The sequence below is a fragment of the Pseudomonas sp. JH-2 genome, from assembly GCF_036231725.1.
GTDB classification, from domain to species: domain Bacteria; phylum Pseudomonadota; class Gammaproteobacteria; order Pseudomonadales; family Pseudomonadaceae; genus Pseudomonas; species Pseudomonas delhiensis.
The window spans coordinates 1-56,664 of the sequence record NZ_JAZAQP010000018.1 but is presented as its reverse complement, the minus strand read 5'-3'; the positions used below and the strand labels follow the sequence as shown (position 1 = coordinate 56,664).

The following is a 56,664-nucleotide window of genomic DNA, read 5'->3' as shown; positions in this document are numbered from 1 at the left end:
CAGTTCCAGCGGCCCTGGTAGCGTTCGAAGTCGACGCAGCCCATGCTGGCCATGTCGTAGCCTTCCAGCAGCGCGTCCAGCGTCTTGAGCTGCGGCGACAGCGGGGCTGCCTCGCGGTCGAAGTTGACGAAGATGAAACCCTGCCAGATGTCCACCGCCAACGGTGGCAGGTGCCAGTCCGCCACGTCGAAACGGGCCGTGCGCTCCATGTGCGGGGCGCTCGCCAATTGGCCGTCCAGCGCATAGCTCCAGGCGTGGTAGGGGCAGGTGAGGCGCCGGTTGCGGCAGTGGCCCGCACCTTCCACCACCTGCCGGCCGCGGTGGCGGCAGACGTTGGAGAGCGCGTGGATTTCCCCCGCTTCGTCGCGAACGACCACTATGGGTTCGCCGAACAGCTCGCGGGTGAAGAACTGCCCCGGCTCGGCGACCTGGTCGATGCGGCCGACCGCCTGCCAGGTGCGCATGAAGACCCGTTCCACTTCGAAGGCGTGGAAGGCCGGGTCGCTGTAGCAATTGAACGGTAGCAGGGAGGCCTCTTCGAGTGGCCGGCGTATGGCTGCGATCTGCGCGTTGTCGATGAAGGACGCAAGTGGCATCGGGCTATTCCTCGGACGGTGGATACTGGCCCGCGCGCAGGCGCGAGCTGCGATGCAAGGTTGCCATCCCGGGCGGATATCGGCTGTACCCCGGCAGGGTGACCGGGCGGGCCTGTCACCCAGGGCGGGTATTTCACCTGGGCGTGGCCGGCGCACAATGCAAGCAACGCAGGCAGCGGCCTGAATTGTCGACGGGAACTGGAGAGTCGCGGATGAGTCGCAAGACCGGATTGATGTGGAATGAGCGTTTCATGTGGCACGAGCAGGGCCGCTATGCCGGCATCCTGCCGGCGGATTATCCGTTGCAGCCGGGCCGGCACCATGAGAACCCGGAAACCAAGCGGCGCCTGAAGAACCTGCTCGACGCCAGCGGCCTGAGCGAGCACCTGACGCCGATCAAGGCGCGCGAGATCAGCCGCGAGGAGCTGTTGCGCGTACATACCCCGGCATACCTGGACAAGCTCGAGGCGGGCAACCTGGAAGCCGCCGCCATCGCTGGTTTCGACGCGCCCTATACCCGTGGCAGCGTGGATATCGCCAAGCTCGCCGCCGGTGGATGCCTGGCCGCGGTGGACGCGATCTGCAGCGGCCAGGTGGACAACGCCTACGCGTTGACCCGGCCGATCGGGCACCATGCCGAGCCTGACGAAGGCAAGGGCTTCTGCCTGTTCTCCAATGCGTCGCTCGCCGCGCGCCACGCCCAGGCCCGCCATGGCATTCGCCGGGTGGCCCTGATCGACCTCGACGTGCACCACGGCAATGGCGCCGAGCGTGTGTTCTGGCGCGACCCCAGCGTGCTGACCATCTCCCTGCACCAGGACCAGTGGTTCCCGCCGGATTCGGGGTTCCTGGAGGACGTGGGCGAAGGCGCCGGGAAAGGCTACAACCTCAACGTGCCGCTGCCGGCCGGTTGTGGTTTCGGCGCCTACCAGGCGGCGTTCGAGCGGGTGGTGCTGCCGGCGCTGGAGCGCTTCGAGCCGGAACTGGTGATCGTGCCGTGCGGCTACGACGCCGGGGCTCAGGACCCGCTGGGGCGGATGATCCTGCACAGCGAGGCCTTCCGCTGGTTCATCGCGCGCTTGCGCGGCATCGCCGAACGCTTCGCCGGCGGCCGGCTGCTGGTCACCCACGAGGGCGGCTACAACGAATTCACCATCCCGTTCATGGGGCTGGCGGTGTTCGAGGAGTTGTCGGGAATCGACAGCGGGGTGGTCGACCCGCACCGTGACATCTTCGTGGCGATGAAGGGGCATGAGCTGTTGCCGCACCAGGAAGCGGTGATCGATGCCGCCGCGGCGCTCGCCCGCGATATCCGCAAACCCGAGTGAGGAGGTTGGCATGGCCCTGGTCTTCGGTCGTATCCGTATCGCCAAGCCGTTCGCCGAATGGCACCGGGTATTTCTCGAGCACGTGCAGGCTCGCCGCGCCTGCGGTATCGAGGATGTGATGTGCGCGCCGGTGGTGGGCAGCCAGGAGGTCATCTACGTGGTGCGCACCGACGATCCGCGGCAGGTGCACGACATGAGCTGGTCGGCGGAGGCGCGGGCGATCATCGAGTCGTCCGGGCATGTCATCGGCAGCGAGGTCTACACCGTCTGCGACGAGGTCGGCTGAAGCCAGCCGTGCCGCATCGATGCCCCGGCCGTCTCTGGCGGCCGGGGCTTTTGCATTCGAAGGGGGGCGCATGTTCGTCAGTGAATCTTGGGTGGGCTGCCGGAAACCGGGCATCTGTCTGGCGAAGCTGTGTCGCCACTGGTCGCATCGCTTCAGCGTGCGTTTCGATGAGGGCCGCGGGGAAATCGATTTCGTCCCGGCGCGCTGTGTGCTGTGGGTGGAGGCGGGTGCCCTGCGGGTTCGCCTGGAGACACCGCAGGCGCAGGAGCTGGATGAATTGGAGCCCATCGTCGCCGAACATCTGCAGCGCATGCTGGGTGACGAAGTCGTACGGATTCGCTGGCGGCGCTGAAGCGGCCAGGCCGCCGCAAGGCGGCCTCGCGCTTCAGTTGAGCACGGCGGTGGCACCCATGCTGTCGAAGTAGCGCGCGAACAGCTCGTTCTGGCTGGAGATGCCGAGCTTGGCGTAGGCGCGCTTGCGGTGGGTGGCCACGGTGTTGATGGAAATCCCCAGGTTCAGGCTGATGCCAAGGGTGGTGTAGCCCAGGGCGATCGAGGCGCAGATTTCCGCCTCGCGCTGGGTCAGCCCGCCGGCGGCCTTGAGCAACGAGGCGCGCAGTTCCTGGAACATGCGCTCGCGGCGCTCCGGGCTCAGGCTTGCCGGCTCCGGAAGGCGCGCGCCGGCGCTTTCGCGCAGTTGCATGATTTCCGCGTGCTTGCCCAGGGTCTGCGCCAGGACGTTGCCCAGCTGCTGGATCTGGCTGGCGTCCTCGCTGGCGAACTCGCGCTGGTCTTCGCTGCGGTAGAAGCTGCAGTACAACGTCTGCTGGTTGATCGAGGCGATCAGGGCCAGTTCCTGGCGTACCAGGGCCTCATCGTAGAAGCGCTTGCGGTAGCCGGTATCACGGATGTGGCTGGGGGAGACGCAGCGCACGATCAACTGGTCGCTCGGGCTGGTCGAAACCTGTCCGAGCGCCAGGTTCGGGTCGCGGCGATAGGCACCGTCGGTGTATTCCTGGGCGAGTTGCCGGGCGATGTCGCGCGAATGGCTGTGGCGTGCCTCGGCGATCAGGCACTGTGGCGAACCCTGCTGGTCGAAGCGGAACACGGTGCATTGGTCGACCTGCAGCAACTCGTGGCAGAAGGCGTAGAAGTCCTGATCGAAGCCGCTATTGCCGATGTTTCCAACCAGGTTCGCGAGCTGATTCATCGCGGGAATCATGGGGCAATCTCCTCAGGGGGGCGGCTACAGGTGCACGGGGTTTTCTATTCTTGTCGGGCGGCGCCGTGCGTTGCACGGCACGACCCTTGAGTAAGCAGGAAACAGGCCAGCGACGCGACTCGGAGGGCTTGCCGGTGTGAACGCGGATTTCTACTGCGCAGCGGGCTTTACTCGGGACCCACTCTGCCGATGGGGCCAGAAACGTGAGAAATCCCTGGGCATGTCGAGCGCCGAGGCGGATCCTGTCGCGCCACTTTGGGGCCCGCGGTAACAGCCGCACCTGTTTGGGGTAGCGCGTCGCACAGGGCTGTGTCACCGCGCCGGAAAACCGTGCCAACCGCCTGGCCTGGGGTTCTTGCCGCCTGGGCCCGATCTGGCTCCCGGGGAACCGGAGCTGGGCCGGTGTATCGGCATGTCCTACAACGCCTGGAGAAAATCCAGCAATGCCTGCAGCTCCTGCGCATCCAGTTGCAAGGGTTCGAGCAGTGGCGAGGTCTTCGGGAACAGCGGGTCGTCCTTCTGCCGGGCCGTCGGCAGCGGGTGGAACATCCCGGCGTTGTACATGTTGAGGATGCCGCGCAGGTCGCCGAACAGGCCGTTGTGCATCCAGGGCCCGGTACGCGCGACCTGGCGCAGCGAGGGCGTGCGGAATGCGCCGACGTCCTCGGCGCGGCCGGTCACCCGGTAGCGGCCGAGGTCCTCGTAGCGGCGGCCGTAGTAGGTCAGGCCGAGGTTGTGGAAGCTGTCGTCGCTCAGGGCCTCGCCCTGGTGGCAGTTCAGGCAGCGCGCCTTGCCTCGGAACAGGTGCAGGCCATGCAGCTGGGTGTCGCTCAGCGCCTTGCCGTCGCCCAGCAGGAAGCGGTCGAGGGCGCCGCGCCGGGGCGTCAGGCTGCGCTGGTAAGCCGCCAGCGCCTTGCCCACTTGAGCGGCGTCGATCGGCACGTTGCCGAAGGTGTCGGCGAAGGCCCGCGGATAGTCTGGGTGCGCGCGCAGGCGCTCGAGGAGCGGGTCGATGGCGAAGGCCATCTCCGCGGCGTCGACGATGGGCATCAGCGCCTGCTGCTCCAGGCTGCCGGCGCGGCCGTCCCAGAACAGGTTGGCGAAGTGGCCGGCCATGGCCGCGCTGGGGGCGTTGCGCGTGCCGGCCTGGCGGTCGTGGCCGAAGGACACGCGGCGGCCGTCGGCGAAGGCCAGGTCCGGCTCGTGGCAGGAGGCGCAGGCGATCTGCCCGGAGCGCGACAGCAACGGGTCGAAGAACAGCCGCTTGCCCAGGTCGACCTGGCGCTTGTCCTGGGCCGGCGGCGCGGACAGCGGCGCCAGCTCGCGCCAGGCCACGCCGGGGTCGACATGGGGCTCCGGCCACTGCGCAGCGGGCCGGCTGTAGACCTGGCGCAGGCAGGCGTAGTCCACCGGCTTCGCCTCCAGGCGCGTGGCGCAGTCCTCGCCGTGGGCCAGGCCGGCGAGCAGCAGCCCGGCGGCCAGCAGCGTCCTAGAAGCGATAGCCCACCTCCACCCAGAACTGGCGGCCGACCTCGTAGATGGGGATGCCGGAGGTGCTGCTCACCGTGCTCACCGCGACCTTGTCGAGCACGTTGAACACGTCGAGGTTGACGAACACCGCCTGGTCCTTCGCCGTCGGCTGCTCCCAGGCCAGGCGCAGGTCCCAGGTGACCACTGCGCTCTGGCGCTTTTCTTCCCAGACGTCCACCGGGGTGCCCTGGTAGTCCACGCTGTCGCCGGTGTCGATGATCTGCCGGTAGCCGGCGCGGTAGCGCAGGAAGTTGCTCCAGGTGAGGTTGGCCCGGGGGATCTCGGTGATGGTGGTCAGGCGCGCGGTCCAGGGGCGGTTGAAGTTGTCCGCCGGGCGTTCGGAGTAGCGCATGAACTTGCCGTCGTACTGGATGATCGGGTCGGCCAGGTCGGCCTCGCTGACCGCCGTGGAGTAGTCGACGTTGGAACTGGTCACGTCGGTCCAGTCCAGGGCCAGCTGCAGCATGCTGCTTGTGCCGGCCAGCTCGAAACGGCGCTGCGGGGTGACGGTGAAGGTGAGGATGTCGCTCTCGCTGCTGCCGTCGTTGGTGTAGGTGTAGTAGCTGGTGCTCAGGTCGCCGCTGGCCGGCTGGCCGAGGTAGCGGCCCTGGGTGCGGATGATCTGGTCGCGGCCGTCGCGGTGCACGTACTTCAGGGCGAACTCGGTGTTCCAGGCCAACTGGCTGACGCCCAGGGTCCACTCGTCGTCGTAGGGGATGTCCAGCTGGTTGAAGCGGGTGTCGTTCAGGGTCCGCACCGGGGCGCCCCAGTCGGCGCCGCCGCTGGCGCGGGTCATCTTGTACTGCAGGGCGCTGCGGCCGTCGTACAGGCGGTAGGCGAACATGTTGCGCCCGTAGTAGCGGTTGGCGCCGGCGCTGAAGCGGGTGTGGCCGTCGCCGAACAGGTCGTACTCGGCGGCGAAGCGCGGCGCCAGGGTCTTCTTGTCCATGTAGTCGTCGCCGTCCAGGCGCAGGCCGGGGCGCAGGGTGAGGCGGCCGATGGCGATGCGGTCCTGGGCGTAGAGCGCCCAGGAGGTGGTGTCGAGCTCGATCTTGCCGGCTTCGTAGACGTTCAGCTGGGTGAACGCCTGGCCCTGGTTCTTGGGGAAGTAGGGTGCCGGGCTCAAAGAGCACCAGTCGGTTTCCACGCAGGCGTCGCTACCCTTGAGCAGCGAGCCGTACTGGAATTCCTCCAGGCGCTCGTAGTAGGCGTTCTGCCGGGCCAGCTCCAGGCCGGTCTGCACTTCGTGCTCGCTGCCCAGCAGGTGCCAGGGATGCCAGTCGGCGTTGAGCTTGTAGGTCAGGCTGGTCTGGCGCTGCTCGATGTCGCCGTAGTTGCCCTCGGAGCTGAGCATCGTGGAACTGGTGGCGTTGGGCGCGCTCCAGTTCTTCTCCGGCGACCAGCGCCAGCCCTTGTAGTAGTTGGTCTGGCTGTCGCGGGAGTTGTCCAGGCGCGACCAGCCGAAGGTCTGGGTGACGTTGGCCAGCGAGGCGTCCCAGATCGCCCGCAGGCTGGCCTGGTAGCCGCCGGACTCGATGTCGAGCATGGAGTCGCGGCCGTTGACGATGAAGTAGCGGTTGTCCTGCGGCGCGTAGGTCAGCGCGCCCTCGAAGGCGAGGTCGTCGCGGGCCTGCCAGACGCCCTTGAGGTAGTAGTTGTCGATGCGCCGGGTCTGGTCCTTGTCGACGCCCTCGGCCGGGTCGCTGTAGTTGGCGTTGTAGCCCTTGAGCGGAATGGTCGAGCGCTTGGAGGAGTAGTTCAGCAGCAGGCCGAAGTCGTCGGTGACGTGGCCTTCGAGGGTGCTGCGCAGCACCAGCTTGTCGAATTCCGGCTGGTTGAGGTAGCTGGTGGAGTCCTCGAAGCTCTGCTGGTCGCGTTCGTCGATGTGGTAGCGCGTCCACTCCGAGCGGCTCACCTGGGCCGAGACCTTGCCATGCAGCTCCCGGGTGGGTTGCCGGGTGTTGGCCTCGATCACCCCGCCGTTGAAGCCGCCGTAGGCGGCCGGCACGTTGCTGTCGAGCACCGTCACCGAGTCGAGCAGGTCGGTGTCCAGGGCCAGGCCCTGGCTGCGCCCGGGCACGTCGGTCATGTTGGTGGCGCTGCCGGCGTCGGCGGCCGGGTTGATGTCGTTGTTCATGCTCACGCCGTCGACCAGGAACAGGTTCTGCCAGTACTTGGCGCCGTTGATGCTGACGTTGGCCGGGTCGATCTCGCCGGGCGTCTTGCTGCTCAGCTGGGCGTCGTCGAACTGCACGTTGGGGTCCATCTTCAGCAGGCTGGTGATGTCGCCGTTGCCGGCCGGCATGCGCTCGATCAGCTCGCGGTCGAAGCTCATCGCACCCTGGAAGTCCTGTTCGCGCGTGGCGCGCACCCAGACGTCGGCGGTGGGGATGGCATGGCTGAGGTCGACGCGGAACAGCGACACCAGGTTCGGCTCGCCGTAGCGCCAGTGCAGGCCGCTGCCCTGCAGCAGCTGGTTGAGCGCGTCCCAGGCGCTCATCTGGCCGGACACCGCCTGGCTACGCAGGCCTTCCAGCAGTTCGCTGTCGGCGCTGACCTGCAGGCCGCTCTGCTGGCCGAAGACGAGCAGGGCGGTGGCCAGCCGTTGCGCGGGAATCTCGAAGCGCTGCTTGCGCTCCAGTGGCGCGTCGTCGTCCTGGGCCGGGGCATCGGCCAGGGCGGGCAGGGACGCGAGGGGGACGAGGCACAGCAGGCCGATGCCGCCGAGTCGGCGCAGGGGCAGGTAGAAACGGCCGTGGCCGTGGGCCACGGACTTCCCGTTCAGATTCATGGAGCGCTGTCTCCGAAAGGCGCGCGAAGGCGCTATGTGTAGTTGATAACGACTATCAGTCGTGTTCAGCGCTCAATGACGTAAGTGAGGGGGCGATTTTTCAATCGCCGAATGAAATTTCTTACTTTCCTGGATGTACCGACAGCCACAGCGGGCCCCAGCCGCCCACTTCGCCGCCGAAGGGCCGGACCATGGCCTGCAGTGCGCGGCGTGGATCGCGCAGGTCGTAGATGCCGGTGACGCGCTTGCCGGCGAAGGCCTGTTCATCCACCAGCAGCACGCCCGGGTAGTTGCGCCGCAATTGCTCCAGCAGGTCGAGCAGCGGCGTGTCGTTGGCCAGCAGCTGGCCCTGGCGCCAGGCGCCGATCTGTCCGGCGGGCACCTTCTCCTGGCGCACCTGCCCGTCGGGCACCTCGACCCGCAGCCGGTCACCGGGGCCCAGCTGGCGCGGCGGCAGGCCACGGGGCGGCTGGACGCGCACCGAACCGCGCGCCACCGCTACCTCCCAGGCCTGCCCCTCGGCACGGACGTCGAAGGCCGTGCCGGTCACCACCACCGTGCCGCCACCGGCCTCGACGCTGAAGGGGCGCGCGCTGTCGTGGGCGACGTCGAAGAAGGCCTCGCCCTGCACCAGGCGGACCTGCCGCTGGTTGCCGCTGAACGCCAGCTCCAGGCGGCTGCCGGCGGCGAGCGATACCTGGCTGCCATCGGGCAGGCGCAGTTCGCGGTTGGTGCTGGCGCTGAAGCGGTTGGGGTCCTCCGGCTGGAGGGTCCAGGCGAGCATGCCCAGCAGCAGCGAGGCCGCCAATGCCTGCGGCCAGCGCTTGCGCCGCCGGGGCTGGGGCCTTGGCGCCACAGGCGCGGCATGGGGCGCCAGCGCTTGCGCCGATGCGCTTTCGGCGGGCATGCCGCTGAGCTGCCAGGCCCGCCCGAGCTGGCGCAGCGCCCGGGCGTGGCGCGGGTCGGCCTCGGCCCAGGCGCGGCAGGCGCGGCGCAGTTCCATCGAATCCGGCGCTTCGCGCAGGCGCATCAGCCAGTCCATGGCCTGCTGCCAGGCCGGATCATCGTCCCGGGGCGGGTGTCGCTCGTCGGTCTCGCTCACGCAGTCCTGCTCATCCATGGGGTAGGAGGGCGCCATTGTCGGGCGCTTGCGCCCGCGGCGCCAGGTTTCATTGTCCATCGTCGGTCAGGCTCCGTGCACAGTGGCCGAGGGCCTGGCGCACCAGGTTGTGGACCATCCCCACCGAAAGTCCCAGCTGGTCGGCGATGGCCTGCAGGGTCAGGCCTTCCAGGCGGTACAGCTCGAAGACCCGTCGCGTACGCTCGGGCAACTCGCCGAGCGCGCGGTGCACGCGCTGCAATTCCTCGCGCTGCAGCGCGATCTGTTCCGGCGAGGGGCGCTGGTCGCTGAGGAAGTCGAAGAAGTCATCGTCTGCCGCCTGCTGTTCCCCATGCAGTGGACGGCGCACGAAGTCCAGCGCCAGGTTGCGCACGATGCGGTACAGGTAGGCGCTGGGCTGGTGCAGCTGGGCGACGTTCATTTCCGCGCTGGCGAAGCGCAGCCAGGCCTCCTGGACGACGTCTTCGGCGTGCGCCCGGCAACCGACGATGGGCGTGGCGTAGGTGACCAGCGCGGTGCGGTGGGTAAGGAACAGCTGCAGCTTGTGTTGGCCTGGGTCTGTCACGGTGCCGGGTGTCTGACGGTCGCGAGGGGAGGGGTTAGGCGTATATGCGAATAATTATCATCTCAATAAATGGCGGCAAGCGCCAGTGAGGGTGGGGTGGCAGGCGCACCCACCAGGCTTTTTCGCAGCCGGGGCCGTCCACCTGGCCCCGGAACGACCTGGGCGTGCCGGGTCAGCCGGCCCGATCCCCCTGCGCCTGCCCCGTCGTCTGTTCGAGCTGCTCCTCGAACCAGTTCAGCACGGCCTGGCACGCGGGGTGTTTCACGCCGCTGTCGCGTAGCCAGAGCGCGTACACGCCGCCGGTTCGCAGGGCCTCGCCGAAGGGGACGACCAGGTCGCCGCGCGCCAGGGCGTCGTGGGCCAGGACCTTGTCGGTCATGGCCACGCCCAGGCCCCGGGCCGCGGCGTCCAGCGCCAGGTCGTCGAGGTTGAAGAGGATGTGCTTGAAGCTGCGCTCGGCCAGGTCCTGCTGGGCCTGCAGCCAGAGCGTCCATTCGTGGCGGCCGGTGGAGCCGTGGATCAGGGCGTGGCCGGCCAGTTCGTCGAGCGAGCGTGGCGGCGCCAGGCCGCCGCTGAGCTGCGGGGCGCAGACGGGGATCAGGTATTCGTCGAACAGCGGCGTCAGCGGGCGCTCGTCCAGGCCGCCGGGCAGGTAGAGCACGTAGGCGTCGCAGTCGCCGCCGGTGTCCACCGTCTCGCCGCTGACGGTCTCGATGGACAGGCACAGGCCGGGGTTGACGGCATAGAACGAGCTCAGCCTGGGCAGCAGCCAGCGCACCGCCAGCGACACGAAGATGCGGATGCGGAACGGCCGGTCCTGGGGCGGCGGCGCCAGGCGCTGCTCCAGTGCGCGCAATGCCTTGAGCATCTCCCGGGCGACCTCGTACACCTCCCGACCGTGGGCGGTCAGCGCCACCTTGCGGCTGGTGCGTTCGAACAGCGCCGTCTGGTAGTGCTCCTCGAGCTGCTGCACCTGCCGGCTGATGGCGCTCTGGGTCAGGTGCAGCTGCCGGGCGGCTTCGGTGAAGTTGCTGGTATCGGCGACCCGAACCAGGGCCTGCAGCGCCTGCAGCGAGGGAACGCGAAGCATGTTATCCATGCGAATTCCGAATGGATGGATGAATTTTTAACGTTAGAACCTGGCCATGTCTGCCCGTAGATTAAGGCCATGCGGCGCATTCATGGGGTTATTGCCAATAACGCCTGCGCATCGATTGTGAAGGAGTGAAAGGCAATGAACAACCACTGCGGCTGGATCGCGCTGGCCGGCGAATCTCCCGTACGGCCGCGCCTGGAAGGCGCCCACAAGGCCGACTGGCTGATCATCGGCGGCGGCATCACCGGCCTCTCGGCGGCGCATGCCCTGGCGAGCCGTTTCCCGTCGCAGCGCATCGTCCTGCTCGACCGCCAGCGGGTTGCCCAGGGCGCCTCCGCGCGCAACTCCGGCTTCGTGGTCAGCCACGAACTGCCCGGCGCCGGCGAGCTGCTCGGCACCCCGGGGTTCGCCGCTTACCAGGTGGCTTCGCGCATCGGCGTCGAGGCCGGCAAGGAGGTGCGCCGTCGCATCGCCGGGCTGGGCATAGCCTGTGAACTCAGCGACGACGGCTACCACTTCGCGGTGCTCGAGCCGGCGCACCTGCAGCAGGCCGAACGGGCCGTGGAAACCCTGCGGGCGGTCGGCGCCCAGGCGCGCTATTTCGAGGGCGATGCCCTGCAGAAGCGCCTGGGCACGGCGTTCTACGCCCGGGCGATCCATTGCGCCGGGGGCAACGGGCTGCTGCAGCCGGCGCGCTACGTCAAGGGCCTGGCCGACAGCCTGCCGGAACCGGTGGCGGTGCATGAAAACAGCGCCGTGACCGACCTGCGGCGCCTGCCGGGCCGGGGCTGGAAGGCGCGCACCCCGGTCGGCGAGGTGGAGGCCGCGCAGGTCCTGGTCTGCGTCGGCGCCTTCCTGCCGCGGGTGGGGCTGCGGCGCAGCGGCACCTTCGCGCTGGAACTGAGCGCCAGCATCACCCGCCCGCTGACCGAAGAACACTGGCGGTCGCTGTTCGACGAGCAGGGCTGGGGCGTGCTCTCGACCCTGCCGGGCGGCTGCACCCTGCGCCTGCTGCCGGGGCGCCGCCTGATGATTCGCAACACCGTCGAGTACCGCCAGCGCGACCTCGACGCCGGCGAACTGGCCGTGCGCCAAGGCGAGCACCTGCGGGGGCTGCAGAAGCGCTTCCCGGGCATCCAGGCGCAGGACCTCGAATACACCTGGACCGGCCACCTGAGCGGCACCCGCTCCGGCGAGCCCTATTTCGCCCGGGTCGACGAGGGGCTGCACGCGGTCGCCGGCTGCAATGGCTCCGGTGTCGCCCGCGGCACCCTGTGGGGCCGCCTGCTGGTGGAGATGGCCTGCGGCATCGACTCGCCCCTGCTCGGCGACGTGCTCAGCCAGGCCCGGCCCGGCTACCTGCCGCCCAGGCCCTTCTTCGACATCGGCGCCAGCGTGCGCATGGCCTGGGAAGTCCACCGGGCGAGAAACGAACGCTGACCCCGCGATTCACAGGCCACAGCCAAAACAAGAGAGGAAGCAGATGATCAAGCGCACCTGTGCCGCCATGTTCTCGATGGCGTTGCTCGCCGGCACCGCCCAGGCGGAGGAAACCGTCAACATCGCCAACTGGAGCGGCTACATCGCCGACGACACCCTGGCCACGTTCACCCAGCGTACCGGCATCAAGCCCACCTACGACGTCATCGACAGCAACGAGACCACCGAAGCCAAGCTGATGACCGGCGGCAGCGGCTACGACCTGGTCAGCCCGTCCAGCCACTTCCTGCCGCGCCTGATCAAGGCCGGCGCCATCCAGGTGCTGGACAAGAGCAAGCTGCCCAACTGGAACAACCTCGATCCCAAGGTGATGCAGATCCTCGCGGCCAGCGACCCGGGCAACCAGTACGCGATCCCCTACATGTGGGTGACGGTGGGCATCGGCTACAACGCCGACAAGGTCAAGGCCATCTTCGGCAACACCGACGTGACCCAGTCCTGGCAGTTGCTGTTCGACCCGCAGAACATCAAGAAGCTCAGCCAGTGCGGCGTGGCCTTCCTCGACAACCCGACGCAGATCGTCTCCATCACCCTCAAGGTCCTGGGCCTGGACCCGCACAGCCAGAACCCCGAGGACCTGAAGAAGGCCGAGGCGGCACTGCTGGCCATCCGTCCCTACATCCGCTACTTCCACCAGTCCAAGTACGTCAGCGACCTGGCCAACGGCAACATCTGCGTGGCCATCGGCTTCAGCGGCGACGTGCTGCAGGCCATGAGCAGCGCGCACCAGGCGGGGAACGGCATGAACCTGGGCTACAGCATCCCGCGCGAGGGCTCCACCGTGGCGATCGACACCGTGGTGATCCCCAAGGACGCGCCGCACCTGGCCAACGCCTACGCCTACATGAACTACCTGCTCGAGCCCAAGGTGATCGCCAACATCAGCAACGCGGTGAAATACCCCAACGGCAACGCCGCCGCGCTGCAGTACGTCGACCCGGCGCTGCGCGACAGCCCGGCGGTCTACCCGCCGAAGGAAGTCCTCGACAGCCTGTTCCCGATCCAGACCCTGTCGCCGGCCGGCATGCGCCTGAGCACGCGGCTGTGGACGCGGGTGACCAGCGGCAAGTGACGGGGCCCCGCAGTTCCCGGCATGGCGGCTGAAACCCGGCCGCCATGCGCTGCGTTGCCCAACTGCGGTATGGGTGCAGGCCCACGCGTAGGTCCATCAACGCCTGCTGGCTCACCTGCAGGGCGCCTTCGTGGGGGCGGTCGAGGTCCGCGATCAGCCCGATGACGATGGAGAAGGTCAGCGCCACCGCCACCTCGGCGAGCGAGCGGCTCGTGCGCGAGAGGCCGGCGTGGTAGCCCATGGCGTTGGCCTCGTCGAGGACGACCTGCCGGCGCGTATCGAAGCGTTCGGCCGCCAGCGGTGAGGCGGCGAGGGGCCTGCGGTCGGCTCGACGGCCGGCTTCGTGCCCCTGTCATGAAATGCGAATTGCCTGTCGTGCCATGTGAAGCAGCCAGCAGGCCCCCTGCCTAGAGTCCGGTCCATGGGCGAGTGCCCAGCAGAACAATGCAGACTGGAGAATCCGGCATGGCCAAGGCCGTACGCTTTTACGAGACAGGGGGCCCCGAGGTACTTCGCTTCGAGGAGGTGGAGGTCGGCGACCCCGGCCCCGGGCAGGTGCGCATCCGCCACGTGGCGGTGGGCCTGAACTACGCGGACACCTATTTCCGCAACGGCACCTACCCGGTGCCGCTGCCCTCGGGCATGGGCGTGGAGGCCGCCGGGGTGGTGGTGGCGGTGGGCGAGGGCGTGGCCAACGTGGCGCCCGGCGACCGCGTCACCTACACCGGCTTCGTCAACACCCTCGGTGCCTACGCCACCGAGCGCCTGGTGCCGGCCGCGCCGCTGATCCGCCTGCCGGAGAACATCGCCTTCGAGACCGCCGCGGCCATGACCATGCGCGGCCTCACCTCGGCCTACCTGCTGCGCCGCATCCACTACTTCGAGCCGGGCGACAGCGTGCTGCTGCACGCGGCGGCCGGCGGCGTCGGCCTAATCGTCGCGCAGTGGGCCAGGCTGCTGGGGCTGAACGTGATCGGCACCGTGTCCAGCGCGGCCAAGGCCCAGATCGCCTATGACCACGGTTGCGCCCACGTCATCAACTACGCCGAGGAAGACGTCGCCAGCCGCGTGCGCGAGCTGACCGACGGCCGCGGCGTCGACGTGGTCTTCGACAGCGTCGGCAAGGACACCTTCATGGCCTCGCTGGATTCGCTCAAGCGCCGCGGCCTGATGGTCTGCGTCGGCACCGCCTCCGGGCCTATCCCGGCCTTCGACCCGGTGCTGCTGGCGATGAAGGGCTCGCTGTTCCTCACCCGCCCGGCGCTGGCCGACTACATCGCCGACCCGCTGGAGAAGCAGGCGCTGCTGGACGAGCTGTTCGGCCACGTCGGCAACGGCGACATCCGCATCGAGATCAACCAGCACTACGCGCTGGAGGACGCCGTGCAGGCGCACCGCGACCTGGAAGCGCGCAAGACCACCGGTTCATCCATCTTCGTCATCTGAGGGCCTGGCCATGCACGTGGAACGACTGACCTGCAGCATCGGCGCCGAAATCTCCGGGGTGAACCTGGGCGACGCCTCACGGGACGCCGACCTGTTCGCCGAGATCCGCCGCCTGCTGCTCGAACACAAGGTGCTGTTCCTGCGCGACCAGGACATCAGCCGCGCCGAGCACGTGGCCTTCGCCCGCCGCTTCGGCGAGCTGGAGGACCACCCGGTGGCCGGCAGCGACCCGGAGCACCCGGGCCTGGTGCGCATCTACAAGAACCCCAACCAGCCCAACGACCGCTACGAGAACGCCTGGCACACCGACGCCACCTGGCGCGAGATCCCGCCCATGGGCTGCGTGCTGCGCTGCGTGGAGTGCCCGCCGGTGGGCGGCGACACCCTGTGGGCGAACATGGCCCTGGCCTATGCGAACCTGCCCGCGGAGATCAAGGAGAAGATCGCCGACCTGCGCGCGCGCCACAGCATCGAGGCGAGCTTCGGCGCGGCCATGCCGATCGACAAGCGCCTGGCGCTCAAGGCGCAGTACCCCGACGCCGAGCACCCGGTGGTGCGCACCCACCCGGAAACCGGCGAGAAGGTGCTGTTCGTCAACGCCTTCACCACCCACTTCAGCAACTACCACACCGCGCAGAACGTGCGCTTCGGCCAGGACGCCAACCCCGGCGCCGGCGACCTGCTGCGCTACCTGGTGAGCCAGGCCTACATCCCCGAGTACCAGGTGCGCTGGCGCTGGAAGAAGAACAGCGTGGCGATCTGGGACAACCGCTGCACCCAGCACTACGCAGTGATGGACTACCCGCCCTGCGTGCGCCAGATGGAGCGCGCCGGGATCATCGGCGACAAGCCGTACTGAGCCGGGCCGAACGCCCGACGTCGATCCGACAAGAACAATCCGAGGAGACCGACATGCAATTTTTCGACGATTCCCTGCACCCGGAAAACCAGGAGAAGGTGGTCATCACCGTGGCTCCCTACGGCCCGGAATGGATGCCCGAGGACTTCCCCGAGGACATCCCGGTGACCATGGACGAGCAGGTGCAGAAGGCCGTGGACTGCTACGAGGCCGGTGCCACCGTGCTCCACCTGCACGTGCGTGAGCTGGACGGCAAGGGCTCCAAGCGCCTGTCCAAGTTCAACGAGCTGATCGCCGGCGTGCGCGAGGCGGTGCCGGAGATGATCATCCAGGTCGGTGGCTCCATCTCCTTCGCCCCGGAGGACGAGGGCGAGGCGGCCAAGTGGCTGTCCGACGACACCCGGCACATGCTCGCCGAGCTGACGCCCAAGCCGGACCAGGTAACGGTGGCGATCAACACCACCCAGATGAACATCATGGAGCTGCTCTACCCCGAATACCTGGCGGGCACCTCCCTGGCCAACCCGGCGTACCAGGCGGCCTACAGCGAGATGACCGTGCCCGCCGGCCCGGCCTGGGTCGAGGAGCACCTCAAGCGCCTGCAGGCGAACGATATCCAGCCGCACTTCCAGCTCACCGGCATGCACGCCCTGGAAACCCTCGAGCGCCTGGTGCGCAAGGGCGTCTACAAGGGCCCGCTGAACCTGACCTGGATCGGCATCGGCGGTGGCTTCGACGGCCCCAACCCGTTCAACTTCATGAACTTCGTGCACCGCGCACCCGATGGCGCCTGCGTCACCGCCGAGTCGCTGCTGAAGAACGTGCTGCCGTTCAACATGATCGCCATGGCCATGGGCCTGCACCCGCGCTGCGGCATCGAGGACACCATCATCGACCAGCACGGCCAGCGCATGACCTCGGTGGAGCAGATCCAGCAGTGCGTGCGCGTCGCCCACGAACTGGGCCGCGAAGTCGCCGACGGCCGCGAGGCACGGGCGATCTACCGCATCGGCGTACAGTACGAGAGCATCGAGGAAACCCTGCGCATGAACGGCATGGCGCCGAACCGCGTGCCGGGCCACAAAGGCGTGCCGCAACGCGCCTGAGCAGTGCCGGCCGGGGCCCGTGCCCCGGCCGCCGTCCATTACAACAACAAGAAACCATCTCGCCTGGAGAGGTAGCGCCATGGCCATCCACTCCGTCGCCCTGGGCGACATTCCCGCCACCGAACCCAGCGTGTCGCGCCGATACGCCTGGGTGGTGTTCGCCTTGACCTTCGGCCTGCTGATCTCCGACTACATGTCGCGCCAGGTGCTCAATGCGGTGTTCCCGCTGCTCAAGACCGAGTGGGCGCTGAGCGATGCGCAGCTGGGCCTGCTCAGCGGCATAGTGGCGGTGATGGTCGGCGTGCTGACCTTCCCGCTGTCGCTGCTGGCCGACCGCTGGGGACGGGTGCGCAGCCTGGTGCTGATGGCCATGCTCTGGAGCCTGGCCACCCTCGGCTGCGCCCTGGCCGAGAACTTCCCGCAGATGTTCGCCGCGCGCTTCCTGGTGGGCGTGGGCGAGGCGGCCTACGGCAGCGTCGGCATCGCCGTGGTGATCTCGGTGTTCCCCGCGCACCTGCGCGCGACCCTGACCGGCGCCTTCATGGCCGGCGGCATGTTCGGCTCGGTGCTGGGCATGGGCCTAGGCGGCGTGCTGGCCGCACACCTGGGCTGGCGCTGGGCATTCGCCGGCATGGCGCTGTTCGGCCTGCTGCTGGCCCTGGCCTACCCGTTGCTGGTCAACGACAAGCGCATCGGCCATGTGCGCACCACCTCGGGCACGCGTAGCGGGCATTCGCTGAAGAGCCTGTTCGCCAGCCGCTCGGTGGTCAGCGCCTACATCGGCAGTGGCCTGCAGCTGTTCGTCGGCGCTGCGGTGATGGTCTGGCTGCCCAGCTACCTGAACCGCTACTACCACATGGGTACCGACCGCGCCGGCATGGTCTCGGGCCTGGTGGTGCTGGTCGGCGGCACCGGCATGGTGCTCTGCGGCATCCTCTGCGACCGCCTGGGGCGCACCGCGCCGCAGCGCAAGATCGTCCTGGCCATCGCCTTCTGCGTGATCAGCTGCCTGCTGCTGTCGGTCGCCTTCCGCCTGCCGCCGGGTGCCGTGCAGCTGAGCCTGATCGCCCTGGCCATGCTGGTCGCCACCGGCACGTCCGGGCCGGCCGGGGCCATGGTCGCCAACCTGACCCACGCCGCCGTGCACGGCACCGCCTTCGCCACCCTGACCCTGGTCAACAACCTCCTGGGCCTGGCCCCGGGCCCGCTGCTCACCGGCGTGCTGGCCGACCACCTGGGGCTGGACCGGGCCTTCCAGCTGATACCGCTGATCAGCGTCGCCGCGGCCCTGGTGTTCTGCTACGCCTACCGCCACTACCCGGCCGACATCCAGCGCCTGCGGGGCGGGGAGGGCGCGGCATGCTGAACCTGCAACTGGAGATGACCTTCGACTTCATCTGCCCCTGGTGCCTGATCGGCAAGCGCAACCTGGAAACGGCGCTGCGCGCGTTCGCCCAGCAGCGCCCGGAGGTTCGCGTCAACCTTTCCTGGCTGGGCCTGCAACTGCTGCCGCAGGTGCCGATGCAGGGCGAGCCCTTCGCCGAGTTCTACCTGCGCCGCCTGGGCGGCAAGCGCGCGGTGCGCGCGCGGCAGGCCGAGGTGCGCAACGCGGCGCGCAAGGCCGGGGTCGACATCGAGCTGGAGCGCATCCGCGTCATGCCCAACACCACCTATGCGCACCGGGTGTTCCAGCGCGCGGCCCAGGTCGGTACGCCGGTACAACTGGAGTGCCTGCTGGAACAGCTGTTCCGCGCGCACTTCGTGCTGGGCGACGACCTTGGCCAAACCGATTCGCTGCGGCGCATCCTGCGCGCCTGCGGCTACCAGACCGGTGACTTCGAGCAGGCACTGACGGAGGGAGCACGCTATTTTATCGGCCGCCGGGTGGGGTTGGCCGATTCAAGCGTACCGCTGTTCCTGCTCGAAGGCCGGCCCTTCGCCCTCGGCGCCCAGCCGCCGGAACAACTGCTGGCGGCCCTGTCGCGCGCCGTGGAACGCAAGCACCAGGCGGAGGAAGGGGCATGAGCAACCTGGCCGTGCCCGCCGGGCAACTGCCGGGGGAGGGCGGGCGGCGCCTGTTCTTCCTCGACGGGCGCGGCGTGCTGCTGTTCAACGTCGAGGGCGAGTACTACGCCATAGACGACAGTTGCCCCCACGCCGGCGCCTCGCTGTTCTCCGGCAAGCTGCAGGGCCGCTGGTTGCAATGCCCGGCCCACGGCCTGCGCTTCGACCTGGCCACGGGCTGCGCCGCCGGGGTGGCCGGGTTCGGCGTGCGCCGCCACGCCATCGAATGGGACGGCGACACCTGCATCGTCGTGATTTCCGATTCCGCGCCCGAGGAGCTTCCCGCATGAGCGCCACCGCCATCGCTGCGCTGGGTACGCGCAGCCGTACCCTGCTGCCCGGCCTGCTGGTCAGCGCCATGGTCGCCGCCGCGGCCACCTTCCTGTCCGAGCACTACGGCGCGCCGGTGATGCTCTTCGCCCTGCTGCTGGGGCTGGCACTGAACTTCCTCTCCGCCGACGGCACCTGCAAGGCCGGCATCGAGTTCACCGCCCGCGAGGTGCTGCGCCTGGGCGTGGCGCTGCTGGGCATCCGCATCACCCTCGGGCAGATCGCCGCGCTCGGCTGGCAGCCGGTGGCGATGGTGGTCGTGCTGGTGGTCGTGACCATCCTGGTGTCCATCGCCGCCGCCCGCGCCATGGGCTTCAACAGCCTGTTCGGCCTGCTTTCCGGAGGCGCCACCGCGATCTGCGGGGCCTCGGCGGCACTGGCGCTGGCGGCGGCCCTGCCGGCCCACGAGAAGAAGGAGAAGGCCACGCTGTTCACCGTGCTCGGCGTCTCGGCGCTGTCGACCCTGGCGATGATCCTCTACCCGACCATCGCTCACCTCCTGGCCTTGCCGCCGCTGCAGGCCGGGATGTTCCTCGGCGGCACCATCCACGACGTGGCCCAGGTGGTGGGCGCCGGCTACAGCATGTCCCACGAGACCGGCGACGTGGCCACGGTGGTCAAGCTGATGCGCGTGGCCATGCTGCTGCCGGTGATCCTCTGCGCCGCCATGATCACCCGTGCCCGCGGCGTGGAGCCGGGCAGCAAGCGCCCGCCGCTGCTGCCGTGGTTCGCCGTGGGCTTCGTGCTGCTGGCCGCGCTGAACAGCACCGGCCTGGTGCCCGAGGTGGTGCAGCAGGCCGGCGGCAAGCTGTCGCAATGGTGCCTGGTGATCGCCATCGCCGCGCTGGGCATGAAGACCCAGCTGCGCGAGCTGGCCACGGTGGGGATCCGGCCGATCCTGCTGATGGTTGGCGAAACCGTTTTCCTCGCCGTGCTGGTACTCGCGATGCTGCACTGGGGGCTGTGACGGTCAACCACAGCCCGACCCGAGGTGGGGCCGGCAGGGGGGCAGCGCCCTTGCCGGCCTTTTTTTCGTCTGGTGTGAGGGGGGATTCGTAGGGGGGGTGCTTGCGGACCTTGGGCTCGTGCGCCTTTCCACCAGTCGTCATTCCTGCGAACGCGAGAACCCTATTGGCTTGGGGGCTTGGTGTAGCGCGCCGCTCCGAGTGCGTTGATGTTTCTTGTTTCGCCCCCTCGGGCGAGTCACTTTTGTCAGTCGCCACAAAAGTAACCAAAAAGGCTTGCCCCGACATACGGGCCCGATGGAGCCGGGCTACCCTCGCGAACTCCCCCGCCACGGAGGCCCGCCCCGAGGGTACGTCCCTGTAGCCCATCGGGGCTCTCGCGACATCCATGTCGCATGACCTCCTGAGCGCCGGTTTCGCTCGGCCTTCTGAAGGGGCGTTCCGGTGCGCTCGGTTGTTTCTCTGGAAACCCAAAATCAAGAGCGGCACTGCTCTTCGTAGGAGCGAGCTTGCTCGCGAACCCTGACTCCGTCCCCCCTCCCTAACCCTCCCCCGCAAGCGGGAGAGGGGACCGTTCGGCATGAAGCGGAATCACGAAGCTCCCGGGTTCCCCGTAGGGCGCATAACGCCTACGGCGTTATCCGCCGAATCGCGGACAGAGTCCGCTCCTACGGTTCCAGGACGCACGGGTGTAGGAGCGGACTCCGTCCGCGATTGGACTCACCAGCCGCGCCGGACATCCCTGTGGCACGGCCGACGGCGGTGAGGGCTATCAGGATGACTCCGGACGCTCCGGCAGCTCAGGACAGCCCCCTCTCCCGCTTGCGGGAGAGGGGGCTCTTGAGCCCGCCCACGCCGAACCAACCGCCGGCACCACCGTCCCTCACTCCTCCTTGCGCCCGTGCTGGCGCCGCCAGGCCGCCGGGGCCATGCCGAACTGCTGGGTGAACCAGCGGGTGAAGGAGCTGGGCATGGAGTAGCCGAGCAGGTCGGCGATGCGCCCCAGGCTGTAGCGCGGGTTCTCCAGGTAGCGCAGCACCAGTTCGCGGCGCACTTCGTTGATGAGGTCGGAGAAGGTCACCCGGTTGTCTTCCAGGCGGCGCTGCAGGGTGCGCACGTTCAGCCCCAGGGACAGGGCGATCTGCTCGATGGTGGCGCGACCCATGGGCAGCAGCAGGTAGATGGCCTTGCGCACCTCGTTCAGGGTGCTGGCCTCGGCGGCGCCAGGCAGCGAGTCCACGAAGCTGCGGGCGTGGCGCACCATGGCCGGGTCGGCCAGGGGGTTGGGCGCGTCCAGGGCGGTGGCCGGGCAGACGATGCCGTTGAACTCGCTGCCGAACTCGATCTTGCAGGCGAACAGCCGGCGGTGCACCTGCAGGTCGGCCGGGGCGTCGTGGGTGAAGTTCACGCTCAGCGGCTTCCAGTGCGGGCCGAGGAGGGCGCCGCAGAGCCGGTAGAGCACCCCCACCGCCAGCTCTATGCCCTGGCGCGCCGGCATCGGCGGCACGGTCACCAGCTCCTCGCGGAGGATCACCGTACGGCCTTCCTGGTCGACGTACAGGGCCAGGGACTCGTTGATCAGGTGGCGGTACTGGACGATGGTGTCGATGGCCTCGCGCAGGGTCGCCTGGTGGGTGAGCAGCAGGCTGATCACGCCGAAGTCGGAGAGTTGCCGCGACTCGGCCATGCGCAAGCCGAAGGTCTCGCAGCCGCTGGCGCGCGCCGATTCCTCCAGCAGGCGCACCGCCGCCGCGGTGGGAATGCGCTGCTCGGCGTTGTCGAGCATGGACTGGCTCAGGCCCACCTGGCTGAGCTGCTGCTGCGGGTTCAGGCCGAGGTGACGGGCCACCTCCAGGTAGTTGGTCAGGGCCGCCACACGCACCATTGGGGTCATATCGGTCGCCTTCTTTTTCTTCTTCTGTCGTCGAGAGTGTCACGCAAGGTCAAGTGGACGAAGCGGTAACCGCGCATCCGGCTTGTCCCATGACGACGGATTCTATCGGCCGTGTCGGCCGCCCGCGCGGGAAAGATTAGCCCAGCGACGCGCCTTGGGCCCGTCGCAGAGGGCGCAGGCCTCGGATGATGCGGCCGGCGCAGGACGGCCGGGTACCGGGTTGTCATCAAATGCGAAGTACCTGACGCCCTATGCAAAGCAGCCCCGGCGGTGCGCCTCTACTGTCTGCTCCAACATCTTCGAAACCGCCGCGAGGTAATCCGGTGAGCCACGCCAACGACACCACCGTCCTCATCGTCCCCGGCCTGCGCGAGCACGTGCCCGGGCACTGGCAGACGCTGCTCCAGGCGCGCCTGCCGAAGGTCCGCTCGGTACCGCCGCTGACCGAGGACAAGCTCAACCTCGACGCCCGTGTCGAGGCCATCCAGCGCGAGGTCGAGCAGATCGACGGGCCGCTGATCCTGGTCGCGCACAGCGCCGGGGTGCTGATGGTGGTGCACTGGGCGGCGCGCTACAGCCGGCCGGTCAAGGGCGCGCTGCTGGCCACCCCGCCGGACCTGGACGCCCGTTGGCCGGAAGGCTACCCGACGCCGCAGAGCCTGGCCGAGAACGGCTGGACCCCGCTGCCACGCCGGCGCCTGCCGTTCCCCAGCCTGGTGGCGGCCAGCGAGAACGACCACCTGGCCAGCCTCGCCGCGGTGCAGCGCATGGCCCGCGACTGGGGCGGCAGCCTGGTCGAGCTGGGCTGCGTCGGCCACCTCAACCCGGCCTCCGGGTTTGGCGACTGGCCACGGGCCGACGCCCTGATCCGCCAGCTGGACCACTGAGTTTCCCGACTCATGGCGCCGGCGCCCGCCGCCGGAGCCGTGCCTCGCCCGCAGGTTCCGGGGCGTGAACAAGAAAGGGCCGCAAGACGAGCCTGAAGTGCGTGCCGACAACAACAAGAAACGGAGCAATCCAATGCACAATCAGAAGTACCCGGCACGGCCCCTGCGCCGCTGCCTGCTGGCCTCGGCCATCCTCGCCAGCATCGGCAGCCCGCTGGTGCAGGCGGTGGAGATCGATACCGGCAACCCCGACATCAGCCTGCGCTTCGACAACACCGTGAAGCTCAGCTACGGGCAGCGCGTGGAAGGGCAGAACAGCAAGATCGCCAACACCGCCAACGTCAACGACGGCGACCGCAACTTCGGCGTCGGCAGTGCGGTGACGCAGCGCTTCGACCTGCTCAGCGAGCTGGACTTCGTCTACCGCGACAGCATGGGCTTCCGCCTCAGCGGCGCCGGCTGGTACGACCATGCCTATGACCACGTCGGCGGCAGCAACGCCTTCCCCGGGCAGCGCGCCAACGCCGGCCACCTGGTGAACGGCAGCGGCAGGGTGCTCGCACCGGCCGGCGCGCAGCCGGCCACCAGCGGCCTGAACGGCTTCGCCGACCGCTACTACAACGGGCCCTCGGGCGAGCTGCTGGACGCCTTCGTCTTCGCCAGCCACGAGGTCGGCGACGGCATGCTGCTCAGCGGCAAGCTCGGCCGTCACACCGTGTACTGGGGCGAGACGCTGTTCAGCGCCGCCAACGGCATCAACTACGGCCAGTCGGCCCTGGACCTGGGCAAGCTGTACAACGTGCCCGGCACCGAGGCCAAGGAACTGTTCATGCCGCGCAACCAGCTGTCCATGTCGCTCACGGTGAACCCGGAGCTGACCCTGGCGGCGCAGTACTTCCTCGAGTTCGAGAACTCGCGCTTCCCCGAAGGCGGCACCTACATGGGGCCGTACGACATGCTCAACGACGGCGGCAAGGTCTTCTGGCTGCCGATCCCGGCCTCGGCGGCCTACTACGGCGCGCCGCGCGGCCACGACGCCACGCCGAGCAACACCGGCGACTTCGGCCTGATGGCCAAGTGGAGCCCGGAGTGGCTCGACGGCACCCTGGGCTTCTACTACCGCAAGACCTCCGACACCCTGCCGGCGGTGCTGGTGGACGCGCCCAACCTGCAGCGGCCCGGCCTGGCCGGCCTGCCGGGGATGAATTACTTCACCGCCTACGCCGACGACATCGACATCTACGGCATCAGCCTGTCGAAGAACATCGGCCCGGTCAGCGTCGGCCTGGACCTGAACTACCGCGAGAACATGCCGCTGGCGAGCAACTTCACCACCATCAACCCGACGCTCTACGCCGCGGCCCAGCGCGGCCTGATCAACGGCGCCAACCTGATCGGCGAGCGGCCTTCGGACGGCGATACCGGCCTGGCCCGCGGCAAGACCTTCCACGTGGTGCTCAACGGCCTGGTGACCTTCGGCGCCACCCCGCTGTGGGACGCTTCCAGCCTGGCGCTGGAAGGCACCCTGACGCACCTGGTGAAGGTCACCGAGGGCGAACAGACCTTCAAGGGCGACTCCAGCTACCGCGGCGTCGACAAGGTCACCCCCAACGCCTACGCCATGTCCGCCAGCTTCACCCCCACCTGGTACCAGGCCTTCCCCGGCGTCGACCTGTCCATGCCGATGGCCTACAACGTCGGCCTGCACGGCAACTCGGCGGTGCAGCTGGGCGGCAACGAGGATGCCGGCAGCTACTCGGTCGGCGTGGCCGCGGACTTCCACCAGAAGTACCGCTTCGACCTGAAGTACGTCGACGCCTTCGGCCCCTTCGACACCTGCGAGACCGGCCGCGACAACAACACTCCCGGCGCCAACGGCCTGTACCAGTGCATCCCCGGGCAGATCACCTCGCAGGCCGGCCTCGCGCCCCTGCTGAAGGACCGCGGCATGGTCACCGCCTCGTTCAAGGCAACCTTCTGAATTCACGCACGGCTCCGTGAGCGGAGCAGGAGATACACCCCATGAACCTCAAGCCTTCCCTGTTGGCCACGGCGCTCGGCCTGGCCCTGAGCGGCGCGGCGCTGGCCGCGGTTTCCCCCCAGGAGGCCGCGCAGCTGGGCGCCAGCCTGACCCCGGTCGGTGCCGAGAAGGGCGCCAGCGCCGACGGCGCCATTCCCGCCTACAGCGGCGGCCTGACCCAGGCCCCGGCCGGCTTCAAGCCCGGCGACAGCATGCGCCCGGACCCCTTCGCCGGCGACAAGCCGCTGCTGGTGATCGACGGCAAGAACGCCGAGCAGTACAAGGCCCAGCTCAGCGCCACCACCCTGGAACTGGCCAGGCGCTACCCGAGCTTCCGCGTCGACGTCTACCCGACCCACCGCAGCGCCGCCTTGCCCCAGGCCGTGCTGGAAAACAGCAAGAAGAACGCCGTGGCCACCCAGGCCCTGGAAGGCGGCATGGCCATCGACAATGCCTTGCCGGGCGTACCCTTCCCGATTCCCAAGAGCGGCGCCGAGGCCATGTGGAACTTCCTGCTGCGCTACCAGGGGGTGAACATCAAGGCCAAGTACGACTCCTGGAACGTCGACGCCGCCGGCAGCGCCAACCTCGCCACCACCGGCCAGGCCTTCATCAACTACCCGATCTACGAGGACCTGGCGCAGCCGGTGAAGGGCACCGAGGTCTACTACCAGATGAAGCTCTACTACACCGGCCCCGCGCGCCGCGCCGGCGAGGCTATGATGCTCAAGGACGCCGCCAACCCGCTGCAGCAGCCGCGCCGCGCCTGGCAGTACCTGCCCGGCCAGCGCCGGGTGAAGCTGGCGCCGAACCTGGCCTACGACACCCCCAACCCGGGCATGGCCGGCGCCGGCACCTACGACGACGTGTTCGTCTTCAACGGCGCGCTGGACCGCTACGACTGGAAGCTGCTGGGCAAGCAGGAAATGATCGTGCCCTACAACACCTACCGCCTGACCTACGCCAGCGACATCAAGCCGGTGGTCACGCCGAACCACCTGGCGCCGGACTACGTGCGCTGGGAGAAGCACCGCGTGTGGGTGGTGGAAGGCACGCTGAAGTCGGATGCGCGGCACATCTACGCCAAGCGCCGCTTCTACCTCGACGAGGACAGCTGGGTGGCCCTGGCGTCCGACGAGTACGACGCGCGCGGCCAGCTGTACCGCGGCTCCTTCGCCTTCCTCAGCCAGAGCTACGACAAGCAGATCCCGGACGCCACGCCGTTCATGATCTACGACCTCAGTGCCGGCAGCTACAACATCAACGGCATCGTCGGGCCCTACGGCGGCATCAACTACATCGAACCGCTGGCCAAGACCCAGTGGTCCCCCGAGGCCCTGGCCGGCAGCGGCATCCGCTGACGCGCCGGGCCCGGCAGCGGCGGCCCGCACGGGCCGCCGCCTTCCATCTGATGAGGTAGCGGTATGCGATTTCCCTTCATGCCCAGCCTGGCCTGCGCCGGCCTGGGGCTGGCGCTGCTGGCCGGCGTGGCCCGGGCCGACGAGTACGTCGACGTGCTGGACCTGCCGGCGCAGCGTTCCATGCTGGCCCAGAGCAGCCCGCTGGCGGCCATCGCCCGGGCCGGCCAGCGCCTGGTGGTGGTCGGCCAGCGCGGGCACATCCTGTATTCGGACGACAACGGCAAGCGCTGGCAGCAGGCCGAGGTGCCGGTCAGTTCGGACCTCACCGCCGTCCGCTTCCCGACGGCGCAGGACGGCTGGGCGGTCGGCCACGACGGCGTGGTACTGCACAGCGCCGACGGTGGCCTGCACTGGACGCGCCAGCTCGACGGCCGGCGCATCGGCCAGCTGATGCTGGACTTCTACGCGGCCAATCCGCAACCGGACAACGCCCCGCTGCTGGAGCAGGCACAGCGCATGAAGGAGGAGGGCGCCGACAAGCCGTTCCTCGACGTCTGGTTCAAGGACGCGCGCGAGGGCTTCGTCGTCGGCGCCTTCGACCTGATCCTGCACACCGCCGACGGCGGCCTCAGCTGGACGCCCTGGAACCACCGCATCGACAACCCGCAATCGCTGCACCTGACCGCCATCGCGGCGGTGGGCGATGACCTGTTCATCGTCGGCGAGCAGGGCCTGCTGCTGAAGCTGGACCGCCAGCGCCAGCGCTTCGTCGCGCTGAACTCGCCGTACCAGGGCACCTTCTTCGGCATCGTCGGCAAGCCCGGCCTGCTGTTCGCCTACGGCTTGCGCGGCCATGCGGCACGCAGTGTCGATGACGGCGCGCACTGGGCCCTGGTGAGCACCGGCCTGCCGGTGAGCCTGACCGCGGCCGGCTTCGCCGACGATGGCCGCCTCTACCTGTTCAGCCAGTCCGGGCAGGGCCTGGTGAGCAGCGACGACGGCGCCAGCTTCACGCCCCTGGCGCTGGCCCAGCGCACGCCGGTCAGCGCCGCCCTGGCCAGCGGCGACAGCCTGCTGCTGGTGGGCAGCCGCGGCCTGCAGCGCAGCGCGCTGCCGGCCGCCCGATAAGAACAAGATAAAAGAGATAGCCTCATCATGGTCGACCTCAAGCAAGGGCAGATGCCCGTCATCCACGACCTGCGGGATTTCGACGCGCACAGCGGCAGCCTGCTGGAGCGCCTGGTGTTCAACCACCGGATCCTGTTCGTCAGCCTGATCGCCCTGGTCACGCTGCTGCTCGGCTGGACGGCCCTGACCCGCCTGGAGATCAAGCCCAGCTTCGAGAAGATGATCCCCCACAGCCATCCGTACATCCGCAACTACCTGGACAACCGCGCCGCGCTGCGCGGGCTGGGCAACGCCGTGCGGGTGGTGGTGGAGAGCAGCCACGGCGACATCTTCGACCCCGCCTACCTGGAAACGCTCAAGCAGATCAACGACCAGCTGTTCCTCAGCCCCGGTGTCGACCGTGCCTGGATGAAGTCGCTGTGGTCGCCGGCAGTACGCTGGACCGAGGTGACCGAGGAGGGCTTCCAGGGCGGCCCGGTCATGCCCGACGGCTATGCCGGCGACGCGGCGGGCATCGCCGGGCTGCGGCAGAACATCGCCCGCGCCGGCATCGTCGGCAGCCTGGTGGCCAACGACTTCCGCTCGAGCATGCTGGTGGTGCCGCTGCTGGACCATGACTCGGCCACCGGCAAGGGCATCGACTACCGGCAGTTCTCCCACGAGCTGGATGCGCTGCGCCTGAAGTACGAGTACCAGGGCGACCGGCGTGCCTTCGACGCCGGCGGGCCGGGCAAGGGCGCCGTGCGCATCCACGTGATCGGCTTCGCCAAGCTGGTGGGCGACCTGATCGACGGGCTGCTGCGGGTGATGATGTTCTTCGGCCTGGCGGTGGTCTCGGCCTTCGTCATCATCCTGCTCTACACCCGCTGCCTGCGCAGCAGCCTGCTGGTGATCTTCTGCTCGCTGCTGGCGGTGGTCTGGCAGCTGGGGCTGATCGCCTGGCTGGGCTACGCCCTGGACCCGTACTCGATCCTGGTGCCGTTCCTGATCTTCGCCATCGGCGTGTCCCATGCGACGCAGAAGATGAACGGCATCATGCAGGACATCGGCCGCGGCACCCACCGCCTGGTGGCGGCGCGCAACACCTTCCGCCGCCTGTTCCTCGCCGGCGTCAGCGCGCTGCTGTGCGACGCCGTGGGCTTCGGCGTGCTCATGCTGATCGACATCCCGGTGATCAAGGCGCTGGCGATCACCGCGAGCATCGGCGTGGCGGTACTGGTCTTCACCTCGCTGCTGCTGATGCCGGTGGCGCTGTCCTTCATCGGCGTCAGCCCGCGCGCCGCCGCCCGTGCCCTGCGCGAGGAGCAGCAGGAGGCCCGCGAGCAGGGCCTGGGCCGGCTGTGGAGCCTGCTCGACCACTTCACCGAACGGCGCTGGGCCAGCATCGCCCTGGCCTGCGCCGCGCTGATCGGCGCCGGCAGCTTCGCGGTCAGCCAGCACCTGCAGATCGGCGACCTCGACGCCGGGGCGCCCGAGTTGCGCGCCGACTCGCGCTACAACCGCGACAACGCCTACATCACTAGCCACTACGCGCTGTCCAGCGACCTGTTCGCGGTCATGGTGAAAACCCCGGCCGAAGGTTGCCTGAACTACCGCACGCTGGTGCTCGCCGACCGCCTGGGCTGGGCGTTGCAGCAGCACCCCGGGGTGCAGGCGACGGTGTCGCTGGCCGACGCGGTGCGGCAGATCACCGCCGGCACCTACGAGGGCAATCCCAAGTTCGCCAGCCTGCAGCGCAACCAGGACGTGCTCAACTACTCGGCCCAGCAGGCCTCGGTGAACACCCCGGAGCTGTTCAACACCGAGTGCTCGGTGATGCCGGTGATCGCTTTCCTCAGGGACCACAAGGCGAAGACCCTGGAAGAGGTGACGGCGATCGCCGAAGACTTCGCCAAGGCCAATGGCACGCCGGACCGCCAGTTCCTCCTCGCCGCCGGCAGCGCCGGCATCGAGGCGGCGACCAACAGCGTGGTGCGCCAGGCCAACCACACCATGCTGCTGTACATCTACGCGGCGGTCAGCCTGTTCTGCCTGATCACCTTCCGCAGCTGGCGCGCGACCCTCGTGGCCATGCTGCCGCTGGTGCTGACCTCCATGCTCTGCGAGGCGCTGATGGTGTTCCTCGGCATCGGCGTGAAGGTGGCGACGCTGCCGGTGATCGCCCTGGGCGTCGGCATCGGCGTGGACTACGCGCTCTACCTGCTCAGCGTGCAGTTGCAACTGCAGCGCGCCGGCTTCTCCCTGGCGCTGGCCTACCGCCAGGCAGTGATCTTCACCGGCAAGGTGGTGGCGCTGGTCGGCGTGACCCTGGCCGCCGGCGTGGTGACCTGGGCCTGGTCGCCGATCAAGTTCCAGGCCGACATGGGCATCCTGCTGACCTTCATGTTCCTCTGGAACATGCTCGGCGCGCTGCTGCTGATCCCGGCGCTGTCGCACTTCCTGCTGAATGGCCGGCGGTTGTGAGGTGGCTGGGGGTGTGGGGGGATGGCTTCACTTGCGGAGCCTTGTCCCGCGCTCCCAACCCGACCTCGTCATTCCCGCGAACGCGGGACGCGGCTCCATCGCGAACAGCGCTTGCGCTGGCCCGAAGGGGAATAACCCAATTGGCTTGGGGGGTTGGTGTAGCGCGCCGCTCCGAGTGCTCGGATGTTTTTTGTTTCGCCCCCTCGGGCGAGTCACTTTTGTCAGTCGCCACAAAAGTAACCAAAAAGGCTTGCCCCGACATACGGGCCCGATGGAGCCGGGCTACCCTCACGAATTCCCCCGCCACGGAGGCCCGCCCCGAGGGTACGTCCCTGTAGCCCATCGGGGCTCTCGCGACATCCATGTCGCATGACCTCCTGAGCGCGGGTTTCGCTCGGCCTTCTGAAGGGGCGTTCCGGTGCGCTCGGTTGTTTCTCTGGAAACCCGTAGGGCGCATAACGCCTACGGCGTTATCCGCCGTTTTTGTCGTGCATGGGCGCATCGGCCAACGGCGGATAACCGCGAACGGTTATTCGCCCTACGAGTTTGCCGGCTGACGCTGCGTTATCCGCTTGCTCGGGACAGCCCCCTCTCCCTTCAGGGAGAGGGTTGGGGAGAGGGGACGGACTTCGCTCACGCACCTCTGCCAACCCTGACGCCGCCCCCCTCCCTAACCCTCCCCCGCAAGCGGGAGAGGGGACCGTTCGGCGTAATGCGAAACCGCGAAGCTCCCGGGCTTCCCGTAGGGCGGATAACGCCTACGGCGTTATCCGCCGAATCGCGGACAGAGTCCGCTCCTACGGTTCCAGGAAGCACGGACGTAGGAGCGGACTCCGTCCGCGATTGGATTCACCGCCCACGCCGGACGCCCCGGTGGCACGGCCGACGGCGGATAACCGCGAACGGTTATGCGCCCTACGATGGGCGCGAATCGCAAACGAATGGTGCCAGGGAAGCACGGTCGTAGGAGCGGACTCCGTCCGCGATTGGATTTGCCGGCCACGCCGGACACCCCGGTGGCACGGACGGCGGCGGATAACCGCGAACGGTTATGCGCCCTACGTCATTCAGTAACGGGGAATGGACTGCACCCGCGGGTCGATCTGCTGGCGGGGGATCTGCTGCCGGGTGTCGCGCTCGGTGTCGCTGCTGGTGCTGCGGGGCTGTCCGGGTTCGCAGCTCTGGCTGCTGCAGCCGGCGCCGGCCAGGGCGAGCAGGGCGGTGAGCAGGACAAGGGTGGGGCGTCGCATGGCGGCTCTTCCTTCGCGAAGTGGTCCATTGAGCAAACACGGGAATCCCGGCGGCCGCGAGGGCGGGCGACGAGCGGAGGCGGGCGAGGCGACGAATTACAGAAGCACCGGCGTGCCCGATGCCGCCTGGCGGTCCGTCCCGGGCGACCTGGCGAGTGTTCGAAAAGGCCCCCGGGCCGCCGGCAAACCGCCAGGGATCATCCATACTCAGCCAGGACATCCCACGTACCGGGCGCCGCAGGAGCGGGCGCCGTCCGCACGGGGCCAAGGCAGCGCACGGAGGGCCTCATGGCCAAATCCAGGAAAGACAGGAAACACGCGAAGGACGACGCAACGCAGCGGCTCGACCGCAAGACCTACGAAGCCGAACTCAAGCAGTTGCACGTGGAACTGGTAAAGCTCCAGGAGTGGGTGGTGGCCGAGGGGCTCAAGGTCTGCGTGGTCTTCGAGGGCCGCGACGGCGCCGGCAAGGGCGGCACCATCAAGGCCATCACCGAACGCGTCAGCCCGCGGGTGTTCCGCGTGGTGGCGCTGCCGGCGCCCACCGAGCGGGAGAAGTCGCAGATCTACGCCCAGCGCTACCTGACGCACCTGCCGGCGGCCGGCGAGGTGGTGATCTTCGACCGCAGCTGGTACAACCGCGCCGGCGTCGAGCGGGTCATGGGCTTCTGCACCGAGGAACAGTCGCGCAAGTTCCTCGCCGTGGTGCCGCTGTTCGAGAAGATGATGGTCGAGTCCGGGATCATCCTGCTCAAGTACTGGCTGGAAGTCAGCGCCGAGGAGCAGACGCGCCGCCTGCAGGACCGCATCAACGACGGCCGCAAGCTGTGGAAGCTGTCGCCCATGGACCTGAAGTCCTACGGCCGCTGGGACGACTACACCCGCGCCCGCGACGAGATGTTCGCCGCCTCGGATTCCTCCTGGGCCCCCTGGTACATGGCGCGCTCCGAGGACAAGCGGCGCGGGCGGCTGAACATCATCAGCCACCTGCTGGCGCAGATCCCCTACAAGGACATCACCCGCGAGGAGGTCGTCGAGCTGCCCAAGCGCGGGCGGATCGGCAAGTACAAGGCCGCTCCCTATCCGTTCCGGATGGTCGCCGAGCGCTTCTGAGCCCAACGCCCGCCGGGAGACGCAGCCATGCCCCATGACGGGAGCCTGCTCCAGGCCACGGTGATCTTCCTGCTCGCCGTGGTCCTGCTGGTGCCGCTGGCACAGCGCGCGAAGCTGGGCGCGGTGCCCGGCTACCTGCTGGCCGGCATCCTCATCGGGCCCTCGGTGCTGGGCCTGGTGAACAACCCGCAGAACGTCAGCCGGCTCTCGGAAATCGGCGTGGTGATGCTGCTCTTCATCATCGGCCTGGAACTGTCCCCGCGGCGCCTGTGGAGCATGCGCCGGGCGCTGTTCGGCGTCGGCCTGCTGCAGGTGCTGCTCACCGCCGTGCTCCTGGGCGGCATCGCCCTGGCCCTCGGCCAGCGCCTGCCGGCGGCGGTGGTGCTGGGCCTGGGCCTGGCCCTGTCGTCCACCGCCTTCGGCCTGCAGGTGCTGGCCGAGCGCAAGGAACTGGGCCGCCCCCACGGCCGCCTGGCGGTGGCCATCCTGCTGTTCCAGGACATCGCCGCCATCCCGTTGATCGCCGTGGTGCCGCTGCTGGGGGCCTCGGCTGGCGATGCCGCCGACGCCGGCGGCGGGCTGCGCCCGATCCTGGCGGTGGCCGCCGGCGTCGGCCTGGTCATCCTCGGTGGCCGCTACCTGCTGCGCCCGGCCTTCACCTGGGCGGTGGGCCCCGGCCTGCGCGAGCTGGCCACCGCCATGGCGCTGCTGATCGTGCTGGGCACCGCCTGGATCATGGAACACGTCGGCGTGTCCATGGCCCTGGGCGCCTTCCTCGCCGGCCTGCTGATGGCCGAATCGGAATACCGCCACGAGCTGGAGTCGCAGATCGAGCCTTTCAAGGGGCTGTTCCTGGGGCTGTTCTTCGTCGGCGTGGGCATGACCGCCGACCTGCGCCTGCTGCTGGGCGAACCCTGGGTGGTGCTGGGCCTGACCCTGCTGCTGGTGGCCGTCAAGCTGCCGCTGCTGTATGCCATGGGGCGCCTGGCGGGTGGCCTGGAACATGCCGGGGCGGTCTGCCTGGGCGTGGTCCTGGCTTCCGGTGGCGAGTTCGCCTTCGTGGTGTTCAGGCTGGCTCTGGAGCAGCGCCTGCTCGACCAGCGCCTGCACGACCTGCTGGTGCTGGCCATCACCCTGTCGATGGCACTGGTGCCGCTGCTGATGCTCGCCCTGGCGCGGCAGCTGCGCGCGCCGGCCGCCGAGGTACGGGCCCCGCCGGTGGCCGAGCCGGAGGTGGACCAGGCGCCGCGGGTGGTGATCGCCGGCATGGGCCGCATGGGCCGCGTCATCGCCCGCCTGTTGCAGGCCCGCGGCATTCCCCTGGTGGCGCTGGAGACCTCGGTGCAGGCCCTGGGCCGCGAGGTACCCGGGGGGCCGGTCTTCTACGGCGACCCCACGCGCCCGGAAATCCTCCACGCGGCCGGGGTGGGCGAGGCCGAACTGGTCATCGTCACCACCGACGACCCGCAGAGCAACCTGCGCACCGCCGAGGTGATCGCCCGGCACTATCCCGGCACGCGGGTGATCGCCCGCGCGCGCAACCGCCAGCACGTGCTGCAGCTGCTGGACCTGGGGGCGAGCCCGGTGCGCGAGACCTTCCACTCCAGCCTGGAGATGGCCCGCCGCGCCTTGCTCGCCCTGGGCGTGGACGAGGCGCAGGCGGCGGCCTGGGTGCGGGGTTACCAGAAACAGGAAGAGCGACGCCTGGCGGACCTCCACCGTGGAGGGAGCGATGCGCCCGCCGAGGCCACCTTCGACGAAGAAGACGACCCGGCGATGCCGCCGGAACTGCCGCGGGAGCCCTAGCGGCGCGGGCACAGAGGGGAGTGCATGACCATGCAACCGAGCTTCAGGCTGGACGGCAGGCTGTCGCGGGACCTGCTCGACCTGTTCATCCGCGCCGGCCTCATCGCCGTGCTGGTGGCCTTTTCCTTCCAGGTGTTCCGGCCGTTCCTGGAGCTGATGCTCTGGGCGCTGATCCTGGCGGTGACCCTCTACCCGCTGCAGTGCCGCTTGCGGCAACGCCTGGGCGGGCGCGACGGCCGCGCCGCGACGCTGATCGTGCTGCTGGCGCTGGCCCTGTTGCTGGTGCCGGTCTACCTGCTGCTGGTGTCCCTGGGCGACTCGCTGGAGCAGTTGCTGGCCCTGCTGCGCAGCGGCGACTGGAGCCTGCCGGCACCGCCCGACGCGGTGGCCGGCTGGCCGCTGGTGGGGCCGCGCCTGCACCAGGCCTGGCTGTCGGCCTCCGGCGACCTCACCAGCGCGCTGCAGCGCCTGCTGCCGCACCTCAAGGGCAGCGGCCGCGCGCTGCTGGGGGCGCTGGCCAACGTCGGCGCGGCCTTCCTGCTGTTCGTCGCGGCGCTGATCATCGCCGGCATCTGCATGGCCTATGGCGAGCGCGGCCACCACGCGGCCCAGCGCATCGCCACGCGGGTTTCCGGGCCCGAGCGCGGCCCGCGCATCGTCACCCTGTGCACCGCCACCATCCGCGCAGTGGCCCAGGGGGTGATCGGCATCGCCTTCATCCAGATGCTGCTGGTGGGCGTTGGGTTCGTCGCCATCGGCGTGCCGGGCGCGGGCATCCTCGCCCTGGTCGTGCTGCTGCTGGGCATCGTGCAGTTGCCGGCGACGCTGGTCACCCTGCCGGTGATCGCCTACGTGCTGGGCACCCAGGGCGTGGCGCTGGCGACCATCGTCTTCACCGTCTACAGCCTGGTCGCGGGCCTGGCCGACAACGTGCTCAAGCCGCTGCTGCTGGGGCGCGGCGTCGACGTGCCGATGCCGGTGGTGCTGCTCGGCGCGCTGGGCGGCATGGTGGTGCAGGGCATCATCGGCCTGTTCCTCGGCCCGGTGATCCTGGCGGTGGCCTACAACCTGTTCTGGCAGTGGGTGGACGAACAGGACGCGCCGGCCGACCCCGGGCAGCCGGATTGACCCGGCGGGAATCGCCCATGGGCCGACGCGCCAGCCTATTGTGCCTGTTGCTCGCCGGCTGTACCCAGGTCGGGCCGGACCACCGCACGCCGCCCACGCCTTGGGTGGAGCACTGGAACACGCCGGCCCTGGAGCAGGCCGGCCACGTGGTGGCCAGCCCGGACCTGCGCCGTTGGTGGGCGGTGTTCGCCGACCCCACCCTGGAGGCCCTGATCGACGAGGCCGACGCCCACAACGGCGACCTGCGCGTGGCCGGGCTGCGCGTGGCCGAGGCACGCGCGCAACTGGCCATCGTCCGCACCGGGCGCTACCCGCAACTGCAGCAATTGCGCGGCGAGAGCCTCTACCTCAAGCGCGACCAGTCCGGCCCGGGTGCGCAGGACTCGGTGTTCTGGCAGTCCAGCGCGGGCTTCGACATCGGCTGGGAAATCGACTTCTGGGGCCGCTTCAGCCGTGCCATCGAGGCCGCCGACGCCGCCTACTTCGCCTCCGGCGCCAACTACGCCGACGCCCAGGTGCTGCTGCGCGCCCAGGTGGCGGACACCTACTTCGCCCTGCGCACCGCCGAGGCGCGCCTGGACATCGCCCGGGAGAACGCCCGGCGCCAGGCGCGCAGCCTCCAGATCACCGAACGGCTGTTCCGCCATGGCGAGAACGACGAGCTGGACTGGCAACAGGCGCGCACCCAGTACCTGGCGACCCAGGCGACCATCCCCGAGTTCGAGAACCAGGTGAACGCCCTGCGCAACACCCTCTGCGCCCTGGTCGGCCGCCCGCCGGGGCCGATGCCGGAACTGGACGCGCGCCGCGGCCAACTGCCGCTGCCCGACCGCGCGGTGCTGCAGGACGTGCCGGCCAGCCTGCTGCTGCGCCGCCCGGACATCCGCGCCGCCGAGCGGGCGGTGGCCGCGCAATCGGCGCTGGTCGGCGTCGCCGAGGCCGACCTGTACCCCGCGCTGAGCCTGCTGGGCAGCATCGGCTGGAGCTTCGTCTCGGCGCACAACCTGCCCGACAGCTTCGACCTCGCCGCCGGCCCCAGCCTGCTGTGGAACCCGCTGGACCATGGCCGGCGCAGGAATGCCGTGCGCGTGGAGGACGCCCGCCTGCAGCAGCTGATCGAGTTGTACCAGCAGGACGTGCGCCAGGCCGCGCGCGAGGCCGACGACGCCGCCAGCGGCCTGGTCCGCGCCCTGGACAGCGCGCGCATCCGTCAGGACGCGGCGCAGGCCGCCGAGCGCTCGCTGAACCTGGCCAGCGCGCAGTACCGCGAAGGCTTCGCCGACTTCCAGCGGGTGCTGGATGCCCAGCAGCTGCTGTTGCAGCAGCAGGACGGCTACCTGGTCAGCCGCGGCAACGCGGTGGGCGGCCTGGTGGCCCTGTACAAGGCCCTCGGTGGCGGCTGGGACGACAGCCGCGCCCTGGTCGACGCGGCCACCCGCCGGCAGATGCAGGGGCGCACCGACTGGGGCGAGCTGCTGGACGCGCCGGCCCCCACAGCCCAGGAACGAGGTGAGGCGCCATGACCGACAGCCCCGCGAACCCGTCCCCGCCGGCCCCCGAGCCCGCCGCCCCGGCCCCGGCCCCGGAGCGCGGCGTGCGCGGGGTAATGCTGGTGATCGCCCTGAGCCTGGCCTGGTACCTGCTGGCCGACCGCTTCACGCCCTACACCCAGCAGGCGCGGGTGCAGGCCTACGTGGTGCCGGTGACGGCCGAGGTGGCCGGCCAGGTGAAGCGGGTGGCGGTGGGCAACAACCAGGAAGTGCGCAAGGGCGAGGTGCTCTTCGAGCTGGACCAGGAGCAGTACCGCATCGCCCTGGCCCGCGCCGAGGCGGACCTGGACACGGTGCGCCGGCAGATCGGCGCCAACACCGCCGGCATCGACGCCGCACGGGCCTCGCTGGCTGCGGCCCAGGCCAACGAGCGCAAGGCCCGGCAGGACAGCGAGCGCCTGCAGCGGCTGTACCGCGAGGACCCGGGCACGGTGTCGGTGCGCCGCCTGGAGAGCGCCCAGGCGCTCCGCGAGCAGGCGGCCAGCCAGGTCGCCGCGGCCCGCGCCGAGGTGGAGCGGGCCCGCGAGCAGCAGGGCGGCCAGGACAGCGACAACGCCCAGCTGCGCAGCGCCGCCGCCACCGTCGAGAAGGCCCGCCTGGACCTGCAGCGCACCCTGGTCCGGGCCGAGTCGGACGGGCTGATCACCGACCTGCGCACCGACGTCGGCCACTACGTCGGCGCCGGCAGCCCGGTGATGACGCTGATCGCCATCCACGACCTGTGGATCAGCGCCGACATGACCGAGAACAACCTCGGCCGCCTGCGCCCTGGCGCCCCCGTGCTGGTGGTGCTCGACGCGCGCCCCGGCGAGCTCTTCCACGGCCGGGTGCGCAGCATCGGCTACGGCGTCAGCGTCGGCCAGAGCACGCCGCCGGGCAGCCTGCCGACGGTGCAGAACAGCCGCGAGTGGCTGCGCCCGGCGCAGCGCTTCCCGGTGATCGTCGAGCTCGACCGCGACGAACTGGCCGACAGCGCCAACCTGCGGGTGGGGGGCCAGGCCGAGGTGATGGCGCTGACCGGGGAGGGCAACCCGCTGAACCTGCTCGGCCGCCTGTTCATGTGGTTCATGAGCTGGGTGTCCTATGCCTATTGAATTGCGCCGCCGGCGCGCGCTGCGCCTGGCCTGGGGCACCGCCTCGTGCCTGGCGGCCAGTTTCGGCCTGGGGCTGCCGGTGCCCATCCTGGCGCCGATCTTCGCCCTGTTGCTGCTGGCCCTGCGCAGCCAGCCGCTGCCCCTGCGCCTGGCGCCGGCCCTGGCGCTGCTGGTGCTGTGCAGCGCCGGCAGCGGCCTGCTGCTGATCCCGCTGCTGGTGCACACCCCGGCCAGCGGGGTGCTGCTGGTCGGCCTGGGGCTGTTCCTCTGCTTCCGCTATGCCCTGCGCGGCGGCAACGCGCTGCTGGCCAACTTCCTGGTGATCGGCCTGAGCATGGTCTCGGCCGCCGGTGCCAGCGACTTCGGCCTGGCCCTGGCGGTGGTCGAGGCCATGGCCAAGGGCATGCTGCTGGCGGCGCTGAGCGTGACCCTGGCGCACGTCCTGTTCCCCGAGCCTGCGGACGCGCCGTCGCTACCGGCGCCACCCCTGCCGGCCGCCGAGGACAGCGCCTGGATCGCCCTGCGCGCCACCCTGATCGTGCTGCCGGCCTTCCTCCTGGCGCTGATCGCGCCGGACCGCTTCATGCCGCTGGTGATGAAGGCCGTCAGCCTCGGCCAGCAGAGCTGCGAGACCAGCGCGCGCCAGGCCGGCCGCGAGCTGATCGGCTCGACCCTGCTGGCCGGCGCCCTGGCCATAGCCGCCTGGAGCGCCCTGAGCCTGTTCGCCCACCTGTGGATGTTCTTCCTCTGGGTGCTGCTGTTCGCCCTGCTGCAGGCGCGCCGGCTCTATGCGGTGGTGGCGACGCGGCAGGGGCCGGGGTTCTGGATGAGCTGCCTGACCACCCAGCTGATCCTGCTCGGCCAGTCGGTGCAGGACAGCGCGGCGGGGCAGGACGTCTACCGCGCCTTCGCCGTGCGCCTGGCGCTGTTCCTGGCGGTGTCGGTGTATGCCTGGGCGATGTTCCGCTGGCTGGAACGCCGGCGCGGGTTGCGTTTGCGCAGGGCCAGGGCCTAGCGCCGCTGCCGCCGGGGCCGGCAGTCGCCGGCGGCATGCCCGTGCCTGGCGGCATGGGGCCCGGCGCCGTTGCGGCGCCGGGCCTTTCACAGGTCACTCGCTCTGCGGGTCGAACTGCTTGTCGCGGATCAGCAGGGCGGGAATGATGCCGCAGACGAAGTAGGCGGCGCCCATGACCAGGAAGCCCGCGCCGATGGACACCTGGGTGGCCAGGAAGCCGATGGCCGCCGGGGCGATGGCCGCGCCGATGCGACCGATGTTGTAGGCGCCGCCCACGGCGGTGCCGCGGTAGCGGGCGGCGAAGCTCTCGGTCATGTAGGTGGCGTTGACGCCGTAGGGGATGCCGTAGAGGAAGCCGAACACCACCAGCATCCAGAGAATCGCCTCGGGGCTGTGGTAGAGCACGATCACCGGCAGGAACACCGCGGTGCCCAGGGCGCCGAAGGCGAACACCTTGCGCCGGCCCAGCCAGTCCGAGGCGACGCCGGCCAGGACCTTGCCGAGGATCATCGCCGCGTAGGTGCCCACCAGGTAGGCGGTCATGGACTTGAAGTTCATGCCCATCTCGGTTTCCAGGTAGGACGGCAGCCAGTTGTTCACGCCGTAGTAGCCGAACTGCAGGAAGCCCGCGGTCAGCGACCAGAAGATGAACATGCTGCGGGCGCGGCGGTCACCGAAGATCATGCGGAACGCGCCTTCGGGCTTCTTCTCGGCGACTTCCTGCAGGCCCATGGCCTTGCGCCGCTTGCGCTCGGCCTGGGCTTCCAGCCAGGCGGCCGGCTCCGGCACCAGGCGGCGCATGGCCACCGCCAGCACGACCGGGATGATCGCGACGTAGAACAGGTAGCGCCAGCCGTAGCTCGGCAGGATCCAGCCGGCCAGCAGGGTGGCGACGATGTAGCCCACCGACCAGCCCGCCTGCAGGGTGCCCAGCACCGTGGTGCGGTACCTGGTGGGCACGTATTCGGCCATCAGGGTGTTGCAGGCGACGTAGAGCGCGCCCAGGCCCAGGGAGGCGACGAAGCGCGCCGCGGCGAACTGCCAGTAGCTGTGGGTCAGGCCCAGCATGGCGGTGCCGACGGAGAACAGGACGATGGTCCAGACCACGGTGCGCACCCGGCCGAAGCGGTCGCACGCCCAGCCGCCGTAGATGCCGCCGATGGCCATGCCGGCCAGGGTGAAGCTGCCCAGGCTGCCGGCCTGGACGTTGCTCAGGCCGAACTCGGCCTTCAGGCTGGTGAGGCTGTAGGACAGCAGCATGAGGTCGGCGCCGTCGATCAGCAGGCCGATGAAGCAGAACAGGAACACGATCACCCAGGTCTTGCTCTGGGTGGTCGCTTGGGTGGTCGAAGCAGTGGTTTCCATGGGCGAACTACCTGTTGTATTTATTCGTGGGCCGGCGCTTCCGGCCCGTCGGTAAGCCTGCGGCTCGCCGCCCGGCGGGGCAGGGCGGCGAGGGGTCTTCAGTGCGTGGCCTCACGGATCATGTTGCGGGCGATGACCACCTGCTGGATCTGCGTGGTGCCTTCGTAGATGCGGAACAGCCGCACGTCGCGGTAGAAGCGCTCGATGGCGTACTCGCTGACGTAGCCGGCGCCGCCGTGGATCTGCACGCAGCGGTCGGCGACGCGGCCGCACATCTCGGTGGCGAACATCTTCGCGCAGGAGGCCTCGGTGCTGACGTTGCGGCCTTCGTCGCGCTTGCGCGCGGCGTCCAGCACCATGCAGCGGGCGGCGTAGATTTCCGCCTTGCTGTCGGCGAGCATCGCCTGGATCAGCTGGAACTCGGCGATCGGCTTGCCGAACTGCTTGCGCTCCAGGGCGTAGCGCAGGGCGTCGTCGAGCATGCGCTCGGCGGCGCCGACGCTGAGCGCGGCGATGTGCAGGCGGCCCTTGTCGAGTACCTTCATGGCGGTCTTGAAGCCCACGCCCTCGACGCCGCCGATCAGCTGGCTGGCCGGCACGCGCACGTTGTCGAAGATGACGTCGCTGGTGTGTGCGCCCTTCTGGCCCATCTTGTGGTCCGGCTTGCCCAGGGAGATGCCCGGGGTGCCGCGCTCGACGATGAACGCGCTGATGCCGCCGGAGCCCTTGATCTCGGGGTTGGTGCGCGCCATCACGGTGTAGATGCCGGCGTGCGGGGCGTTGGTGATGAAGCGCTTGGTGCCGTTGAGCACGTAGTGGTCGCCGTCGCGCACGGCGCTGGTCTTCAGCGAGGCCGCGTCGGAGCCGGCGTCCGGCTCGGTCAGGCAGAACGAGCTGAGCAGCTCGCCGCTGGCGAGCCTGGGCAGGTAGTGGCTCTTCTGCTCCGGCGTGCCGTCGATCAGGATGCCGATGGAGCCGATGCCGTTGTTGGTGCCGATGTAGGAGCGGAAGGCGGGGGAGGTGCGTCCCAGTTCGAAGGTGATGTTCACCTCTTCTTCCATGGTGACGCCCAGGCCGCCGAATTCCTCGGGGATGGTCAGGCCGAACAGGCCCATCTCGCGCATCTGCTCGATGATGTCCTGGGGAATGGCGTCGGTTTCCGCGACTTCGTTCTCGCGCGGTATCAGCACCTCGTCGACGAACTGGTGGATGGAATCCAGAAGTATCTGCAGCGTCTCTGGGTCTCGGATCATGTGCTCTCCTCAAGGGCCCGCCGGGCGGGCCTGTCTGGCAGGGCACCGTCACCCGAGCATCAGCGAGCGGCGGCACCTATGTTGTTGACCATGTTGATCAGGCGGGGCCCGATGTCGTCCTCGAGCTTCTCGCGTGGCAGCTGGAAGCTCGGGCCGCCGCAGTTGAAGGCCAGCAGCCCGTACTGCGGATGTACCAAGGGCACGGCGACGGAGTTGACGTCGCGGTGCCATTCACCGATCGACAGGCAGTAGCCGTAGTCGGTGAAGTCCCTGAAGGCGCGGTCCAGGCCCTTGCGGATGGCCGGCCAGTGTTCCGGTTCGCGCTCGCGGATGTGGTCGAGCAGGAACTCCCGTTCGTTCTCCGGCATCGCCGCCAGGCACGCGCGGCCCACCGAGCTCACCGCCAGCGGCAGGTAGCTGCCGATCTGCCGGCGCATCGTCATGTTCCCCTGGCCCTGGACCACGTCCAGGTACACCATCTGCAGGCGGTCGCGGGCGGCCATGGCCACCGCCGCCTGGGCGTGGTTGGCCAGTTCCTCCATCAGCGGGTGGGCCACCGCGCGGATCGACAGGTTCGACAGCATCGCGTAGCCGAAGCCCAGCACGCCGACGTCCAGCTGGTACTTGCCCGAGTGCACCTCGCGCTTGAGGCAGCCCAGGCGCATCAGGGTGTTGGTCAGGCGCGTCACGGTCGGCTTGGGCAGGCTGGTCTTGCGCGCCAGGTCCTGGTTGCTCAGCACGTTTTCCCGTGGCGTGAAGCACCGCAGGATTTCCAGGCCGCGAGCCAGGGCCGTGACGAACTGGCCGCTGTTCTCCTCCTCGCTCAGTGCCGTGGCGGGGTCGAACATCCCCCGTTCCAGCAGGCCGATCTCACCTTCGTTTTTCGTCGGCGCAGCCGAATCCAGCTCCGTCTTGTTGCGGCGCATGGTAGAACCCCTTTTCCGAGAAAATCAATAAAATAAAATTCAGTTTCGTCAGACGAAATTATAAAGGGTTTTCCGGTCTGCGTAAAATTGTCGCTGATATATTTATCAACTTATTGTTTTTAAAGGTAAAAATAACTTATCCGAACAGATGCCGTTTACAGCGTCGAGAGAGGATCACTATGATTGATTTGAAATACGGAATGTAGTTTCGTCAGACGAAACAAGACTGAGGCCCGAACGAGCATGAGCACCCAGCACCCCAGCGTGGTCCACCGAACCCTCCAGGCCGATGGCGTGGCGGTGGTCCGCATCGACCGCCCCGAAGCCCGCAACGCCCTCAACGCCGCCGTGCGCCAGCAACTGGCCGAGCACTTCCGCGCGCTGGCCGACGACGGCCAGGTGCGGGCCATCGTCCTGACCGGGGGCGAGGAATGCTTCGTGGCGGGCGCGGACATCCGCGAGTTCGCCCAGGCCAGCCCCATCGAGATGTACCGCCGGCACACCGAGCTGCTGTGGGAGGCCATCGGCCGCTGCCCCAAACCGGTGATCGCGGCGGTGAACGGCTTCGCCCTGGGCGGCGGCTGCGAGCTGGCCATGCACTGCGACATCATCGTCGCCGGCGAGTCGGCCCGCTTCGGCCAGCCGGAGGTGAAGCTCGGCCTGATGCCCGGCGCCGGCGGCACCCAGCGGCTGATCCGCGCGGTGGGCAAGTTCCAGGCCATGCGCCTGGCCCTGACCGGCTGCCTGGTCAAGGCGCCGGAGGCCCTGGCGATGGGCATGGTCAGCGAGGTGGTCGGTGATGCGCAGACCCTGCCGCGTGCCCTGGAACTGGCCGCCGAGATCGCCGCGCTGCCGCCGCTGGCCGTGGCGCAGATCAAGGAAGTGATGCTCGCCGGCGCCGACCTGCCGCTGGACAGCGCGCTGACCCTGGAGCGCAAGGCCTTCCAGCTGCTGTTCGATTCCAGGGACCAGAAGGAGGGCGCCGCCGCCTTCCTCGAAAAACGCCAAGCCAGCTTCCAGGGGGAATGACCCATGACGCGTGACATCCAACGCATGGCCATCGTCGGCACCGGTGTGATGGGTAGCGGCATCGCCCAGATCGCTGCCCAGGCCGGCATCCGGGTGAAACTCTTCGACGCCCGCGAGGGTGCCGCGCAATCGGCGCGCGACAACCTCGGGCGCACCCTCGGCAAGCTGGCGGAGAAGGGCAAGATCAGCGCCGGGGAAGCCGACGCCACCCTGGCCCGCCTGCTGGTCGCGGGCTCCCTGGCCGAGCTGGCCGATTCCGAGCTGGTGGTCGAGGCCATCGTCGAACGCCTGGACGCCAAGCAGGCGCTGCTGGCCGAGCTGGAGGCGGTGGTCGCCGCCGACTGCATCCTGGCGACCAACACCTCGTCGCTGTCGGTCACCAGCATCGCCCGTGGCTGCAAGCACCCCGAGCGGGTGGCGGGCTTCCACTTCTTCAACCCGGTGCCGCTGATGAAGGTGGTCGAGGTGATCGACGGCCTGGCCAGCGACCCGCAGGTGGGCGACCGCCTGCAGGCGCTCGCCGCGCGCATGGGCCACCGCGGCATCCGCGCCAAGGACACCCCCGGCTTCATCATCAACCACGCCGGGCGCGCCTACAGCACCGAGGCGCTGCAGATGCTCAAGGAAGGCATCGCCGAGCCGGCCGACATCGACCGCATCCTGCGCGAGGGCCTGGGCTTCCGCATGGGGCCGCTGGAGCTGTTCGACCTGACCGCGCTGGACGTCTCGCACCCGGTGATCGAGTCCATCTACAACCAGTTCTACCAGGAGCCGCGCTACCGGCCCGCGGCGCTCACCCGGCGGATGCTCGAGGCCGGCTTCGTGGGGCGCAAGGTGGGCCGCGGCTTCTACCGCTACGAGGACGGGCGGATGATCGACCCGCCGGCGCCGCAGCCGGTGCCGCGGGTGGCGGCGCTGCCGCCGGTGTGGCTCGGCGCCGAGAACGACGAGGATCGCCAGCGGCTGGCCGCGCTGCTGGAAAAATTGGGCACGCGCCTGGAGCAGGGCAACGCGCCGAGCAGCGAAGCCCTCTGCCTACTGGCCCCCTACGGCATCGACGCGACCACTGCGAGCCTGCGTTTCGGCACCGACCCGGCGCGCACCCTGTGCATCGACCCGCTGCTCGACCTGCAGCGCCACCGCTGCCTGATGCAGAACCCGGCGACCGCCCCGGCCATGCGCGATGCCGCCCATGCGCTGCTGGCCGCCGATGGCGTGGGCGTCACGCTGATCAACGACAGCGTCGGCTTCGTCGCCCAGCGCGTGCTGGCGCTGATCGTCAACCTGGCCGGCGACATCGTCCAGCAGCGCATCGCCAGCGTCGACGACCTGGACGAGGGCGTGCGCCGCGGCCTGGGCTACCCGCAGGGGCCGCTGGCCTGGGGCGACGGCGTCGGCGCCGCGCGGCTGCTGACGATACTGGAACGCATGACCGACCTGACCGGCGATGCCCGCTACCGCCCCGGCCCCTGGCTGCGCCGCCGCGCCGCGCTGGGGCTGTCGCTGCGCCATGCCGAGCCCGCGCTGGGCTGAGGCCCGGCGCTTACCCGATCCAAGGAGACTTCCATGCTCAACGCCTTTATCTACGCCGGCCTGCGAACCCCCTTCGGCCGCCATGCCGGGGCCCTGGCGCCGGTGCGCCCGGACGACCTGGCGGCCCACGTCATCCGTGAACTGCTCGCCCGCCACGGCGTGCCGGGCGACGCCATCGAGGACGTGATCCTCGGCAACACCAACCAGGCCGGCGAGGACAGCCGCAACGTCGCGCGCCATGCCGCGCTGCTGGCCGGGCTGCCGGTGACGGTGCCGGGCCAGACGGTCAACCGCCTGTGCGCCAGCGGCCTGGCCGCCGTCATCGACGCCGCGCGGGCGGTGACCTGCGGCGAGGGCGAGCTGTTCGTCGCCGGCGGCGTCGAAAGCATGTCCCGCGCGCCCTTCGTCATGGCCAAGGCCGAGGCGGCCTACAGCCGCGACCTGGCGGTGTTCGACAGCACCATAGGCGCGCGCTTCCCGAACCCGCGGATCGTCGCCGAGTTCGGCAACGACAGCATGCCGCAGACCGGCGACAACGTGGCCCGCGAATACGCCATCGGCCGCGAGCAGGCCGACCGCTTCGCCGCGGCGTCCCAGGCGCGCTACGAGGCGGCCCGCCAGGCGGGCTTCTTCGCCGGCGAGATCGTCCCGGTGAGCGTGCCCACCGGGCGCAAGACGCCGCCGAAGGTGATCGAGCAGGACGAGCACCCGCGCCCGGACTCCGACGAAGCGGCGCTGGCGCGCCTGAAGCCGCTGTTCGAGGGCGGCGTGGTCACCGCCGGCAATGCCTCGGGGGTGAACGATGGCGCGGCGGCGTTGCTGATCGGCTCGGCGGCGGCTGGCGAGCGCCATGGGCTCCAGCCGCTGGCGCGGATCCTTTCCGCAGCGGCGGCGGGGGTGGCGCCGCGCATCATGGGCGTCGGCCCGGTCGAGGCGATCAACAAGGCGCTGGCGCGCGCCGGCCTGGGCCTCGCCGACATGGACATCATCGAGATCAACGAGGCCTTCGCCTCCCAGGTGCTGGGCTGCCTGAGCGGCCTGGGCGTGGCCTTCGACGACCCGCGGGTCAACCCCAACGGCGGCGCCATCGCCGTCGGCCACCCGCTGGGGGCTTCCGGCGCGCGGCTGGCGCTGAGCGTGGCGCGACAACTGCAACGCAGTGGTCAACGCTATGCGGTGGTCAGCCTGTGCATCGGCGTGGGCCAGGGGCTCGCCATGGTTATCGAGCGCGTGTGAACGCGCCAGTGAGGATATGAAGATGGGTGCTTTGAGCGGATACCGCGTACTCGACCTCAGCCGCGTCCTGGCCGGCCCCTGGTGCGGCCAGATACTGGCCGACCTGGGCGCGGAGGTGATCAAGATCGAACGGCCCGGCGTGGGCGACGACACTCGCGGCTGGGGCCCGCCCTACATGAAGGCGGCGGACGGCGCGGACAGCCCCGAGGCGTCGTACTACCAGTCGACCAACCGCAACAAGCTGTCGGTGGCGCTGAACCTGGCCACCCCCGAGGGCCAGGCGCTGGTGCGCGCGCTGGCCGGCGAATGCGACGTGCTGATCGAGAACTACAAGGCCGGCTCGCTGGCCAAGTACGGGCTGGACTACGCGAGCCTGTCGCAGCTCAACCCGCGCCTGGTGTACTGCTCCATCACCGGCTTCGGCCAGACCGGGCCGCGTGCCGAGGAGCCCGGCTACGACTTCATTATCCAGGGCATGGGCGGGCTGATGAGCATCACCGGCGAGAAGGACGGGGTGCCCGGCGCCGGCCCGCAGAAGGTCGGCGTGGCGGTGTCCGACGTGATGACCGGGCTGTACTCGGTGGTCGCCATCCAGGCCGCGCTGCTGGCGCGGGAGAAGACCGGCCGCGGCCAGCACTGCGACATGGCCCTGCTGGACGTGCAGGTGGCCATGCTCGGCAACCAGAGCCAGAACTACCTCGCCACCGGCCGCTCGCCGGGGCGGCAGGGCAACGCCCACGTCAACATCGTGCCGTACCAGGTGTTCTCCGGCAGCGACCGGGATTTCATCATCGCCTGCGGCAACGACAGCCAGTTCGTCGCCCTGTGCGAGGCCATCGGCCTGCCCGAGCTGCCCAGGGACCCGCGCTTCGCCCGCAACGCCGACCGCGTGCGCAACCGCGAGGCCATCGTCGGCCAGCTGGCCGAGCACTTCCGCAAGGACAGCGCCGACAACTGGGTGGCCCGCATCCACGCGGTCAAGGTGCCGGTCGGCGTGATCAACGACATCGGCCGCGCCCTGGACGAGCCGCAGGTGCTGGCGCGGGACATGCTGGTGGAGATTCCCCACGCCCTCAACCCCGGCTTCAGGATGGTCGGCAGCCCGCTCAAGCTGTCCGAGACGCCGGTGCAATACCAGCGCCCGGCGCCCATGCTCGGCGAGCACACCGACGAAGTGCTCAGGCGCCGGCTGGGGCTGGACGAGGCGCGCCTGGCCGAGCTCAAGGCCAAGGGCGTGATCGAGCAGCTCGGCGAGGGCTGAGGGCGGCCTGTGACGTGTTCGCGAGCAAGCTCGCTCCTGCAGGGAGATACCTGCTCTTCGTAGGAGCGAGCTTGCTCGCGAACCCATCCCGCTGCCGAGGCCATTCCGGAGCGCCTGTCCGGGGCGCTCCGGGCCCGACCTCGGAGCATCGCGTGACCAAGGTCAGACGGCGGATAACCGCGAACGGTTATTCGCCCTACGCACCTGCAACCAAGAGGAGAATCGAATGAAGGTATTGGTCGCGGTAAAGCGCGTGGTCGATTACAACGTCAAGGTCCGCGTCAAGGCGGACAACTCCGGCATCGACCTCGCCAACGTGAAGATGTCCATGAACCCCTTCTGCGAGATCGCCGTGGAAGAGGCCGTGCGCCTGAAGGAGAAGGGCGTCGCCAGTGAGGTCGTGGTGGTCTCGGTCGGCCCCGGCGCTGCCCAGGAACAGCTGCGCACCGCCCTGGCACTGGGCGCCGACCGCGCCATCCTGGTCGAGAGCAACGAAGAACTGAATTCCCTGGCCATCGCCAAGGCCCTGAAGGCCGTGGTCGACAAAGAGCAGCCGCAGCTGGTCATCCTCGGCAAGCAGGCCATCGACAGCGACAACAACCAGACCGGCCAGATGCTGGCCACGCTGACCGGCTACGCCCAGGGCACCTTCGCCTCCAAGGTCGAAGTGGCTGGCGATCAGGTCAAGGTCACCCGTGAGATTGACGGCGGCCTGCAAACCGTCGCGCTGAGTCTGCCAGCGATCGTCACCACCGACCTGCGCCTGAACGAGCCGCGCTACGCGTCGCTGCCGAACATCATGAAAGCGAAGAAGAAGCCGCTGGACGTGGTGACCCCGGACGCCCTCGGCGTTTCCACCGCTTCCACCGTGAAGACCCTGAAAGTGGAAGCTCCGGCTGCCCGCAGCGCCGGCATCAAGGTCAAGTCCGTGGCTGAACTGGTCGAGAAACTGAAGAACGAGGCGAAGGTGATCTGATGGCTGTTTTGGTTATTGCAGAGCATTCGAATGGCGCGCTGGCTGCCGCCACCCTGAATACCGTCGCTGCCGCGCAGAAGATCGGCGGTGACATCGCCGTGCTGGTCGCCGGCGCGAACGTCGGCGCCGTGGCCGAAGCCGCCGCCAAGATCGCGGGCGTTGCCAGGGTGCTGGTCGCCGACGACGCCGCCTATGCCCACCAGCTGCCGGAGAACATCGCGCCGCTGGTGGTTTCCATCGCCCAGAACTTCAGCCACGTGCTGGCCCCGGCCACCACCAGCGGCAAGAACTACCTGCCGCGCGTGGCCGCGCTGCTGGATGTCGACCAGGTCTCCGAGATCATCGACGTGGTCAGCGCCGACACCTTCAAGCGCCCGATCTACGCCGGCAACGCCATCGCCACCGTGCAGTCCTCGGCGCCGGTCAAGGTCATCACCGTGCGCACCACCGGTTTCGACGCCGTCGCTGCCGAAGGCGGCAACGCGAGCATCGAGGCGCTGGGCGAGGTCTTCGATGCCGACCTTTCGGCGTTCCTCGGTGAACAGCTGGCCAAGTCCGACCGTCCGGAACTGACCGCTGCCAAGATCGTGGTCTCCGGTGGCCGCGGCATGGGCAACGGCGACAACTTCAAGCTCCTCTACGCCCTGGCCGACAAGCTCGGCGCCGCCGTCGGTGCCTCCCGCGCCGCGGTCGACGCCGGCTTCGTGCCCAACGACATGCAGGTCGGCCAGACCGGCAAGATAGTCGCGCCCCAGCTCTACGTAGCGGTGGGCATCTCCGGTGCCATCCAGCACCTGGCGGGCATGAAGGACTCCAAGGTCATCGTCGCCATCAACAAGGACGAGGAGGCGCCGATCTTCCAGGTCGCCGACTACGGCCTGGTGGGCGACCTGTTCGAGCTCGTCCCGGCGCTGGAAAAGGCCGTCTGAGCCCCAGCCCACCCCTTGCCGGGCCGGACACCTCCGGCCCGGCGTTTCGCCAACACCCCTGCAAAGAAACAACAACAATGAAGATTCGCCGTACCCCTGTGCTGGCCCCCGGACTGGCGCTGCTGCCCCTGTTCGCCCATGCCGACTTCCTGGCCGACAGCAAGGCCAGCCTCGAAATGCGCAATTTCTACTTCAACCGCGACTACCGCCAGTCCGGCGCGACGCAGTCCTACTCGGAGGAGTGGGCGCAGGGCTTCCTGCTGCGCTACGAATCCGGCTACACCGAGGGCACCGTCGGCGTGGGCGTCGACGCCCTGGGCCTGCTGGGCCTGAAGCTCGACTCCAGCCCCGACCGCTCCGGCTCCGGCCTGCTGCCGTACTCGGCCAGCGACCGCCGCGCCGCCGACGACTACAGCGACCTGGGCCTGACCGCCAAGCTGCGCCTGTCCCGCAGCACGCTGAAGGTCGGCACCCTGCTGCCCAAGCTGCCGGTGGTGCAGTACAACGACACCCGCCTGCTGCCGCAGACCTTCCAGGGCGCGCTGGTGGAGTCGAAGGAACTCGACGACCTCGACCTGCAGGCCGGCCAGCTGCGCCAGGTCAAGCAGCGCGATTCGTCCAACGCCGAGGACCTCGGCGTCACCCGCGGCAACAAGCGCAACATCAGCGCCGGCAGCCACCTCACCAGCGACCGCTTCAACCTGGCCGGCGGCACCTACCGCTGGAGCGAAAACCTCAGCACCAGCTACCACTACGCCAATCTCGAAGACCTCTACCGCCAGCACTACCTGGCTCTGGTGCACGTCCTGCCGATCGCCGCGGGCCAGTCGCTGAAGTCCGACATCCGCTGGGCGCGCTCCAGCGACGACGGCGGCAGCAACGTCGACAACCGCGCGCTCAATGCGATGTTCACCTACAGGCTGGACAACCACGCCTTCGGCCTGGGCTACCAGCGCATGGCCGGCGACACCGGCTTCGCCTACCTGGCCGGCACCGACCCGTACCTGGTCAACTACGTGCAGATCGGCGACTTCGCCAACAAGGACGAACGCTCCTGGCAACTGCGCTACGACTACAACTTCGCCGCCCTGGGCCTGCCCGGGCTGAGCCTGATGACGCGCTACCTGCGCGGCGACAACATCGACCTGCTCAATGGCCAGGGCGACGGCAAGGAGTGGGAGCGCGACACCGACGTCGGCTACGTGGTGCAGGGCGGGGCGCTGAAGAACCTCGGCTTCAAGGTGCGCAACAGCACCTTCCGCAGCAGCTTCGGCAACGACATGGACGAGACGCGGCTGATCGTCAGCTACAGCCTGCCGCTCTGGTAAGGCGAGGGCGGGCCGGAAGGGCGTCGCGCACCTGGCGCCTCTCTTCCGGTATCCGCCTGCGGCCCGCAGGGCTCAGGCCGCGGGATAGGCGACCGAGCCATCCGCCTGGACGACGGCGCCGGCCGTCAGCCGGGCGGGTTCCAGGCGGCCTTCCGCCATGATGTGGAAGATCGTCTCGCCCCGGGCGATGAGGTAGTCGCTGACGATACGGCGGTGGCACCGCCACCACAGGGCTTCCGCGCACATGATCGCGCAGCGCCGCTGGCGCCCGGCCTCCAGCAGCTGCTCCAGGCCCTGGTGGAACTGCGCCGAGAGCGCGTAGTCGGCGTAGTTGTGGAAGCTGCGGTTGGCCCAGAAGCCATTGACCTGCGCCGGCAGGCCCCGGGCCTTGCCGCGCAGCCCGCCGAGCGCGGCCAGGTGCTCGTAGCCGATGCCGCAGCCCGCCAGCACCGCGGGAAGCGTATCGGCATTGAACTGCGGGTTGCTCGCGGAGCGCGGAACCTTGCGGATGTCCACGACCCGCTCGACGCCGGGCCCGCGCAACAGCTCGACGAACGCCTCCAGGCTGCGGTTGGAATGGCCGATGGTGAAGAACGGAAGCTTCACGCGATGCCCGCGTCACGCCAGGGTGAGGGCGCTGCCCTTGTGCGCCGCGACGTGGTCGGTCCTGTCGCTCTTGATCTCGTACTGCGGCTCGTCTTCCGAGGCGTGATGGCGGTGGCCCTTGTAGTCGAAGTCGCGGGTGTGGATGGCGATGATCGTCCCCGACACCCGGCCGGCCTCGGAATTCCAGCTCACATGGTCGCCAATCTCGAATCGCTTGGTCATCGCCCTGGCTCCTCTTCGATACGGGCGCCGTCCGGGGCCGGGCAGGCCATATCGGGATCGACGCCGCGAAAGTGGAAGTGCTCAGCTTAGCCCAGTTGCCGATACGGGGCGGCAGGCCCTCATGGCCCTGCTGCGCAGGCTTTGCGGATTTACCTCAGGAATTCTTGATACAAATCATTCTCAATGACGTCGATTGGCGCCTAAATGCGGGCTCGTGATTCCCCATCCCCAGAGCCAAGGAGAAGACCATGCGAATCAACCGTGCCGTTCCCGTGATACTGGCGCTCGCCGCCCCGTTCGCGGCGGCCAAGGAATACCCCATCGGCGCCCCGCAGGCCTGCGGCGGGATGGAGATCGGCGCGGTCTACCTGCAGCCGATCGAGATGGACCCGCCAGGGATGATGCGCGCCGCCGCGCAGTCCGACGTGCACCTGGAGGCCGACATCGCCGCCACCGCCGACAACCCCAACGGCTTCCAGGAAGGCAGCTGGATTCCCTACCTGCGGGTGGCCTACGAACTGCGCAAGGACGGCAGCGACCAGGTCCTCAAGGGCGACTTCCACGGCATGGTGGCCAGCGACGGCCCGCACTACGGCGATAACCTCAAGCTGCTCGGGCCAGGCAAGTACCACCTGACCTACACCATCCTGCCGCCGTCGGAAGCCTCCATGTTCGGCCGCCACGTCGACAAGGAAACCGGCGTGGCGCCCTGGTTCAAGGAATGCAAGGTGGAATACGACTTCACCTATGCCGGCATCGGCAAGAAAGGCGGCTACTGATGCGCGGGCCGCGCCCGCTGCGGGTGCGGCGTTCCCTTCCCGAGAGTCGCGAGGCCGTCATGTTGCGCTCGTTCTTCTGCCTGCTGGCATTGTCGTTCGCCGTTGCCGCGAAGGCAGCGCCGCTCCCCACCTATGAGCTGACCATCAGCGATGGCCACTTCACCCCCCGGACCCTGGAAGTGCCCGCCGGGCAGCGCTTCAAGGTCGTGGTGCGCAACGCCGGCAGCGGGCCGGCGGAGTTCGAGAGCACGCCGCTGCGGGTGGAGAAGGTGCTCTCGCCGGGCGTCACCTCCTTCGTGGTGATCCACCCCCTGCGGCCCGGCCGCTATCCCTTCTTCGACGAGTTCCACATGGACCTGCCGCAAGGCGAGATCGTGGCGCACTGACCCGGAGCTAGCATGCTGCAATCCCTGTTCATCGTCTGGCGCGAAAGCGTCGAAGCGCTTCTGGTCGTCGGCATCCTGCATGCCTGGCTCTGCCATCGCCCGGAGCCGGCGCGCGGCCTGCGCATGCTCTGGAGCGGGGTGATGCTGGGCGTGGTGCTGGCCTGCTCGCTGGCCGCGCTCTTCATGCTGGCCGGGGAGTGGCTGGCGGGGCCGTCCGGCGAATGGTTCCAGGCCGCCATGGTGCTCTGCGCCAGCCTGCTGATCCTGCAGATGGTGGTGTGGATGCACCGCCACGGGCGCGGCATGAAGCGCCAGCTGGAGCATGACGCCGAGCGCAGTCTCGCCGAGGACGGCGGCTGGGGCGTGCTGCTGCTGGCGATGCTGGCGGTGGCCCGCGAGGGCAGCGAGACGGTGGTGTTCCTCTACGGCATCGGCGCGCAGCAGGGGGCGGACTGGACCTGGTTCGCGCTGGGCGGCGTGCTCGGCTTCCTGCTGGCGCTGGCCACCTATGCCGTGCTGCAGTGGTCCTCGCGGATACTGACCTGGCGGCGCTTCTTCCGCGTCAGCGAAGTCCTCCTGCTGCTGCTCGGCGGCGCCTTGCTGATGGCGGCGCTGGACCGGGTGGCGGGGCAGGTCATGGCGCTGGACCTGCCCGAATGGTGCTACGGGCTGTTCGGCGACCCGCTGTGGGACACTTCCGCCTGGCTCAGCGACGGCCACGGCCTGGGAGCGGCCCTGGCCGGGTTCGCCGGTTACCGCGCCGCGCCCTCGCTGCTGGCGGTACTGCTGCTGCCGGCCTACTGGGCGCTGGCGAGCTACCTGTGCCGGCGTGGCGAGCACCACGCCGAGGCCCGGCTGGCATGAGCGACGCGCCTTCCCCGCTAGCCCGGCTGGGGGACGGCATGCGCCGGCATGCCGGGCTGATCCGTGCGCTGCAATGGGCCGTGGTGCTGTTCTACGCGGTGCTGCTGGTCGTCCCGGCCTGCCTGGACCTGCCCCCGCCGCAGGCGCGCATGCTGGACAACCTGGCGGTGTTCGCGCAGTTCGTGTTCTGGGGCATCTGGTGGCCCTTCGTGCTGCTGTCGATGCTGCTGTTCGGGCGGCTCTGGTGCGGGCTGTTCTGCCCCGAGGGCGCGCTCAGCGAATGGGCGAGCCGGCACGGCCGCGGGCGCGGCGTGCCGCGCTGGATGCGCTGGGGCGGCTGGCCGTTCGTGGCCTTCTGCCTGACCACCCTGTACGGGCAACTGGTCAGCGTCTACGACTACGCGCTGCCGGCGCTGCTGATCCTCGGCGGCTCGACCCTGGCGGCGATGCTGGTGGGGTTCCTGTACGGGCGCGGCAAGCGCGTCTGGTGCCGCTACCTGTGCCCGGTCAGCGGCGTGTTCAACCTGCTCGCGCGGCTGGCGCCGGTGCACTTCCGCGTCGACGAACAGCGCTGGCTGGCCAATGCCGGGCCGCACCTGCCGACGCCCAACTGCGCCCCGCTGATCGACATCCGCCGCATGACCGGCTGCGCCGACTGCCATTCCTGCGGCCGCTGCAGCGGCCAGCGCGGCGCCGTGGCCCTGAGCCCGCGCTGGCCGAACGAGGAAATCGTCGTCCACGGCCAGCGCACGGAAAGCCCGTGGCCCGTGCGCCTGCTGCTGTTCGGGATGATCGGCCTGGCCATGGGCGCCTTCAACTGGACGCTCAGCCCCTGGTTCATCGCGCTCAAGCAGGCGGGCGCGGAATGGCTGGTGGCGCGGGGCATCGTCTGGCCGCTGGAGGCCAACGCGCCCTGGTGGGTGCTGACGCACTACCCGCAGAACAACGACGCCTTCACCTGGCTCGATGGCGGCGTGCTGGTGGTCTACGTGCTGGCCTGGGCGCTGCTCATGGGCGGCTGGCTGACGGCGGCGCTGCGCCTGGCCGGCCGGGCGGCGGGGCAGGGCCGGGCAGTGCATGCGCACCTGGCCCAGGCGCTGATCCCGCTGGGTGCCTGCGGGCTGTTCCTGGGGCTTTCGGCCACCACCGTGAAACTGCTGCGCTACGAGGGGCTGGCCCTCGGCTGGGTACAGCCGGCACGGGCCCTGCTGCTGGCGGGCGCCTGCGCCTGGACGCTGTGGCTGGGCTGGCGGATCCTCCGCCGCCACGGCGTCTCGCTCTTGCGTCAAACTGGCGCCCTGGCCTGCCTGGCGCTGGCCTGCGTGCCGGTGCTGGGCGGCTGGTGGTTGATGTTCTGGGGTTGGAGCTGAAGGGGCGAGGCCAGTCTATTGAGTGACTCGGAAGAACTTCCATTCGACCAAAATAGAAGGGTTCTTCACTTTTAAAATGCTAGGTATTTCCCGCTCGCCAATATAGCCGCTGCGCGTAAAAACACCCTCGCCAAATAGTATATGAATCCGCAGTTCATAAGGGCTGCAAGGGCTCTTGATGTTCTGCTTGTTCATGTCACGCCTTTGCCTGAAACCATTCTGAAATATTCAAAAAACAAGAATCTGCCCCGGTTTGGGGACAAGGTCTTCGCCTGTGGCGGAGAACTTTGTGGGAACCGAATTAATTGGGTGGCAGTTGCCGCCTTTATCGGATTTCAGGAGATTCTTGATGCGTAGTATTTCTGCACTGGGCGGGATGGGGATTTGTGCCGGGGCATTGCTCGTTCTGAGTGTTCCGGCGCAGGCGGGGGTCGATGCCAGGCTGTTGGAAATGCTCAAGGCCAATGGCTCGATCAGCGCCGCCCAGTACACCGAACTCACGGCCGAACTGGACAAGGAGAACCAGGTCGCCGCGGAACAGGCCAAGGCCAAGAAGGAGCAGATGAGCGCCTTCGAGCAGAGCATCGCCTGGGCCGCCAGGACCCAGGTGAAGGGCGACGTCCGAGTGCGCCAGGAAACCGTGCATGCGCAGAACAGCGGCACCAAGGGGGACCAGAACCGCCAGCGCATCCGCGCTCGGGTCGGCTTCTACAGCCAGATCAACCCGCAGGTGGACACCGGCATCCGCATTGCCACCGGCAGTGGCGACGATGCCCGCTCCACCAACCAGAGCATGGACAACTACTTCGACAAGAAGCAGCTGTGGCTGGACCAGGCCTATATCGACTTCCACCCCGCCGCGGTGAAGAACCTGCACCTGATCGGCGGCAAGATGAACCAGCCGTGGGTCAGCGAAGGCGACGTCATCTGGGACGGCGACATCAACCCCGAAGGCCTTGCCGTCACCTACAAGTATCCGCTGGGTGGCAGTGCCGAACTCTTCGGTAGCGCGGGCTACTTCGACCTGAAGGACAACGTCGATGGCGAAGGTTATGCGTTCCAGCATGACCTGCGCCTGTACAGTGGCCAGTTCGGCACGCGTTTCAGCCCCGTCGACGGCATCAAGGCGACCCTCGGGGCGAGCCTCTACGCGTACGACAACGATGCCGACAGCGCTTGCGGTTCGGCCACCACGACGCCGTGCCAGCTTTCCGCCAATGGCAATACCACCAAGGACTTCCGCCTCTACGAAGGTTTCGGCCAGTTGGACTTCGGCAACCTGCCGGTTCCGCTTTCGCTTTACGGCCAGTATGTGGTCAACCAGGCGGCCGACAGTAATGCGGATACGGCCTGGCTGACCGGTGCAAAGACCAGGCTGGGTGATTTCAGCTTCGACTACAACTATCGCGACGTACAGCGCAACGCGGTGGTCGGCGCCTTTACCGATTCGGACTTCGCCAATGGCTATAGCGCATCCCGCGGCCACAAGTTCAAGGTCGCCTACGATATCGACAAGAACTTCGCCCTGGGCGCCACTTACTTCATGGCCAAGTCGGACGCCGCCAGTGGTACGCGTAACGATGCGGACATCGATACGCTGCAACTGGACCTGGAAGCCAAGTTCTAGGTTTGTTGCGGATTAACAAACCTTTTTCGAAGTATCAGTCAATACCGCGTGTTTCATATATCGAGGGTCGCCCGTTGACTTCATTCAAGCCGCCTTGAGTTCGTGAATGCCGGCTTCGGCCGTCCGATTCATTCCCCTTGGCCGCCACGACGACCCCATGCGTCGTGGCGGCTTTTTCGTGGGGGATCAGAGAGCTTTGTGTAGGAGCGGGCCCTGCCCGCGATTTCGCGCGCAGGGCGTGCTCCTACATGGGAATGGTGTCGGTGGGGTAGCAAGGAGCGAATCTCATCCGCGAACCGCGCCGGAACCTCCGGCTATCGCGGACAAGGTCCGCTCCTACGGGGGAGAAATACCGTGTTTCCCGGCAACCTGTAGGAGCGGGCCCTGCC

50 protein-coding genes (1 of these 50 only partly in view) are annotated in these 56,664 nt (G+C 68.8%); 35 read left to right on the top strand and 15 right to left on the bottom strand.

From position 1 onward, the window contains the following. A protein-coding gene (locus tag VV867_RS14700) for an aromatic ring-hydroxylating oxygenase subunit alpha (protein WP_328566792.1) crosses the window boundary here: on the bottom strand, window positions 1–596 show its 5' portion. It extends 583 nt beyond the left edge of the window; only the first 596 of its 1,179 coding nucleotides appear in the window; it begins with the start codon at window positions 594–596; the stop codon falls past the left edge of the window. A gap of 212 nt (window positions 597–808) precedes the next feature. Between VV867_RS14700 and VV867_RS14695 the strand changes: the two genes are divergently transcribed. The 3 genes from VV867_RS14695 to VV867_RS14685 all read left to right on the top strand — a co-directional run bounded on the left by VV867_RS14695 (window position 809) and on the right by VV867_RS14685 (window position 2,562). After that, entirely contained in the window at window positions 809–1,924 is a 1,116-nt protein-coding gene (locus VV867_RS14695; RefSeq protein WP_328566791.1) for a class II histone deacetylase, read from the top strand. 10 nt (window positions 1,925–1,934) lie between these two features. Beyond that, window positions 1,935–2,210, top strand: a complete 276-nt coding sequence (locus VV867_RS14690) for a hypothetical protein (protein WP_328566790.1) — start codon at window positions 1,935–1,937, stop codon at window positions 2,208–2,210. Between the two features lie 70 nt (window positions 2,211–2,280). Continuing rightward, window positions 2,281–2,562, top strand: a complete 282-nt coding sequence (locus VV867_RS14685) for a DUF2218 domain-containing protein (protein WP_328566789.1) — start codon at window positions 2,281–2,283, stop codon at window positions 2,560–2,562. 33 nt (window positions 2,563–2,595) lie between these two features. Here the strand turns inward: VV867_RS14685 and VV867_RS14680 are convergent, their stop codons facing one another. From VV867_RS14680 to VV867_RS14655, 6 genes are all read right to left on the bottom strand, one after another. Then, window positions 2,596–3,420, bottom strand: a complete 825-nt coding sequence (locus VV867_RS14680) for a helix-turn-helix transcriptional regulator (RefSeq protein ID WP_328566788.1) — start codon at window positions 3,418–3,420, stop codon at window positions 2,596–2,598. Between the two features lie 429 nt (window positions 3,421–3,849). Next, on the bottom strand, window positions 3,850–4,842 hold the full coding sequence (locus VV867_RS14675) for a cytochrome-c peroxidase (protein WP_328566787.1): 993 nt from the start codon (window positions 4,840–4,842) through the stop codon (window positions 3,850–3,852). Window positions 4,843–4,921: 79 nt separating this feature from the next. Beyond that, on the bottom strand, window positions 4,922–7,753 hold the full coding sequence (locus VV867_RS14670) for a TonB-dependent receptor (RefSeq protein WP_328566786.1): 2,832 nt from the start codon (window positions 7,751–7,753) through the stop codon (window positions 4,922–4,924). 121 nt (window positions 7,754–7,874) lie between these two features. After that, complete coding sequence (locus VV867_RS14665) at window positions 7,875–8,933, bottom strand: FecR family protein (protein ID WP_328566785.1); 1,059 nt, start codon at window positions 8,931–8,933, stop codon at window positions 7,875–7,877. Then, on the bottom strand, window positions 8,923–9,438 hold the full coding sequence (locus tag VV867_RS14660; RefSeq protein ID WP_109935903.1) for a sigma-70 family RNA polymerase sigma factor: 516 nt from the start codon (window positions 9,436–9,438) through the stop codon (window positions 8,923–8,925). Before VV867_RS14660 ends, VV867_RS14665 begins: the two co-directional genes overlap by 11 nt. Window positions 9,439–9,610: 172 nt before the next feature. Beyond that, window positions 9,611–10,537 carry a LysR substrate-binding domain-containing protein gene (locus VV867_RS14655; protein ID WP_328566784.1) on the bottom strand — a complete coding sequence of 309 codons (927 nt, stop codon included), beginning with the start codon at window positions 10,535–10,537 and terminating at the stop codon, window positions 9,611–9,613. Between the two features lie 135 nt (window positions 10,538–10,672). On the opposite strand from VV867_RS14655, the gene VV867_RS14650 reads away from it, so the two are divergent. The 9 genes from VV867_RS14650 to VV867_RS14610 all read left to right on the top strand — a co-directional run bounded on the left by VV867_RS14650 (window position 10,673) and on the right by VV867_RS14610 (window position 19,878). Continuing rightward, complete coding sequence (locus VV867_RS14650; RefSeq protein ID WP_328566783.1) at window positions 10,673–11,974, top strand: NAD(P)/FAD-dependent oxidoreductase; 1,302 nt, start codon at window positions 10,673–10,675, stop codon at window positions 11,972–11,974. Between the two features lie 43 nt (window positions 11,975–12,017). Further along, complete coding sequence (locus VV867_RS14645; RefSeq protein ID WP_328566782.1) at window positions 12,018–13,106, top strand: polyamine ABC transporter substrate-binding protein; 1,089 nt, start codon at window positions 12,018–12,020, stop codon at window positions 13,104–13,106. Window positions 13,107–13,571: 465 nt separating this feature from the next. Continuing rightward, on the top strand, window positions 13,572–14,552 hold the full coding sequence (locus VV867_RS14640) for a quinone oxidoreductase family protein (RefSeq protein ID WP_109935908.1): 981 nt from the start codon (window positions 13,572–13,574) through the stop codon (window positions 14,550–14,552). Between the two features lie 10 nt (window positions 14,553–14,562). After that, window positions 14,563–15,411, top strand: a complete 849-nt coding sequence (locus tag VV867_RS14635) for a TauD/TfdA dioxygenase family protein (protein WP_109935909.1) — start codon at window positions 14,563–14,565, stop codon at window positions 15,409–15,411. Between the two features lie 53 nt (window positions 15,412–15,464). Next, window positions 15,465–16,517 (top strand): 3-keto-5-aminohexanoate cleavage protein, encoded by a 1,053-nt coding sequence (locus VV867_RS14630; RefSeq protein ID WP_328566781.1) that lies wholly within the window; start codon window positions 15,465–15,467, stop codon window positions 16,515–16,517. A 79-nt stretch (window positions 16,518–16,596) separates the two neighbouring features. After that, a complete protein-coding gene (locus tag VV867_RS14625; RefSeq protein WP_109935911.1) occupies window positions 16,597–17,883 on the top strand; it encodes an MFS transporter in 1,287 nt (428 codons plus the stop codon). Then, window positions 17,877–18,542 (top strand): DsbA family protein, encoded by a 666-nt coding sequence (locus VV867_RS14620; RefSeq protein ID WP_328566780.1) that lies wholly within the window; start codon window positions 17,877–17,879, stop codon window positions 18,540–18,542. The genes VV867_RS14625 and VV867_RS14620 overlap by 7 nt, the downstream gene beginning before the upstream one ends. After that, window positions 18,539–18,871 carry a Rieske (2Fe-2S) protein gene (locus tag VV867_RS14615; RefSeq protein WP_275626898.1) on the top strand — a complete coding sequence of 111 codons (333 nt, stop codon included), beginning with the start codon at window positions 18,539–18,541 and terminating at the stop codon, window positions 18,869–18,871. The genes VV867_RS14620 and VV867_RS14615 overlap by 4 nt, the downstream gene beginning before the upstream one ends. Next, complete coding sequence (locus tag VV867_RS14610) at window positions 18,868–19,878, top strand: YeiH family protein (protein ID WP_275626897.1); 1,011 nt, start codon at window positions 18,868–18,870, stop codon at window positions 19,876–19,878. The genes VV867_RS14615 and VV867_RS14610 overlap by 4 nt, the downstream gene beginning before the upstream one ends. An 881-nt stretch (window positions 19,879–20,759) precedes the next feature. Here the strand turns inward: VV867_RS14610 and VV867_RS14605 are convergent. Further along, complete coding sequence (locus tag VV867_RS14605; protein ID WP_109933057.1) at window positions 20,760–21,761, bottom strand: AraC family transcriptional regulator; 1,002 nt, start codon at window positions 21,759–21,761, stop codon at window positions 20,760–20,762. Window positions 21,762–22,093: 332 nt separating this feature from the next. Between VV867_RS14605 and VV867_RS14600 the strand changes: the two genes are divergently transcribed. The 5 genes from VV867_RS14600 to VV867_RS14580 all read left to right on the top strand — a co-directional run bounded on the left by VV867_RS14600 (window position 22,094) and on the right by VV867_RS14580 (window position 29,629). Then, window positions 22,094–22,657: an RBBP9/YdeN family alpha/beta hydrolase gene (locus VV867_RS14600; RefSeq protein ID WP_256595817.1), complete on the top strand. Its 564-nt coding sequence runs from the start codon at window positions 22,094–22,096 to the stop codon at window positions 22,655–22,657. Window positions 22,658–22,790: 133 nt separating this feature from the next. Continuing rightward, window positions 22,791–24,638, top strand: coding sequence for a DUF1302 domain-containing protein (locus VV867_RS14595; protein ID WP_275626895.1), 1,848 nt, complete (start codon window positions 22,791–22,793; stop codon window positions 24,636–24,638). 41 nt (window positions 24,639–24,679) lie between these two features. Beyond that, on the top strand, window positions 24,680–26,038 hold the full coding sequence (locus tag VV867_RS14590; RefSeq protein WP_328566779.1) for a DUF1329 domain-containing protein: 1,359 nt from the start codon (window positions 24,680–24,682) through the stop codon (window positions 26,036–26,038). Between the two features lie 63 nt (window positions 26,039–26,101). Next, the gene (locus VV867_RS14585; RefSeq protein WP_328566778.1) at window positions 26,102–27,166 is read left to right on the top strand and encodes a WD40/YVTN/BNR-like repeat-containing protein; all 1,065 of its coding nucleotides are present in this window, start codon (window positions 26,102–26,104) and stop codon (window positions 27,164–27,166) included. 27 nt (window positions 27,167–27,193) lie between these two features. Beyond that, a complete protein-coding gene (locus VV867_RS14580) occupies window positions 27,194–29,629 on the top strand; it encodes an efflux RND transporter permease subunit (RefSeq protein ID WP_109933052.1) in 2,436 nt (811 codons plus the stop codon). Between the two features lie 1,067 nt (window positions 29,630–30,696). Here VV867_RS14580 and VV867_RS14575 read toward each other — a convergent pair. After that, window positions 30,697–30,879, bottom strand: coding sequence for a hypothetical protein (locus tag VV867_RS14575; RefSeq protein ID WP_275626892.1), 183 nt, complete (start codon window positions 30,877–30,879; stop codon window positions 30,697–30,699). A gap of 288 nt (window positions 30,880–31,167) precedes the next feature. Between VV867_RS14575 and ppk2 the strand changes: the two genes are divergently transcribed. From ppk2 to VV867_RS14545, 6 genes are read left to right on the top strand one after another with little or no spacing between them, the layout of a single operon-like run. After that, entirely contained in the window at window positions 31,168–31,992 is an 825-nt protein-coding gene (gene ppk2 / locus VV867_RS14570; protein ID WP_328566777.1) for a polyphosphate kinase 2, read from the top strand. Window positions 31,993–32,019: 27 nt separating this feature from the next. Further along, window positions 32,020–33,798: a monovalent cation:proton antiporter-2 (CPA2) family protein gene (locus VV867_RS14565; protein WP_328566776.1), complete on the top strand. Its 1,779-nt coding sequence runs from the start codon at window positions 32,020–32,022 to the stop codon at window positions 33,796–33,798. 30 nt (window positions 33,799–33,828) lie between these two features. After that, a complete protein-coding gene (locus tag VV867_RS14560; protein WP_109932904.1) occupies window positions 33,829–34,926 on the top strand; it encodes an AI-2E family transporter in 1,098 nt (365 codons plus the stop codon). A 17-nt stretch (window positions 34,927–34,943) separates the two neighbouring features. Next, on the top strand, window positions 34,944–36,449 hold the full coding sequence (locus VV867_RS14555) for an efflux transporter outer membrane subunit (protein ID WP_275626889.1): 1,506 nt from the start codon (window positions 34,944–34,946) through the stop codon (window positions 36,447–36,449). Further along, window positions 36,446–37,570, top strand: coding sequence for an HlyD family secretion protein (locus VV867_RS14550; RefSeq protein WP_328566775.1), 1,125 nt, complete (start codon window positions 36,446–36,448; stop codon window positions 37,568–37,570). Before VV867_RS14555 ends, VV867_RS14550 begins: the two co-directional genes overlap by 4 nt. Further along, window positions 37,560–38,585 carry a DUF2955 domain-containing protein gene (locus VV867_RS14545; RefSeq protein ID WP_109936849.1) on the top strand — a complete coding sequence of 342 codons (1,026 nt, stop codon included), beginning with the start codon at window positions 37,560–37,562 and terminating at the stop codon, window positions 38,583–38,585. The genes VV867_RS14550 and VV867_RS14545 overlap by 11 nt, the downstream gene beginning before the upstream one ends. A 93-nt stretch (window positions 38,586–38,678) precedes the next feature. Here the strand turns inward: VV867_RS14545 and VV867_RS14540 are convergent, their stop codons facing one another. From VV867_RS14540 to VV867_RS14530, 3 genes are all read right to left on the bottom strand, one after another. Next, on the bottom strand, window positions 38,679–39,950 hold the full coding sequence (locus VV867_RS14540; RefSeq protein ID WP_328566774.1) for an MFS transporter: 1,272 nt from the start codon (window positions 39,948–39,950) through the stop codon (window positions 38,679–38,681). 98 nt (window positions 39,951–40,048) lie between these two features. Continuing rightward, on the bottom strand, window positions 40,049–41,203 hold the full coding sequence (locus VV867_RS14535) for an acyl-CoA dehydrogenase family protein (RefSeq protein ID WP_328566773.1): 1,155 nt from the start codon (window positions 41,201–41,203) through the stop codon (window positions 40,049–40,051). Window positions 41,204–41,262: 59 nt separating this feature from the next. Further along, window positions 41,263–42,129, bottom strand: a complete 867-nt coding sequence (locus tag VV867_RS14530; RefSeq protein WP_109936852.1) for an IclR family transcriptional regulator — start codon at window positions 42,127–42,129, stop codon at window positions 41,263–41,265. 243 nt (window positions 42,130–42,372) lie between these two features. Here VV867_RS14530 and VV867_RS14525 point away from each other — a divergent pair, with 243 nt between their 5' ends. The 7 genes from VV867_RS14525 (at window position 42,373) to VV867_RS14495 (ending at window position 50,421) form a co-directional block, all read left to right on the top strand. Then, complete coding sequence (locus VV867_RS14525; RefSeq protein WP_328566772.1) at window positions 42,373–43,158, top strand: enoyl-CoA hydratase; 786 nt, start codon at window positions 42,373–42,375, stop codon at window positions 43,156–43,158. 3 nt (window positions 43,159–43,161) lie between these two features. Further along, the gene (locus tag VV867_RS14520; protein WP_328566771.1) at window positions 43,162–44,691 is read left to right on the top strand and encodes a 3-hydroxyacyl-CoA dehydrogenase; all 1,530 of its coding nucleotides are present in this window, start codon (window positions 43,162–43,164) and stop codon (window positions 44,689–44,691) included. 33 nt (window positions 44,692–44,724) lie between these two features. After that, on the top strand, window positions 44,725–45,927 hold the full coding sequence (locus tag VV867_RS14515; RefSeq protein ID WP_328566770.1) for a 3-oxoadipyl-CoA thiolase: 1,203 nt from the start codon (window positions 44,725–44,727) through the stop codon (window positions 45,925–45,927). A 22-nt stretch (window positions 45,928–45,949) separates the two neighbouring features. Next, entirely contained in the window at window positions 45,950–47,188 is a 1,239-nt protein-coding gene (locus tag VV867_RS14510; protein ID WP_328566769.1) for a CaiB/BaiF CoA transferase family protein, read from the top strand. A 226-nt stretch (window positions 47,189–47,414) separates the two neighbouring features. Then, window positions 47,415–48,164 carry an electron transfer flavoprotein subunit beta/FixA family protein gene (locus VV867_RS14505; protein WP_328566768.1) on the top strand — a complete coding sequence of 250 codons (750 nt, stop codon included), beginning with the start codon at window positions 47,415–47,417 and terminating at the stop codon, window positions 48,162–48,164. Continuing rightward, window positions 48,164–49,093 carry an electron transfer flavoprotein subunit alpha/FixB family protein gene (locus VV867_RS14500; protein WP_328566767.1) on the top strand — a complete coding sequence of 310 codons (930 nt, stop codon included), beginning with the start codon at window positions 48,164–48,166 and terminating at the stop codon, window positions 49,091–49,093. The genes VV867_RS14505 and VV867_RS14500 overlap by 1 nt, the downstream gene beginning before the upstream one ends. Window positions 49,094–49,170: 77 nt before the next feature. Beyond that, on the top strand, window positions 49,171–50,421 hold the full coding sequence (locus VV867_RS14495; RefSeq protein ID WP_328566766.1) for an OprD family porin: 1,251 nt from the start codon (window positions 49,171–49,173) through the stop codon (window positions 50,419–50,421). Between the two features lie 72 nt (window positions 50,422–50,493). Here the strand turns inward: VV867_RS14495 and VV867_RS14490 are convergent, their stop codons facing one another. Further along, entirely contained in the window at window positions 50,494–51,027 is a 534-nt protein-coding gene (locus VV867_RS14490) for a DUF488 domain-containing protein (RefSeq protein ID WP_328566765.1), read from the bottom strand. A gap of 12 nt (window positions 51,028–51,039) precedes the next feature. Further along, entirely contained in the window at window positions 51,040–51,249 is a 210-nt protein-coding gene (locus VV867_RS14485) for a DUF2945 domain-containing protein (protein WP_089392201.1), read from the bottom strand. A gap of 248 nt (window positions 51,250–51,497) precedes the next feature. On the opposite strand from VV867_RS14485, the gene VV867_RS14480 reads away from it, so the two are divergent. The 4 genes from VV867_RS14480 to VV867_RS14465 are packed head-to-tail and all read left to right on the top strand — an operon-like array spanning window position 51,498 to window position 54,648. Beyond that, entirely contained in the window at window positions 51,498–52,028 is a 531-nt protein-coding gene (locus VV867_RS14480; RefSeq protein WP_275626879.1) for an iron transporter, read from the top strand. A gap of 59 nt (window positions 52,029–52,087) precedes the next feature. After that, on the top strand, window positions 52,088–52,414 hold the full coding sequence (locus VV867_RS14475) for a cupredoxin domain-containing protein (RefSeq protein ID WP_089392323.1): 327 nt from the start codon (window positions 52,088–52,090) through the stop codon (window positions 52,412–52,414). Window positions 52,415–52,426: 12 nt separating this feature from the next. After that, entirely contained in the window at window positions 52,427–53,278 is an 852-nt protein-coding gene (locus VV867_RS14470) for an FTR1 family iron permease (RefSeq protein WP_328566764.1), read from the top strand. After that, the gene (locus tag VV867_RS14465; RefSeq protein ID WP_328566763.1) at window positions 53,275–54,648 is read left to right on the top strand and encodes a 4Fe-4S binding protein; all 1,374 of its coding nucleotides are present in this window, start codon (window positions 53,275–53,277) and stop codon (window positions 54,646–54,648) included. The genes VV867_RS14470 and VV867_RS14465 overlap by 4 nt, the downstream gene beginning before the upstream one ends. Window positions 54,649–54,663: 15 nt before the next feature. Here the strand turns inward: VV867_RS14465 and VV867_RS14460 are convergent, their stop codons facing one another. After that, on the bottom strand, window positions 54,664–54,843 hold the full coding sequence (locus VV867_RS14460; protein WP_328566762.1) for a hypothetical protein: 180 nt from the start codon (window positions 54,841–54,843) through the stop codon (window positions 54,664–54,666). Between the two features lie 154 nt (window positions 54,844–54,997). On the opposite strand from VV867_RS14460, the gene VV867_RS14455 reads away from it, so the two are divergent. Beyond that, window positions 54,998–56,275, top strand: a complete 1,278-nt coding sequence (locus tag VV867_RS14455) for a putative porin (RefSeq protein ID WP_328566761.1) — start codon at window positions 54,998–55,000, stop codon at window positions 56,273–56,275. Window positions 56,276–56,664: the final 389 nt, after the last annotated feature.

Coding starts and splice junctions, on each gene's coding strand:
- VV867_RS14690 (WP_328566790.1), top strand. CDS start 1,935: ATGGCCCTGGTCTTCGGTCGTATCCGTATCGCCAAGCCGTTCGCCGAA.
- ppk2 (WP_328566777.1), top strand. CDS start 31,168: ATGGCCAAATCCAGGAAAGACAGGAAACACGCGAAGGACGACGCAACG.
- VV867_RS14470 (WP_328566764.1), top strand. CDS start 52,427: ATGCTGCAATCCCTGTTCATCGTCTGGCGCGAAAGCGTCGAAGCGCTT.
- VV867_RS14625 (WP_109935911.1), top strand. CDS start 16,597: ATGGCCATCCACTCCGTCGCCCTGGGCGACATTCCCGCCACCGAACCC.
- VV867_RS14535 (WP_328566773.1), bottom strand. CDS start 41,203: ATGATCCGAGACCCAGAGACGCTGCAGATACTTCTGGATTCCATCCAC.
- VV867_RS14665 (WP_328566785.1), bottom strand. CDS start 8,933: ATGGACAATGAAACCTGGCGCCGCGGGCGCAAGCGCCCGACAATGGCG.
- VV867_RS14565 (WP_328566776.1), top strand. CDS start 32,020: ATGCCCCATGACGGGAGCCTGCTCCAGGCCACGGTGATCTTCCTGCTC.
- VV867_RS14505 (WP_328566768.1), top strand. CDS start 47,415: ATGAAGGTATTGGTCGCGGTAAAGCGCGTGGTCGATTACAACGTCAAG.
- VV867_RS14580 (WP_109933052.1), top strand. CDS start 27,194: ATGGTCGACCTCAAGCAAGGGCAGATGCCCGTCATCCACGACCTGCGG.
- VV867_RS14465 (WP_328566763.1), top strand. CDS start 53,275: ATGAGCGACGCGCCTTCCCCGCTAGCCCGGCTGGGGGACGGCATGCGC.
- VV867_RS14590 (WP_328566779.1), top strand. CDS start 24,680: ATGAACCTCAAGCCTTCCCTGTTGGCCACGGCGCTCGGCCTGGCCCTG.
- VV867_RS14605 (WP_109933057.1), bottom strand. CDS start 21,761: ATGGTGCGTGTGGCGGCCCTGACCAACTACCTGGAGGTGGCCCGTCAC.
- VV867_RS14540 (WP_328566774.1), bottom strand. CDS start 39,950: ATGGAAACCACTGCTTCGACCACCCAAGCGACCACCCAGAGCAAGACC.
- VV867_RS14530 (WP_109936852.1), bottom strand. CDS start 42,129: ATGCGCCGCAACAAGACGGAGCTGGATTCGGCTGCGCCGACGAAAAAC.
- VV867_RS14555 (WP_275626889.1), top strand. CDS start 34,944: ATGGGCCGACGCGCCAGCCTATTGTGCCTGTTGCTCGCCGGCTGTACC.
- VV867_RS14455 (WP_328566761.1), top strand. CDS start 54,998: ATGCGTAGTATTTCTGCACTGGGCGGGATGGGGATTTGTGCCGGGGCA.
- VV867_RS14560 (WP_109932904.1), top strand. CDS start 33,829: ATGCAACCGAGCTTCAGGCTGGACGGCAGGCTGTCGCGGGACCTGCTC.
- VV867_RS14480 (WP_275626879.1), top strand. CDS start 51,498: ATGCGAATCAACCGTGCCGTTCCCGTGATACTGGCGCTCGCCGCCCCG.
- VV867_RS14485 (WP_089392201.1), bottom strand. CDS start 51,249: ATGACCAAGCGATTCGAGATTGGCGACCATGTGAGCTGGAATTCCGAG.
- VV867_RS14525 (WP_328566772.1), top strand. CDS start 42,373: ATGAGCACCCAGCACCCCAGCGTGGTCCACCGAACCCTCCAGGCCGAT.
- VV867_RS14685 (WP_328566789.1), top strand. CDS start 2,281: ATGTTCGTCAGTGAATCTTGGGTGGGCTGCCGGAAACCGGGCATCTGT.
- VV867_RS14640 (WP_109935908.1), top strand. CDS start 13,572: ATGGCCAAGGCCGTACGCTTTTACGAGACAGGGGGCCCCGAGGTACTT.
- VV867_RS14575 (WP_275626892.1), bottom strand. CDS start 30,879: ATGCGACGCCCCACCCTTGTCCTGCTCACCGCCCTGCTCGCCCTGGCC.
- VV867_RS14520 (WP_328566771.1), top strand. CDS start 43,162: ATGACGCGTGACATCCAACGCATGGCCATCGTCGGCACCGGTGTGATG.
- VV867_RS14630 (WP_328566781.1), top strand. CDS start 15,465: ATGCAATTTTTCGACGATTCCCTGCACCCGGAAAACCAGGAGAAGGTG.
- VV867_RS14495 (WP_328566766.1), top strand. CDS start 49,171: ATGAAGATTCGCCGTACCCCTGTGCTGGCCCCCGGACTGGCGCTGCTG.
- VV867_RS14645 (WP_328566782.1), top strand. CDS start 12,018: ATGATCAAGCGCACCTGTGCCGCCATGTTCTCGATGGCGTTGCTCGCC.
- VV867_RS14655 (WP_328566784.1), bottom strand. CDS start 10,537: ATGGATAACATGCTTCGCGTTCCCTCGCTGCAGGCGCTGCAGGCCCTG.
- VV867_RS14620 (WP_328566780.1), top strand. CDS start 17,877: ATGCTGAACCTGCAACTGGAGATGACCTTCGACTTCATCTGCCCCTGG.
- VV867_RS14550 (WP_328566775.1), top strand. CDS start 36,446: ATGACCGACAGCCCCGCGAACCCGTCCCCGCCGGCCCCCGAGCCCGCC.
- VV867_RS14510 (WP_328566769.1), top strand. CDS start 45,950: ATGGGTGCTTTGAGCGGATACCGCGTACTCGACCTCAGCCGCGTCCTG.
- VV867_RS14500 (WP_328566767.1), top strand. CDS start 48,164: ATGGCTGTTTTGGTTATTGCAGAGCATTCGAATGGCGCGCTGGCTGCC.
- VV867_RS14460 (WP_328566762.1), bottom strand. CDS start 54,843: ATGAACAAGCAGAACATCAAGAGCCCTTGCAGCCCTTATGAACTGCGG.
- VV867_RS14475 (WP_089392323.1), top strand. CDS start 52,088: ATGTTGCGCTCGTTCTTCTGCCTGCTGGCATTGTCGTTCGCCGTTGCC.
- VV867_RS14585 (WP_328566778.1), top strand. CDS start 26,102: ATGCGATTTCCCTTCATGCCCAGCCTGGCCTGCGCCGGCCTGGGGCTG.
- VV867_RS14670 (WP_328566786.1), bottom strand. CDS start 7,753: ATGAATCTGAACGGGAAGTCCGTGGCCCACGGCCACGGCCGTTTCTAC.
- VV867_RS14610 (WP_275626897.1), top strand. CDS start 18,868: ATGAGCGCCACCGCCATCGCTGCGCTGGGTACGCGCAGCCGTACCCTG.
- VV867_RS14615 (WP_275626898.1), top strand. CDS start 18,539: ATGAGCAACCTGGCCGTGCCCGCCGGGCAACTGCCGGGGGAGGGCGGG.
- VV867_RS14545 (WP_109936849.1), top strand. CDS start 37,560: ATGCCTATTGAATTGCGCCGCCGGCGCGCGCTGCGCCTGGCCTGGGGC.
- VV867_RS14595 (WP_275626895.1), top strand. CDS start 22,791: ATGCACAATCAGAAGTACCCGGCACGGCCCCTGCGCCGCTGCCTGCTG.
- VV867_RS14650 (WP_328566783.1), top strand. CDS start 10,673: ATGAACAACCACTGCGGCTGGATCGCGCTGGCCGGCGAATCTCCCGTA.
- VV867_RS14695 (WP_328566791.1), top strand. CDS start 809: ATGAGTCGCAAGACCGGATTGATGTGGAATGAGCGTTTCATGTGGCAC.
- VV867_RS14635 (WP_109935909.1), top strand. CDS start 14,563: ATGCACGTGGAACGACTGACCTGCAGCATCGGCGCCGAAATCTCCGGG.
- VV867_RS14515 (WP_328566770.1), top strand. CDS start 44,725: ATGCTCAACGCCTTTATCTACGCCGGCCTGCGAACCCCCTTCGGCCGC.
- VV867_RS14680 (WP_328566788.1), bottom strand. CDS start 3,420: ATGAATCAGCTCGCGAACCTGGTTGGAAACATCGGCAATAGCGGCTTC.